Source organism: Streptomyces sp. NPDC005784 (genome assembly GCF_042871525.1).
Lineage (GTDB): Bacteria > Actinomycetota > Actinomycetes > Streptomycetales > Streptomycetaceae > Streptomyces.
The window spans coordinates 66,789-119,636 of sequence record NZ_JBIAIQ010000027.1; the positions used below are offsets into that span (position 1 = coordinate 66,789).

Annotated in this window: 49 protein-coding genes and 2 pseudogenes (1 of these 51 cut by a window edge); 30 read left to right on the plus strand and 21 right to left on the minus strand. The window is 69.5% G+C overall.

Translation table 11 applies throughout. The features are described from left to right. Nucleotides 1-397, plus strand: the 3' portion of a protein-coding gene (locus tag ACFYR3_RS32300; protein ID WP_389285476.1) for an amino acid adenylation domain-containing protein. 2,372 nt of this gene lie to the left of the window's left edge; the window shows 397 of its 2,769 coding nt (coding positions 2,373-2,769); its start codon lies beyond the left edge, outside the window; it ends in the stop codon at nucleotides 395-397. Beyond that, nucleotides 394-1,605 (plus strand): ATP-grasp domain-containing protein, encoded by a 1,212-nt coding sequence (locus ACFYR3_RS32305; protein ID WP_355853139.1) that lies wholly within the window; start codon nucleotides 394-396, stop codon nucleotides 1,603-1,605. Before ACFYR3_RS32300 ends, ACFYR3_RS32305 begins: the two co-directional genes overlap by 4 nt. A gap of 297 nt (nucleotides 1,606-1,902) precedes the next feature. Here the strand turns inward: ACFYR3_RS32305 and ACFYR3_RS32310 are convergent, their stop codons facing one another. Both ACFYR3_RS32310 and ACFYR3_RS32315 read right to left on the minus strand, forming a co-directional pair. Further along, nucleotides 1,903-2,391: a hypothetical protein gene (locus ACFYR3_RS32310; RefSeq protein ID WP_389285478.1), complete on the minus strand. Its 489-nt coding sequence runs from the start codon at nucleotides 2,389-2,391 to the stop codon at nucleotides 1,903-1,905. Nucleotides 2,392-2,601: 210 nt separating this feature from the next. Continuing rightward, on the minus strand, nucleotides 2,602-3,816 hold the full coding sequence (locus ACFYR3_RS32315; protein WP_355855752.1) for an NAD(P)/FAD-dependent oxidoreductase: 1,215 nt from the start codon (nucleotides 3,814-3,816) through the stop codon (nucleotides 2,602-2,604). 64 nt (nucleotides 3,817-3,880) lie between these two features. Here ACFYR3_RS32315 and ACFYR3_RS32320 point away from each other — a divergent pair, with 64 nt between their 5' ends. After that, nucleotides 3,881-4,486: a PadR family transcriptional regulator gene (locus ACFYR3_RS32320; protein ID WP_355855749.1), complete on the plus strand. Its 606-nt coding sequence runs from the start codon at nucleotides 3,881-3,883 to the stop codon at nucleotides 4,484-4,486. Between the two features lie 205 nt (nucleotides 4,487-4,691). On the opposite strand, the gene ACFYR3_RS32325 is transcribed toward ACFYR3_RS32320, so the two are convergent. Together ACFYR3_RS32325 and ACFYR3_RS32330 are read right to left on the minus strand one after the other, a co-directional pair. After that, nucleotides 4,692-5,396: a response regulator gene (locus ACFYR3_RS32325; protein ID WP_389285521.1), complete on the minus strand. Its 705-nt coding sequence runs from the start codon at nucleotides 5,394-5,396 to the stop codon at nucleotides 4,692-4,694. A gap of 80 nt (nucleotides 5,397-5,476) precedes the next feature. Further along, nucleotides 5,477-6,361 (minus strand): sensor histidine kinase, encoded by an 885-nt coding sequence (locus ACFYR3_RS32330; RefSeq protein ID WP_389285481.1) that lies wholly within the window; start codon nucleotides 6,359-6,361, stop codon nucleotides 5,477-5,479. A 128-nt stretch (nucleotides 6,362-6,489) separates the two neighbouring features. On the opposite strand from ACFYR3_RS32330, the gene ACFYR3_RS32335 reads away from it, so the two are divergent. The 4 genes from ACFYR3_RS32335 (at nucleotide 6,490) to ACFYR3_RS32350 (ending at nucleotide 11,497) form a co-directional block, all read left to right on the plus strand. After that, on the plus strand, nucleotides 6,490-7,233 hold the full coding sequence (locus tag ACFYR3_RS32335) for an ABC transporter ATP-binding protein (protein ID WP_355855744.1): 744 nt from the start codon (nucleotides 6,490-6,492) through the stop codon (nucleotides 7,231-7,233). After that, complete coding sequence (locus ACFYR3_RS32340) at nucleotides 7,230-9,575, plus strand: ABC transporter permease (RefSeq protein ID WP_389285483.1); 2,346 nt, start codon at nucleotides 7,230-7,232, stop codon at nucleotides 9,573-9,575. Before ACFYR3_RS32335 ends, ACFYR3_RS32340 begins: the two co-directional genes overlap by 4 nt. 588 nt (nucleotides 9,576-10,163) lie before the next feature. Beyond that, nucleotides 10,164-10,697 (plus strand): hypothetical protein, encoded by a 534-nt coding sequence (locus tag ACFYR3_RS32345; protein WP_389285485.1) that lies wholly within the window; start codon nucleotides 10,164-10,166, stop codon nucleotides 10,695-10,697. Between the two features lie 185 nt (nucleotides 10,698-10,882). Then, a complete protein-coding gene (locus tag ACFYR3_RS32350; protein ID WP_355855735.1) occupies nucleotides 10,883-11,497 on the plus strand; it encodes a dihydrofolate reductase family protein in 615 nt (204 codons plus the stop codon). 300 nt (nucleotides 11,498-11,797) lie between these two features. Here ACFYR3_RS32350 and ACFYR3_RS32355 read toward each other — a convergent pair whose 3' ends face one another. Continuing rightward, complete coding sequence (locus ACFYR3_RS32355) at nucleotides 11,798-12,469, minus strand: SUMF1/EgtB/PvdO family nonheme iron enzyme (RefSeq protein WP_355855732.1); 672 nt, start codon at nucleotides 12,467-12,469, stop codon at nucleotides 11,798-11,800. A 338-nt stretch (nucleotides 12,470-12,807) separates the two neighbouring features. Here ACFYR3_RS32355 and ACFYR3_RS32360 point away from each other — a divergent pair, with 338 nt between their 5' ends. Further along, complete coding sequence (locus ACFYR3_RS32360; RefSeq protein WP_389285487.1) at nucleotides 12,808-13,176, plus strand: VOC family protein; 369 nt, start codon at nucleotides 12,808-12,810, stop codon at nucleotides 13,174-13,176. A 78-nt stretch (nucleotides 13,177-13,254) separates the two neighbouring features. Here the strand turns inward: ACFYR3_RS32360 and ACFYR3_RS32365 are convergent, their stop codons facing one another. Beyond that, nucleotides 13,255-14,466, minus strand: coding sequence for an RNA-guided endonuclease InsQ/TnpB family protein (locus tag ACFYR3_RS32365; RefSeq protein WP_389285523.1), 1,212 nt, complete (start codon nucleotides 14,464-14,466; stop codon nucleotides 13,255-13,257). A 92-nt stretch (nucleotides 14,467-14,558) separates the two neighbouring features. On the opposite strand from ACFYR3_RS32365, the gene tnpA reads away from it, so the two are divergent. The 3 genes from tnpA to ACFYR3_RS32380 all read left to right on the plus strand — a co-directional run bounded on the left by tnpA (nucleotide 14,559) and on the right by ACFYR3_RS32380 (nucleotide 16,974). After that, entirely contained in the window at nucleotides 14,559-14,987 is a 429-nt protein-coding gene (gene tnpA, locus ACFYR3_RS32370; protein ID WP_355855723.1) for an IS200/IS605 family transposase, read from the plus strand. A 509-nt stretch (nucleotides 14,988-15,496) separates the two neighbouring features. After that, on the plus strand, nucleotides 15,497-15,964 hold the full coding sequence (locus ACFYR3_RS32375; RefSeq protein ID WP_355855720.1) for a hypothetical protein: 468 nt from the start codon (nucleotides 15,497-15,499) through the stop codon (nucleotides 15,962-15,964). Further along, a complete protein-coding gene (locus ACFYR3_RS32380; RefSeq protein WP_355855717.1) occupies nucleotides 15,961-16,974 on the plus strand; it encodes an NAD(P)H-dependent glycerol-3-phosphate dehydrogenase in 1,014 nt (337 codons plus the stop codon). Before ACFYR3_RS32375 ends, ACFYR3_RS32380 begins: the two co-directional genes overlap by 4 nt. A gap of 18 nt (nucleotides 16,975-16,992) precedes the next feature. Here ACFYR3_RS32380 and ACFYR3_RS32385 read toward each other — a convergent pair whose 3' ends face one another. Then, nucleotides 16,993-17,310 (minus strand): hypothetical protein, encoded by a 318-nt coding sequence (locus tag ACFYR3_RS32385; RefSeq protein WP_356784926.1) that lies wholly within the window; start codon nucleotides 17,308-17,310, stop codon nucleotides 16,993-16,995. 504 nt (nucleotides 17,311-17,814) lie between these two features. Here ACFYR3_RS32385 and ACFYR3_RS32390 point away from each other — a divergent pair. Then, the gene (locus ACFYR3_RS32390) at nucleotides 17,815-18,369 is read left to right on the plus strand and encodes a dihydrofolate reductase family protein (protein WP_389285490.1); all 555 of its coding nucleotides are present in this window, start codon (nucleotides 17,815-17,817) and stop codon (nucleotides 18,367-18,369) included. Nucleotides 18,370-18,868: 499 nt separating this feature from the next. Here ACFYR3_RS32390 and ACFYR3_RS32395 read toward each other — a convergent pair. Beyond that, a pseudogene (locus ACFYR3_RS32395) lies at nucleotides 18,869-19,739 on the minus strand (NAD(P)H-binding protein). Nucleotides 19,740-19,829: 90 nt separating this feature from the next. Between ACFYR3_RS32395 and ACFYR3_RS32400 the strand changes: the two are divergent. Beyond that, nucleotides 19,830-20,576, plus strand: a complete 747-nt coding sequence (locus tag ACFYR3_RS32400; protein WP_355855706.1) for a TetR/AcrR family transcriptional regulator — start codon at nucleotides 19,830-19,832, stop codon at nucleotides 20,574-20,576. Between the two features lie 93 nt (nucleotides 20,577-20,669). On the opposite strand, the gene ACFYR3_RS32405 is transcribed toward ACFYR3_RS32400, so the two are convergent. Next, nucleotides 20,670-21,530 (minus strand): helix-turn-helix transcriptional regulator, encoded by an 861-nt coding sequence (locus tag ACFYR3_RS32405; RefSeq protein ID WP_355855703.1) that lies wholly within the window; start codon nucleotides 21,528-21,530, stop codon nucleotides 20,670-20,672. 126 nt (nucleotides 21,531-21,656) lie between these two features. Here ACFYR3_RS32405 and ACFYR3_RS32410 point away from each other — a divergent pair, with 126 nt between their 5' ends. After that, on the plus strand, nucleotides 21,657-22,652 hold the full coding sequence (locus ACFYR3_RS32410) for an aldo/keto reductase (protein WP_389285493.1): 996 nt from the start codon (nucleotides 21,657-21,659) through the stop codon (nucleotides 22,650-22,652). A 276-nt stretch (nucleotides 22,653-22,928) separates the two neighbouring features. Here ACFYR3_RS32410 and ACFYR3_RS32415 read toward each other — a convergent pair whose 3' ends face one another. Continuing rightward, nucleotides 22,929-23,243, minus strand: coding sequence for a DUF6980 family protein (locus tag ACFYR3_RS32415; RefSeq protein ID WP_355855697.1), 315 nt, complete (start codon nucleotides 23,241-23,243; stop codon nucleotides 22,929-22,931). A 101-nt stretch (nucleotides 23,244-23,344) separates the two neighbouring features. Between ACFYR3_RS32415 and ACFYR3_RS32420 the strand changes: the two genes are divergently transcribed. Beyond that, nucleotides 23,345-23,620, plus strand: coding sequence for a transposase (locus ACFYR3_RS32420; protein ID WP_389285525.1), 276 nt, complete (start codon nucleotides 23,345-23,347; stop codon nucleotides 23,618-23,620). Nucleotides 23,621-23,816: 196 nt separating this feature from the next. Next, on the plus strand, nucleotides 23,817-24,161 hold the full coding sequence (locus ACFYR3_RS32425; RefSeq protein ID WP_355855694.1) for a hypothetical protein: 345 nt from the start codon (nucleotides 23,817-23,819) through the stop codon (nucleotides 24,159-24,161). A gap of 101 nt (nucleotides 24,162-24,262) precedes the next feature. Here the strand turns inward: ACFYR3_RS32425 and ACFYR3_RS32430 are convergent, their stop codons facing one another. Together ACFYR3_RS32430 and ACFYR3_RS32435 are read right to left on the minus strand one after the other, a co-directional pair. Beyond that, the gene (locus ACFYR3_RS32430) at nucleotides 24,263-25,150 is read right to left on the minus strand and encodes a hypothetical protein (protein ID WP_355855691.1); all 888 of its coding nucleotides are present in this window, start codon (nucleotides 25,148-25,150) and stop codon (nucleotides 24,263-24,265) included. Nucleotides 25,151-25,651: 501 nt separating this feature from the next. Continuing rightward, a complete protein-coding gene (locus ACFYR3_RS32435) occupies nucleotides 25,652-26,236 on the minus strand; it encodes a dihydrofolate reductase family protein (RefSeq protein ID WP_355855688.1) in 585 nt (194 codons plus the stop codon). 158 nt (nucleotides 26,237-26,394) lie between these two features. On the opposite strand from ACFYR3_RS32435, the gene ACFYR3_RS32440 reads away from it, so the two are divergent. Then, a complete protein-coding gene (locus ACFYR3_RS32440; protein WP_389285496.1) occupies nucleotides 26,395-27,405 on the plus strand; it encodes a sigma-70 family RNA polymerase sigma factor in 1,011 nt (336 codons plus the stop codon). A gap of 504 nt (nucleotides 27,406-27,909) precedes the next feature. Continuing rightward, nucleotides 27,910-28,341 (plus strand): hypothetical protein, encoded by a 432-nt coding sequence (locus tag ACFYR3_RS32445; protein WP_355855682.1) that lies wholly within the window; start codon nucleotides 27,910-27,912, stop codon nucleotides 28,339-28,341. 72 nt (nucleotides 28,342-28,413) lie between these two features. On the opposite strand, the gene ACFYR3_RS32450 is transcribed toward ACFYR3_RS32445, so the two are convergent. The 5 genes from ACFYR3_RS32450 to ACFYR3_RS32470 all read right to left on the minus strand — a co-directional run bounded on the left by ACFYR3_RS32450 (nucleotide 28,414) and on the right by ACFYR3_RS32470 (nucleotide 32,348). Then, a complete protein-coding gene (locus ACFYR3_RS32450; protein WP_355855679.1) occupies nucleotides 28,414-28,923 on the minus strand; it encodes a YbhB/YbcL family Raf kinase inhibitor-like protein in 510 nt (169 codons plus the stop codon). Between the two features lie 59 nt (nucleotides 28,924-28,982). Further along, nucleotides 28,983-29,549 (minus strand): isochorismatase family protein, encoded by a 567-nt coding sequence (locus tag ACFYR3_RS32455; RefSeq protein ID WP_356784912.1) that lies wholly within the window; start codon nucleotides 29,547-29,549, stop codon nucleotides 28,983-28,985. Between the two features lie 54 nt (nucleotides 29,550-29,603). Continuing rightward, on the minus strand, nucleotides 29,604-31,373 hold the full coding sequence (locus ACFYR3_RS32460) for an MFS transporter (protein ID WP_389285499.1): 1,770 nt from the start codon (nucleotides 31,371-31,373) through the stop codon (nucleotides 29,604-29,606). A 30-nt stretch (nucleotides 31,374-31,403) separates the two neighbouring features. Further along, nucleotides 31,404-31,844 (minus strand): MarR family winged helix-turn-helix transcriptional regulator, encoded by a 441-nt coding sequence (locus ACFYR3_RS32465; protein ID WP_389285501.1) that lies wholly within the window; start codon nucleotides 31,842-31,844, stop codon nucleotides 31,404-31,406. A 306-nt stretch (nucleotides 31,845-32,150) separates the two neighbouring features. Next, nucleotides 32,151-32,348, minus strand: a complete 198-nt coding sequence (locus ACFYR3_RS32470; RefSeq protein WP_389285503.1) for a hypothetical protein — start codon at nucleotides 32,346-32,348, stop codon at nucleotides 32,151-32,153. Between the two features lie 711 nt (nucleotides 32,349-33,059). Here ACFYR3_RS32470 and ACFYR3_RS32475 point away from each other — a divergent pair. Further along, complete coding sequence (locus ACFYR3_RS32475) at nucleotides 33,060-33,896, plus strand: calcium-binding protein (protein WP_355855664.1); 837 nt, start codon at nucleotides 33,060-33,062, stop codon at nucleotides 33,894-33,896. A 149-nt stretch (nucleotides 33,897-34,045) separates the two neighbouring features. On the opposite strand, the gene ACFYR3_RS32480 is transcribed toward ACFYR3_RS32475, so the two are convergent. Together ACFYR3_RS32480 and ACFYR3_RS32485 are read right to left on the minus strand one after the other, a co-directional pair. After that, nucleotides 34,046-34,369 carry a hypothetical protein gene (locus ACFYR3_RS32480; RefSeq protein WP_355855661.1) on the minus strand — a complete coding sequence of 108 codons (324 nt, stop codon included), beginning with the start codon at nucleotides 34,367-34,369 and terminating at the stop codon, nucleotides 34,046-34,048. Between the two features lie 602 nt (nucleotides 34,370-34,971). Then, nucleotides 34,972-35,784, minus strand: coding sequence for a metallophosphoesterase family protein (locus tag ACFYR3_RS32485; protein ID WP_355855658.1), 813 nt, complete (start codon nucleotides 35,782-35,784; stop codon nucleotides 34,972-34,974). Nucleotides 35,785-36,597: 813 nt separating this feature from the next. On the opposite strand from ACFYR3_RS32485, the gene ACFYR3_RS32490 reads away from it, so the two are divergent. Next, entirely contained in the window at nucleotides 36,598-38,100 is a 1,503-nt protein-coding gene (locus ACFYR3_RS32490; RefSeq protein WP_355855655.1) for an MFS transporter, read from the plus strand. Nucleotides 38,101-38,686: 586 nt separating this feature from the next. Here ACFYR3_RS32490 and ACFYR3_RS32495 read toward each other — a convergent pair. Continuing rightward, nucleotides 38,687-38,848: a hypothetical protein gene (locus tag ACFYR3_RS32495; protein WP_389285506.1), complete on the minus strand. Its 162-nt coding sequence runs from the start codon at nucleotides 38,846-38,848 to the stop codon at nucleotides 38,687-38,689. Between the two features lie 798 nt (nucleotides 38,849-39,646). On the opposite strand from ACFYR3_RS32495, the gene ACFYR3_RS32500 reads away from it, so the two are divergent. The 8 genes and pseudogenes from ACFYR3_RS32500 to ACFYR3_RS32535 all read left to right on the plus strand — a co-directional run. Beyond that, entirely contained in the window at nucleotides 39,647-40,528 is an 882-nt protein-coding gene (locus tag ACFYR3_RS32500) for a phosphotransferase (protein ID WP_355855652.1), read from the plus strand. A gap of 182 nt (nucleotides 40,529-40,710) precedes the next feature. Then, the gene (locus tag ACFYR3_RS32505) at nucleotides 40,711-42,477 is read left to right on the plus strand and encodes an ATP-binding cassette domain-containing protein (protein WP_389285527.1); all 1,767 of its coding nucleotides are present in this window, start codon (nucleotides 40,711-40,713) and stop codon (nucleotides 42,475-42,477) included. Between the two features lie 227 nt (nucleotides 42,478-42,704). Beyond that, nucleotides 42,705-43,919 carry a glycoside hydrolase family 3 N-terminal domain-containing protein gene (locus tag ACFYR3_RS32510; protein ID WP_389285508.1) on the plus strand — a complete coding sequence of 405 codons (1,215 nt, stop codon included), beginning with the start codon at nucleotides 42,705-42,707 and terminating at the stop codon, nucleotides 43,917-43,919. 500 nt (nucleotides 43,920-44,419) lie between these two features. Further along, nucleotides 44,420-44,812 (plus strand): hypothetical protein, encoded by a 393-nt coding sequence (locus tag ACFYR3_RS32515; RefSeq protein ID WP_389285510.1) that lies wholly within the window; start codon nucleotides 44,420-44,422, stop codon nucleotides 44,810-44,812. Between the two features lie 47 nt (nucleotides 44,813-44,859). After that, nucleotides 44,860-46,203: an allantoinase AllB gene (gene allB / locus ACFYR3_RS32520; protein ID WP_355855638.1), complete on the plus strand. Its 1,344-nt coding sequence runs from the start codon at nucleotides 44,860-44,862 to the stop codon at nucleotides 46,201-46,203. Nucleotides 46,204-46,246: 43 nt separating this feature from the next. After that, complete coding sequence (locus tag ACFYR3_RS32525; protein ID WP_355855635.1) at nucleotides 46,247-46,981, plus strand: aspartate/glutamate racemase family protein; 735 nt, start codon at nucleotides 46,247-46,249, stop codon at nucleotides 46,979-46,981. A gap of 117 nt (nucleotides 46,982-47,098) precedes the next feature. Then, complete coding sequence (gene alc / locus ACFYR3_RS32530) at nucleotides 47,099-48,253, plus strand: allantoicase (RefSeq protein ID WP_355855632.1); 1,155 nt, start codon at nucleotides 47,099-47,101, stop codon at nucleotides 48,251-48,253. Nucleotides 48,254-48,474: 221 nt separating this feature from the next. Next, nucleotides 48,475-48,720 (plus strand): annotated as a pseudogene (locus ACFYR3_RS32535) (FAD-linked oxidase C-terminal domain-containing protein); the annotation flags it as partial. Here ACFYR3_RS32535 and ACFYR3_RS32540 read toward each other — a convergent pair. Beyond that, nucleotides 48,671-50,026 (minus strand): beta-1,3-glucanase family protein, encoded by a 1,356-nt coding sequence (locus ACFYR3_RS32540; RefSeq protein ID WP_355855629.1) that lies wholly within the window; start codon nucleotides 50,024-50,026, stop codon nucleotides 48,671-48,673. The pseudogene ACFYR3_RS32535 and the gene ACFYR3_RS32540 sit on opposite strands and share 50 nt — an antisense overlap. A gap of 612 nt (nucleotides 50,027-50,638) precedes the next feature. On the opposite strand from ACFYR3_RS32540, the gene ACFYR3_RS32545 reads away from it, so the two are divergent. Both ACFYR3_RS32545 and ACFYR3_RS32550 read left to right on the plus strand, forming a co-directional pair. After that, a complete protein-coding gene (locus ACFYR3_RS32545) occupies nucleotides 50,639-51,529 on the plus strand; it encodes a glycoside hydrolase family 19 protein (protein ID WP_389285513.1) in 891 nt (296 codons plus the stop codon). 395 nt (nucleotides 51,530-51,924) lie between these two features. Then, entirely contained in the window at nucleotides 51,925-52,683 is a 759-nt protein-coding gene (locus ACFYR3_RS32550) for a DUF899 family protein (protein WP_389285515.1), read from the plus strand. The last annotated feature ends 165 nt before the right edge of the window (nucleotides 52,684-52,848 follow it).

The following is a 52,848-nucleotide window of genomic DNA, read 5'->3' on the forward strand; positions in this document are numbered from 1 at the left end:
CACCGCGGAGGTACGGCGGCACGTGGCGCGCTTCCTGCCCGAGCACATGGTGCCGTCGACGCTCACCGCGTTGCCCGCGCTCCCCCTGACGCCCAACGGCAAGGTGGACACGGCACGTCTGCCCGAGCCGCTGGCGCACGGATCGGACGAGGAGCCGCTGCCCGAGGGCGACGACACCGAGTCGCGGCTGCGCGTGTTGTGGGAGAAGGTCTTCGGCTTCCGGGTCGGCCTGGACGACGACTTCTTCGCGCTCGGCGGCAACTCCCTCCTGAGCGTCAGGCTGTTGGCGGCGGTGCGGGCGGCTGGTCTGCCCGCGTTCCCGCTGCCGCAGCTGTACCTCCACCGGACCGTGCGCACGCTCGCCGCGCACCTCGACGGAGCGGAGGCCCGGTCATGACGCTGCTGCTGGTCGGGGCCGGTTCGCAGGCGTACCGCGAGTACCTGCTGCGTTCCGTCGCGAAGGAGTACGAGGTCCATCTCCTCGCGGAGCGGGCGCCGTTGTGGGAGGGGCCCTATCTGAGCGGGCACACGGTGGTGGACACCACGGACGTCACGGCCATGGCCGAGGCGGTGCGCGGACTCCCGTACGAGGGAGTGATGACCTGGGACGACACCCGAGTCGTCCACACCGCCGAACTGGCACGGCAGCTCGGTCTGCCGGGCAGTTCGCCGGAGGCGACGCTGCGCTGCCGCGACAAGTGGGCCACCCGCGAGGTGTTGCGCGAGGCCGGGGTGCCGCAGGCCCGGTCCGCGCTGGTCAGGTCGCTGCCCCAGGCACGCGCCGCGGCAGCCCTCGTCGGCTACCCGCTCGTCCTCAAGCCCCGTGCGCTGAACGCGAGTACGGGCGTGGCGAAGGTCGACGCACCCGCCCAGCTCTCCGGCCGCTTCCGCCTGGCACGCGGGGCGACGGCTCCGGGCGCGGTGGAGGTGGCGCCGGGGGACGTCCTGGTCGAGGAGTACCTGGACGGCCCCGAGATCAGCGTCGACGCGGCCTGGTACGAGGGACGGATGCACCCCGCCTTCGTGGCGCGCAAGGAGTGCGGCTTCCCGCCGTACTTCGAGGAGACGGGGCATCTGGTCGACGCCGAAGACCCGTTGCTCACCGATCCGGCCGTGCTCGACGTGGTGACCGCCGCGCACGTCGCGGTCGGCTTCACCACCGGCTGGACGCACACGGAGCTGCGGCTCACGGCGGAGGGTCCGAAGGTCGTCGAGATCAACGCCCGGATCGGCGGGGACCGCATCCCCGACATCGGGCGCCTCGCCCTCGGTGTCGACGCGGCGCTCGTCGCGGCACGGGTGGCCTGCGGGGCGCGGCCGGACGTACGGCCGGACCGGCGCAACGTCGCGGCCGTGCGCTTCCACTACCCGGAGGCGGACTGCATCGCGCGCGAGGTTGTCATCGACACGCCGGCCCTGCCCGCCCCGGTGGACACGGCCCTGGCCATCGCGTTGCCCGGCCAGGAGCTGCGCCTGCCGCCGAACGGTCATGTGTCCAGCCGCTACGCGCTGGTCACGACGGTCGGCGCGACGCACGAGGAGTGCCGCTCCGCACTGGACAAGGCGTCAGCCGCCGTACGTCTGGAGGTGCTGCGCACCTTGTGACGCGAGGGCCTGGTCGGGGAGGGAGCCGTTCCTCCCCGACCAGGCAACTCCTCGGTGGGCGGCAGGACGTGCGTCGTCGACATGTCTCCGCCGGTCGCCGCGGCTCTCATTCAGTGCTTCACCGGGGTCCCGCCGTCGAGGCGGACTCCCGTGGCACGGCGGTTGAAGTCGCCTGAGGCGGAGCCGCAGAACACCGCCCCAGCCAGGTGCGCGCCGGGCACGCGCGACAAGTTGTGCTGTGTTGTGCGCAGTGCACCGCACTCCCCCACCGGCGGTGCGCACCGGAGGCACGACAGATCAATGACCGCTGCGGCCGTCGTAGACCGTGAGCGACAGTTCCTTCACCGCGGTCCGAGCGCGCTGTTTGTCCAGGCCCTCGTCTATGACCTCCAGCGCACCGGCTGCCGAGATCCGAACCGCGCGGGGAAGACCCTCGTAGGCGGCGAGCCGGTACGCCACGGTCCGGCGGGCCTTCTGCTCCCTGTCGCTCACCCCGCCAGGGACGACCGGAAAGACCGCGGCCTCGTACAGCGCGACACCCATGACAACCACGTCCGCGATGCCCTCCAAAGCCGCACCGCTCCGGACACCCGGAGGGGGATCCACCGCGATCTGACTGTGGAAGAACCCCCCGAGCCCGACACCCACGGCCGACGTACCCGCTCCCACCGCGGCTCCCGCCCAGCCACCGAAAACGAAGCCGAAACAGGCCCCGCCGGCCACCACACACACCACCATCACCATGGTGAGCAACACATGCATGCGAGTACCGGGCGAAACCTTCATGCCCAGCAGTATGCAGACACTCCCCAACCACACGGCACCGGCCCCGGGACCAGCTGATACCCGCCGGCCGTGGCACCGGATCACCACCACCGCAGGATGCCCCGACCCGCTCCAACAGGGCAGGCGAAGTACGTCCGAACGGCATCCACCGAAAGCCACGCATAGCCCCACCACAGCCCCCGGGCAGGCGGCTCGGTCCGATTCCGGCCGTCATGCCACCGGGGCGTCGAAGTCGATCGGGTACTGGAACTGCCAGGCGTTCTTCTCGGGCTTCATCAACTTGAACATCATCGGCAGCAGCGCGTCGCGGATCACCCGCGCGACCGGGCCCGCGGCCTTGCGGGCGTTGGTGCGGGCGGTCTCCTTGATGATCCGCTCCACCCGGGGCCGGCGAAGTTCCTCGTAGCGGGCCAGCGCCTGAGGCAGGGGCAGGTCGCGCAGGCAGCGGGCGAGTTCGACGGAGCTCTCCGCGGCGAGCGAGGCGCCCTGGCCGGAACTGGAGGAGGGCGCATGGGCCGCGTCTCCGGTGAGGACCATGCGGCCGCGGCTCCAGCGCACCGACCGCGGCATGTTCTCGGTGCTGCCTGCGAAGAGCATCGTCTTCGGGTCGGTGGCCGCGAGCATCCGCTTCGCCGGGGTGGCGTCGCCCTCGCAGACCTTCGCCAGGTGCCCCAGCCAGTAGGCGCCACCGCGTTCGCGCTGCTCGTTGACCGAGAGCGGTTGCGCCACCGGCAGGTTGATGAACCAGATGCCCGCGCCGTCGGCGAAAACCTGCCAGGCAAAGAAGCACCGCTTGCCGAAGGTCATGTACATCGTGCCGCCGGTGGGCGCGACGCCGGCGTCGGCGACCATCGCGCCGAACCCGGCCGTGCCCGCGAACTGCGGCGCGGAGGCGGTCGGGTCGATCAGGCGGCGGACCGTGGAGCGCAGACCGTCCGCGCCGATCAGCACGTCGGCGGTCGCCGTGCTGCCGTCCTCGAAGCGCGCGGTGACACTGTCGGTGTCCTCGCCCGCGTCGACGATGCGCTTGCCGTGGAGCGTGGTCACGCCCCGCTCCTCGGCCGCCTCACGCAAGGTGCGAAACAGCTCAGCGCGGATCACGAAGCGCGTCGGGTCGATACCGGGCAGCGTGCCGAACTCGGCCAGCTTCTTGCCTTTCCAGCTCTGCAGCACGATGCCGTTCATCTCGGTGCTGACCGCGCGGATCGCGCCGCCCACGCCGATCGCGTCGAACGCCTGGAATCCGTTCGGCGCGAGGCCCATGCCGCCGCCGACCTCGTCGGCCGGGCCGTCGTACGCCTCGAAGATCGTCGCCTCGATGCCCGCCCGTCGTAGCGCCATCGCGGTGACGGGACCGGCGATACCGCCGCCGATGACCAGTGCGGAGCGAACCTTGCCGTTCGTCGTGCCAGTCGAGTTCGTCATGAATGGATAGTTGCACTGCGACTAGTCTCTAGTCAACTAGTTCAACCGTGGGTAGCATCGAGCCATGAGCACTGCGCCCCGGAGTTCCCCCCTCGCCCTGACCGTCCTGGCCCTGCTGCACTACAAGCCACTGCATCCCTACGGCGTCCAGCGTCTGCTGAAGGAATGGGGAAAGGACCAGGTCGTCAACGTCGGCCAGCGGGCCGGCCTGTACCGGACCATGGACCGCCTGCTCACCGCCGGACTGATCGCCGTCCGCGAGACGGGCCGGGACGCGCAGTACCCGGAGCGCACGGTCTACGAGGTCACCGACGCGGGCAGCGAGACGGCGCACCGCTGGCTCGACGAGATGCTCTCCACGCCGAAGCAGGAGTTCCCGGAGTTTCCCGCCGCGCTGTCGCTGCTCATGATGCTGACGCCGGAGGCACTGCAGGATGCGCTCAGCCGCCGCGCCGAGGCCTTGGAGGCGACGCTCGCTCGACACGAGGCGGACCTCGCCCGGGAAGCGGAGAGCGGGCTGCCGCGGATCGCGACGCTGGAGTTGGGGTACCTGCGCACGATGACGGAGGCGGAACTGGCGTGGGTCCGGGGCGTGCTGGCCGACTTCGCGGACGGACACCTGGCCTGGTCACCCGAGGAACTGCTCGCACACGCGGGCGATGACGGGTGATCACCCGGACGGCTGGGCAGCGCACGACCGTAGCAATGCGCAGCCGGTGCCGCGGGCCGGCAGTCCTGCACCCCCGCCCCCTTCCGCGCGCCGCATGACCCGGGCGCCGTCGGGGTTCACCGTCATCAGCGTCCATGGACGCGTGGCGAGGCTCGGGGTCAACGGGCCGGAGGCGAGGTCTGTGCAGCGGGCCGTGGACGTGGTGTCAGTCGGCGGTCAGGTCGCCGGGGGCGATCAGGCCGGTCTCGTAGGCGAGAACGACGGCCTGGGCTCGGTCGCGGAGGGCGAGCTTGGCGAAGATCCGGGCGACGTGGGTCTTCACGGTGGCCTCGCTGAGGGTGAGGGCCGCGGCGAGCTCGGCGTTCGACAGGCCCCGGCCCATCAGGGCCAGCACCTCGAGTTCACGGGGGGTCAGCGGCGCCAGGTCGCGGTGGATCGCGGGGGTGCGGGCCGCGGCCGCCGCAGCGGTGGCGGGGCTGTGTGCCGTGTCGGTCCGGCCGGCGCTGCGCGTCGTCGCGTAGCGCTCGATGAGGCGGCGGGTGATCGAGGGAGCGAGCAGTGCGTCTCCGGTGTTCACCAGTCGTACGGCTGCCGCAAGGTGGGCGGCGGTGACGTCCTTGAGCAGAAAGCCACTGGCACCGGCGGCGAGCGCCGCGTAGACGTAGTGGTCGAGGTCGAACGTGGTGAGCATGAGCACCCGGCAGTGCGGGAGCAGCCCAAGGACACGCTTGGCGGCCTGAAGGCCGTCCAGATGGGGCATCCGGATGTCCATCAGGAGGACGTCCGGGCGCAGCCGTTCGGCTTCCGTGACGGCCTGCACGCCGTCCGCGGCCTCGCCGACGACGTCGATGCCGCGCGAGGTGAGGATGAGGCGGAAGCCGGTTCGGATGAGTTCCTCGTCGTCGGCGATGAGGACGCGCGGGGCGCCGGTGTCTGCCCTCCGGTCCGATTCCGGAACGCGGTGGGCGCGGCGGTCGGCGGCGGACTCGGTCACGGGCGCTCCAAGGGGATACGTGCGCGGACGCGGAAGCCGCCGCCGATGCGGCGCCGGGCGTCGAAGTGCCCGCCGTAGACGGCGACACGCTCGCGCAGACCGATCAGGCCGCGCCCGGCGCCGTCGCCCTGGTGCTTGCGGGCATCCGATCGGGCACGAGTGCTCCGGTTGTCGGCGGTCAGCACACTCGGTCCGCTGTTGAGCACCTCGACCCGCAGACTGCGGTCGGCGTAACGCACCGTCACCCCCGCCTTGCCGCCGTCGCCGTACTTGAGCGCGTTGGTCAGCGCCTCCTGGATGATCCGGTAGGCGGTGACGTCGACGCCGGGTGCCAGTCGGCGCGGTTCACCCGACATCCGCACCTCGACCGGGAGACCTGCGAACGCGATGCGGTCGACGAGGGTGCCCAGGTGACTCAGACTCGGCTGCGGCGCGAGCCCGGAGAGGTCTCCTTCGCCGTACCCCTCGGCTTCGTCATCGTCGTCGCCGTCGGGTGACGGCGCCAGCAGGCCCAGCAGATGGCGCAGTTCGGTCATCGCGTCGCGTCCGGCACCCTCGACGGCCCGCAGTGCGGTCTCCGCCTCGTCCGGCAGGGTGGCCAGCACCTCGCGCGCGGCGCTCGCCGATACGACCATCAGGCTGACCTTGTGACTGACGATGTCGTGCAACTCGCGGGCGATGCGCGCCCGTTCAGCCGCCACCGCCGTGCGGGCGGCGCCCTCCCGTTCACGCTCCAGCAGCCAGCCCCGGTCCTCCAGGACCCTGCGGTAGCGGCGGCCGGCGCGCGCCAGCAGCACGGCAGAGACCCCGGCCACCGCCAGGCACACCGCCGCGAGGGCGATGAGCAGCCGACCCGTCCCCGATGTCCACACGCCGTACATCGTGCCAGGCAACCGGCGGCCGGACGTCCATCTGCGGGCCCACCCCGTACATCCCAAGGATGAGCAGCGCCTCGGGTTACCTCCCGGGGCTGACGCCCGGACGGTCCACGCCGCCTACCGTCCCTGCCATGAGCACCGAAGACATCAGCGGTACGGCCCCCGGGACCGGCCCCACCGCCGTGCGCGACCCGGACGTCGTGCGGGTGAGCGGCTTGCGCAAGGACTACGGCGACACCGTCGCCCTGAACGGGGTGTCGCTGGAGATCGGCGCCGGAGAGGCGGTGGCGGTGATGGGGCCGTCCGGCTGCGGCAAATCCACCCTGCTCAACATGATCGCCGGCCTCGACCGGCCGACTTCCGGCTCGGTCCGCGTGCACGGCGAGGACCTGGGCCGGGTAAGCGAGACAGGGCTTGCGCTCTTCCGGCGCCGCCGGATCGGCATGGTCTTCCAGTTCTTCAACCTCATCGACGACCTGCCCGCGATCGACAACGTCGCCCTGGCCGCCCAGCTCACCGGAACGCCGGCCCGTCAGGCCCGGCGCCGGGCCCTGGAGTTGCTGGACGAACTCGGCATCGCCGACCGCAGGAACGTCTACCCCGCCGCGCTGAGCGGCGGCGAGCGCCAGCGGGTCGCGGTGGCCCGCGCGCTGATGAACCGTCCCGCGCTGCTGCTCGCCGACGAGCCGACCGGCGCGCTGGACAGCCACTCGGGCGAGCAGGTGATGGACCTGCTCATCGACCTGAACGAACTCGGCCAGACCCTGCTTCTGGTGACGCACGACCAGCGACTGGCGACGCGCTGCGCCAGCCGCCTCGTGACGATGGCGGACGGCCGGATCACCGGCGAGCGGACCCTGGAGCGGTCGGCATGAGCGCGGTGTGGCGCGCCTCGCGCGCGGCCGTGCGTCGCCGTCGGCTGCAGACCTCCGTGATCGGGGCGGTGGTCCTTGTCTCCAGCATGGCCCTCGTGGTCGCCCTGGGCCTGCTGGACGTCGCGTCCGGACCGTTCGACCGGATCTTCGGCCAGGCACACGGCGCGCACGTCATCGCCACCTTCGACGCGGCCAAGGTCTCCGGCGCGGAGCTGGCACGGACCGCGCACCGTTCGGGCGTGCGGGCCTCGGCCGGACCGTTCCCGCAGGCCGTGGTCGACATGCCGCAGAACGCGGCGTCCGAGATGCCCGGGATGGGGCCCGGCCCGCTGAGCGTGGTGGGGCGGGCGGAGCCCGGTGGTCCCGTCGACCACCTCGACCTCTTCGCCGGGCACTGGGCCACCGGCCCCGGCCAGATCGTCCTGGCGTTCCCGGACGCACCCGGGATGGGCAAGGGCCCGCACTCGCCGATCGGCAAGCGGATCCAGCTGCCCGGACTGCGGCCGCTGACCGTCGTCGGCCTCGCGTCCAGCGTCAGCGGAACAGCGCAGGCATGGGTCTCCACGCAGCAGATCACGGCCCTGCACCCGACGACGTACCAGATGCTGTACCGGTTCGACCGGGCTGGGACAGCCCGTCAGATCACGGCGGACACCGCAGTGGTGACCGGCGGCCTGCCGTCCGGATCACTGATCGCGAGGCAGTCATACCTCACATTGAAGGCACAACTCGCGGCCAAACCAGATGCCTTCGTACCGTTCCTCATGGCCTTCGGCATCCTCGGCCTGCTGGTGGCGGTCCTCATCGTGGCCAATGTGGTGAGCGGTGCCGTGGTGTCCGGCTTCCGGCGCATCGGCGTGCTCAAGTCCCTTGGATTCACGCCCAATCAGGTGGTCGCGGTCTACCTGGTGATGGTCTGCGTCCCCGCGGTGGCGGGCGCGGCGATCGGCACGGCCCTGGGCGCAGTGGTGGCGCGACCATTGCTGCACCAGGTCTTTCAAGGCGCGGACCTCAGCACGGTGAACGTCACGCCGACGATCGGCTCCTGGGTGTACGCGACCACGGTGCTCGGCATGCCGGCCGTGGTGTCGCTGGCCGCGCTGATCCCGGCTCTGCGCGCGCACCGGATGTCCGCGGCACGGGCGATCAGCGCGGGCAGCTCGCCCGCCGGCGGACGGGGGCTCGCGGTGCAGCGGTGGCTGACCGGGGTGCGGCTGCCGCGCCCGGTGACCCTGGGCCTCGGCCTGCCCTTCGCACGGCCCGGGCGGGCGCTGCTCACCGTCTGCGCGGTACTGCTCGGGGTGGCGACGGTCACATTCGCCACCGGCCTGTCGGCCACGATGGTCTCCTACGGCGACGCGGTCGAGGGCGCCGGCAAGGTTCAGGTGATCGTCTGGCGAGGGGAAACCAGGTTCGGGCAGACCGCCCCCGAGCACGGCGACGCCGCGACCCAGGTGCTGTTGCGCGGACTGCCGCACGCGGCGGACGTGTCCGGCGTGGGCTACGCGGACGTGCGGCTGCCCGGCCAGAGCCAGGACGTATCGCTCGAGGGCGATCGCGGGGGCCGGTCGGCTCTGCAGGACGACCTGGCCAGGGGCCGCTGGATGCGCGGGCCCGGCGAGGTGGTGGCCTCCGGCAGGTTCCTGGCCAAGCACGGTCTGCGGCTCGGTGACTCCTTCGTGCTGGGCGCGGCGGACAGTCGGCAGGAACGGGTCACCCTGGTCGGGGAGGTCATGTCCGGGCCGGCGGACTGGATGCGCGCGGACTGGGGGACGGTGACCGCCCTGGCACCGGGTGCGCAGGCAAACCAGTACTGGGTGCGGCTCACCCCCGGAGCCGATGTCAGCGCCTACATGAAGGCCGTTCGGGCCGCCGACCCCGGGCTCTACCCGGACGCGAAGACATCGGTGAACGCCGGGGCCCTGACGGTGATCGGTTCCGCGTCCGTGCTGACCCTGATGCTGACGGTGGTCGCCGCGATGGGGGTGTTCAACACGGTCGTACTGAGCAGTCGGGAGCGGCGGCGCGACCTGGGGATGCTGAAATCGATCGGCATGACGCCGCGGCAGGTCACGGCGATGATGGTGGTGTCCATGGCCGGGCTGGGTCTGGTCGGCGGGCTCCTCGGGCTGCCGCTGGGAGTCGCGGCCTACCGCGTGGTGATCCCGATGACCGAGCACAGCGCCCATCTCGCCTTGCCCGCACGGATGCTGGACGTGTGGCATCCCGGGTCGATGGCGCTGCTGGCCCTGGCCGGGGTGGCGATCGCCGCACTGGGCGCGGTGATTCCGGCGCGTGCGGCGGCACGGCAGACCATCGCCCGAGTCCTGCACACCGAGTGACGGCGGCGCCGCATCGGAAGAAAGGGCTTCCGGGACGTTACGCGTCCTATGCCCCCCACCTGGCCGTCCTGGTGTTGCCCCGAGCGGATGGGAATCTCTGAAATCCGCAGCTGATGGGGATCTCTGAAGTCGGCCAGGCCGCTCGTCGCCTTGCTCCGTCCGCGTTCAACGAAGCGCGGAGGCAGCCGTCTACGCTCTCGACATGCAGCGCAGCGATATCACTCGGGACGACGGCACTTGGGCGGGCCTGTGCCTGGACGTACAGGCCCGCCGCCTGCCGGGACTGTGCGTGTTCAGTGCCGACGCGCGACTGCTGGTCTCCCAACTGTCGCGGCCTGTACTGCTCGCCGTTGTCGACGAGCAGCTCCAGGGCGTGGACTTCTGGCGCACCGACGAGTACCGCTCCTTCGTCCCGCCGCTGCGCGCCGATGTGGGGCGCGCTCTGGCGGGCGGCCCGGAACGGTGGGCTCACCGCTTCGCGCAGTACCTCATGAACTCGCCGGACAGCCCGCTGCACTGCTCTCGCACGAGAGTCCGTTCGAGCGCTGGCGCCAAGCTGACACTTCGCACGCCCAGTACTGGAGCTCGATGCTCGTCGAAGGCCACCCGGACGGATACATCGACTGGTTCGTCCACTCCGGATCGTGGGAGGTCCTGCCGCTGCGGCCGATGCCCGACGCCGACGAAAGCCGCGTCAAGGCGTACCGCAAGCAGGCCCGGGAAGGAACGCTCCCACCCGTCCTGTTGTGGTGGGTCAGCGGCCTGGACTGCCATCTGATCCTGGACGGTCATGCCCGGCTCACAGCGGCGATCGCCGAGTCCGTCGAGCCTCCGCTGCTGCATTTGCACCGCACACTGCGGCGCGACGACCTGGCCGCGCGCATCGATGAGGCCGTGGACTCCTACGAGTACGAACTGGCCCGCTTCGCCGAACTCCGCGCCCTCCACGGCCACACCGTCCCGGACGGCGCCGCCACCACCGGCCCACGGTTCGCCCGCGTCCTCCGCGACCTGCACACCGCGAAACAGCCGAACTGGGCCTGGCCCCTGCCCGGCGGGAAGACCCAGTGGCATCGCACCACACGCGAGGTGACCGCAGGCCAGGACTGGCCCCGTATCTGAGTCCTGCCGAATCCCTCCCGCTGGCTGGCTATCGGGCGCCCCCTTCTTGTAGGGCCCATTCGCCGGTCTGCCCCGGGGCGGATACACCGATCAGGCACCCTCTGCTCCCGGGCTATCGGGTTCGCGCCCAGACACGCTTCACGCGTGAGCGATGAGTTCGGGAGGCGGATCGGGTCTGCCCTGGTATGACTCGAATCATCGCTGACATCTCGGTCTCCCTCGACGGATTCGTCACCGGGCCCGACCCCGGCCCGGACAACGGCCTGGGTACGGGCGGCGAGGCCTTGCACACCTGGGCGTTTTCCGACGACCCCGACGACGGCCGGGTCCTGCGCGAGGGGACCGCTCGCTCGGGCGCCGTCGTCCTCGGCCGCCGGCTCTTCGACCTGGTCGACGGGCCGAACGGCTGGGACGACAGGTCCGGCTACGGCGCCGGGGAGGTCGGCAAGCCCGCGTTCGTCGTCGTGACGAGCTCGCCGCCCAAGTCGGTGCGGCTCACCGACCTCGACTGGACGTTCGTCACCACCGGTCTGCCCGACGCCATCACCGCCGCGCGCGAGCGCGCCGAAGCGGCGTCGTCACCCAGCGGCACGGACCTCGACGTCGTCCTCATGGGTGGCGGCGCCACGATCGGCTCGGCGCTCGACGCAGGGCTGGTCGACATGCTGTCCCTGCACCTCGCGCCCGTCATGCTGGGCGCCGGGACGCCACTGTTCACCGGCGGACCGCCGCGCACGCTGGTGCAACGGAGCGTGACCTCGACATCGACCGCGACACACCTGACGTACGACGTCCTTTGACGGCATCGTTGCGGACCTTCCCATCGAGCTGTCATCGGCGCCCTGGTAGGGCGAGAGTGCCGGGAAGGCCGGGCTCGGCTACCTGTCCCTGCCGCGGGCGCGGGGATTCGGGTACGCCGTCGACGCGTGCGCGGGGGCAAAACGCTGTCTGTCCGTCTTCGTGGACGATGGCAAGGGGCGCACACGTCGAGTGACGGCTTGATTCGAGCGGGTCCGATTCGCTCGAAGTCTCAGATGATCGAGTCCCCCGGGCTGTTCCATCGGCGGACATTGCGTCTGAGGACGGACATGGACCGGTCGTCACACCAGGGATCGCGCGATGCGGAATCCGACGTCGTCGACCTGGAAGGTCGGGTGGCTGCGGCGCCGCGCGGAGGCCCGGCAGCTCCAGTGCTCATCGAACCAACCACCGCCACGGAGCACCCGGTAGGTGCCGTAGACCTCGGCGTCGTACACGTCCCAGCACCAGTCCCAGACGTTGCCGAGCATGTCGTGAATCCCCCACGCGTTGGGGCGTTTGCCGCCCACCTCGTGGATGCGCTCGTGCGAGTTACCGCGGTACCAAGCGATCTCGTCGAGTTCCCCGTAGCGCGGTCCTGCCGTACCCGCACGGCAGGCGTGCTCCCACTCGGCTTCGGTCGGCAGTCGGTACCCGTCGGCGGACACGTCCCACTCGATACCTTCGCCGTCCGCATGGAAGTGGTACGCGGGCGTGATCCCGTCGTACTGGGACAGGGCGTTGCAGAACCGCGCCGCGTCCCACCAGGAGACGCACTCGACGGGCAACTGGTCCCCATGGGCGGTACTCGGCCGTTGGCCTGCGACCTGGGCGTACAGCGCCTGGGTGACCGGGAATGCCGCGAGCTGGTAAGGCGCAACCTCGACCGACCAACTGCGCTGGGTCCGCCGGTCCGACAGCGTCACCTGCCCCGGCGGAATGGCGATCATCTCGCTCCCGGTCATCACGTCCATGATCAGGGAATCCTACCGAGACCTGCCAGTGCGAAGCGGCAGAGCCGAAACAGATCGCCCGCGACAAGGGAGACCGCGTGACGCGAGGCAACGAGGCAACGAGGACGGTATCGGTGCAGCTCAGCGCTGGATTTGCCTTTTGGTTGATCTTGTCGACATTGAAGCTCCGCCATCTTGAAGTGGCTGGGCAGCGGGTTGGCGTGACCTCGTTCCGGGGTGCTCGTGCTGGTCGTGGGCGGCAGTCTGGGGTGTAAATCGTCCGGCGGGGTGGTTTGCCGATGAGTTGACCGACCTCGAACGGTCTACCCAGCGACACGACCGTTCTCGACAGGAGTGCCATGTCCACCATCCAGCCAGTGATCTTGACTGCCGACCAGGACGTTCTGCTCGGCTTCTATACGAAATTGTTCGGGGCTGAGGAGATCTTCCGGGTACCGGCGGAAGGCCCGGCCTTCTACCTCGGCTTGCGCATCGGCGACACCGACCTCGGGCTGGTGGCCAAGACGACCCCGGAGACCGGGGCGGCACCGCGGATGCTGCTCAGCATCAGTGTCGACGACGTCGACGAGACGCTCGGCCGGGTGGCGGCGCTGGGCGGCTCGGTCCACGGCGGCCCCACCGACATGCCCTGGGGACAGCGCGTCGCCCACATCCAGGACCCGGACGGCAACCCGGTGAACCTCACTCAGCCGATCCCGGCCCGGTGACGCTGTTCCGGGGGCATGGGCTGGTCGTGAACTACCTGCGTTGAAGTGCTCTCCCGGCTGAAGCCGGGAGATTCCTGCTTACCTCGCGGCAGCGGGCTTGACGCGCTTCGCGCGCCTGACGACTGCCCTCCCGGCAGCCGGGACGAGCGCGAGGCCCATCCGGTACAGGTGCAAGACGTTCCGGGCTGCGTTGTGGTCGGCGTTGCCCGACCAGCCGCAGTCCGGGTTCCTGCACACGAACACGGCCTGGCTCTCCCGGCTCCCGGGCGTGATGAAACCGCATGCTGAGCAGCGCCGGGATGTGTTCGGGGCCGGGACCTTGTTCAGAGTGCCGCCGAACCGGGCAGTCTTGTACGCCAGCATGGTGACCGTACGGCCCCATGCCTCGCCGCTGATGGAGCGGTTCAGCCCAGATTTCTGGGCAACGTTCTTCCCCGGCTCTTCGACCGTTCCCTTGGCGGACTTGACCATGTTCGTGATGCTGAGTGCTTCGACCACGACGGTGCCGTACTGCCTGGCGATGGCGGTGGTCGTCTGGTGCTGCCAGTCCAGGGCCCGGCGCTTGGCTTTCGCGCGCAGTCCTGCGATCTGGTCATAGGTGCGGTGCAGTCGGCGGCTGGTGCGCTCGCCGGGCTTGCGGTGCTGCTTACGCTGCGCGGCACGCTGCTCCAAGTGCAGGAGCTTGGCCTTCTCCTTGCCGGTCAGCCATGCGTCGTGCTCGTACGTTTCGCCGTCCGAAAGGGCTATGGGCACGGTGACGCCCACGTCGATGCCGACGTCCGGTCCCTGGTGGGGATCGGGCTTGACCTGAAGGGTCTGAACACGGAAGGCGATGTGCCAGCCGAGCGCGTCCTTGATCAGTCGTGCCCCGGTGATCCGGTTCTCCGCGCCTGCACGCTTGCCTACGGGCAGGTCTTTGGTCCACCGGAAGCGGACCCGGCCCACCTTGGGAATGTTGACCATGCCCCAGCGGCGGTGCACGCGGGTGATGTTCAGGTCCCGGCCCTGCGGGATGTCCACGGACATCACCGTGCGGAACCGGCCCTTGAAGTTCGGGGCGTCGGCGCGGCCCTCCCAGCAGTTCTTCCACGCCTGGAAGTACGTCTTGAGTACCGCTTGCGCGGCCTGGGCGGGGAGGACGGCGAGAAAGTCGATGTCCTCGCGGGCCTGTCGGATCGCGGCGTCCGCGTTCGCGAGTGTCCGCTTCTCCTTCGGCATCATCTGCCACCACGCGTGCAGCAGGTTCCACATCGTGCGGGCCGCGTGCGCCTGGTCGTCTGTCTTCAACATCCCGGCAGGCGACAGCGCGAGCCGGGCACGGTGCCCGAACTGCCGCTTGACCAGGGTGTTGTGACTCACAATCGAGAGCCTACCGTTGGTTTATGTCACCGCGCTGGAACCCTAATCCCGATTTCAGAACCGGTCGCCATGTTGTCTACAACCTGCACGTTCACTTGGTTTTTGTCACGAAGTACCGGCGGAAGGCGTTCACCGACGCCATGCTGACCCGCACAGAAGAGATCATGCGGGAGGTCTGCGCCGACTTCGAGGCCGAGCTGAAACAGTTCAACGGCGAACAGGACCACGTCCACCTGCTCGTGCACTACCCGCCCAAAGTCCAGCTCTCCAAGCTGGTCAACTCCCTCAAGGGCGTCAGCTCGCGCAGACTCCGCCAGGAGTACGACAGCCACGTCCGCCGGTACCTGTGGGGTGGACACTTCTGGTCCGGCTCCTACTTCGCAGGATCATGCGGCGGGGCACCCCTGACCGTCGTCAAGCAGTACATCGAAAACCAGCAGCGCCCCGTCTGACCGTCACCCCTGAGGCGCAGAGCACTCCGGCGCTTCGCGCCTCCGGGCCAAGGATGGCCTTCACCCCCGCCCTGAAGGGCGGAGCACCGGCCAAGATCAGAGGTAGAGATCTGACATCGGGATCCGGACCATCCGAGTCGGCCGTAAGGCTCAGGGTCGGCCGCGGTATTGCGGCCGATTCCCTGGGCCGAAACCCGAAACCCGAAACCGGAGATCCGAGGAAACGACTCTCGGATTACCGTGCACCAGCCCAGAATTGGGCGCCGGCCAATCCGGCTTGATCTGCCTTCTGACAGGAGTAGCGGCCGGGACGGCGAACCCGTGAACGGTCACCCCAGCCGCTGGCATCAGGATCTTCGAGCCCGGCCACTCGTGTGAGTGGTGTTCGTGCCATTCGTACCGCTCCGAGGAGCCGAGTCGGTAGGTTTTGGCACGCTCAGGCCCGCGACACGCCCGCTAGTACCGCGCGACCGCGCTCAACGAGTCGCGAAGAGATGACGAGGTGAGACATGACCGTTCCCGCCTCGCACCGACGGGCCGTCGTGTCGGCCCACCTGCGCCGGCACCTTGATGAACAGGCGCTGCTCCAGCCGCTCCTCGACCGGATCGGCCCTGGCGTCGGCCAAAGCGTCACAGTCCGCGGGCAGTTCGAAGGCCGCCTCGTGACTCCCTCGGGCGTCGTCATCAACCACGCCGGCGACGACGTCCTGCGCATCCCTCAGCTCGCCCCCGTCACCCTGCAGCCGCAGACCGTGGAGGCCGGAGCAGCGCAGTGGCGGCCGCCGCCGGAACTCGGCGATCCGGTTCTGCGCGCGCGGGCGCTCTCGAGCCTCGGCCGGCCACACGCGGACCGCCCGGTCCCACCGGGTTCAAGGCCGCCGTCATCCTGCAACTCACGCACCAGCACGGCTGGATCATCCGAGATCGTCCGCCGCCCCGACAACAGGCCCGCGTCCGGCGAGAGGACCGCCCGGTGAGCCAGCACCGTTCCGCGCGCGCGGCCGTGCTCTCGGCCGGATCCTGGGGCACCGCCGTCGCCAAAGTCCTGGCCGATGCCGGCAGCACCGTCATCGTGCACGCCCGCCGCTGCGAGATCGCCGACGCGATCAACACGGTTCACCGCAACCCCGGCTACTTTCCGGACGTCGAGCTGCCCGCTTCCCTGACGGCCACGACCGACCCGGCCGCCGCGCTGGACGGCGCGGAATATCTCGTACTGTCCATCCCCGCACAGTCCCTGCGCACCAACCTCGCCGCGTGGGCACCGCACATCGGGCCCGACACCGTGATCGTGTCGCTGATGAAGGGCATCGAACTCGGCAGCGGGGAACGGCCAAGCCGGGTCATCACCGAGGTGACCGGCGTGAGCGCGGACCGGGTCGCCGTACTGTCGGGTCCCAACCTCGCCCGCGAGATCATGGACGGACGACCCGCCGCCGCCACCATCGCGTGCCCCGACGAGAACGCCGCCCGCCGCTTCCAACAGGCGTGCCACACCCCCTACTTCCGGCCCTACACCAGCACCGACGTGACAGGCTGCGAGCTGGGCGGCGCGGTCAAGAACGTCATCGCCCTGGCCGTCGGCATCGCCTCCGGCATGGGCCTGGGCGACAACGCCGCAGCCATGCTCGTCACCCGCGGGCTGGCCGAGACCACCCGGCTGGCCGTGGCCCTGGGCGCCCAACCGGCGACCCTCGCAGGGCTTGCCGGCCTCGGCGACCTGGCGGCCACCTGCACCTCCCCGCTCTCCCGCAATCGCACCTTCGGCACCCACCTCGGTAACGGCCTGAGCGTCGAACAAGCCACCGCCGCCACCCGCCAGACCACCGAGGGCGTCAAGTCCGCCGAGGCGATCCTGGCCCTGGCCCACGCTCACGGCGTCGAAATGCCGATCACGGAAGTGATCTCCGCTCTGCTGCACAAGAGAGTCACCCTCGACCAGGCAACCACCATGCTGATGCAACGTCCCCCCAAACCCGAGCGCTGACCCTCGCTCCCTCAGGGGCTACAGGGTGTGGTGCAGCCAGCGCTGGAGCACGTTGTTGACGTCTGCGGGCAGGGCGCTGATCTGGTCGATGACGGCACGGTCTTCGGGCATCGGCGGGATGCCCGCGGCGGTGAGTGTGGCATGCAGGTCGAGGCGTCGCCGGTCGTGCGGGTCGAGGGTGTAGCCCAGGCGGCGGGCGGGGTCGGGCGCCGGCAGGTAGGCGTCGATGTCATCGCAGGGCTGGTCCGGAACCGGCCAGGCACCGTCCCGGGACGATGCGGCATAGGGGTCGACGAAGGCATGGGAACCGAGGCTCTCACTGTTCCAGGGGGTCATCTCTGTCTCCTCACCAGGTGACGTACGAACTACCTCTCCAGAGCACCGCAAGGACCAGCCCGGTTGCGCCCGCAGCACAACACCACACGGACGGAGCCATCGACGGCTGATCACCTCGTGTGACCAGCAGACGACAGCCAGCGGCAGTCAACACTCCGAAGCCCCGCGAGCTTCGCGTGCGCGGCTCGGCAGTTCGGGCCCCTCGCCGGGACTGAAGTGGACCCCGTCATGACGAACGCCACTCGCGCCCCGTATACGCAGGCCGATGCCCCGGCTCGGCATCCCCTTCAAGCCCGTCCGGCACGGTCCACTGGCTGCTGGTGGTCGCGATGCCCGATGGACCCCAGGTGTCCGAGCCGTAGGCGGGGATCACGGCGCGACCGTTCCTGCCGGGGCTGCCACGAACGCCTTGACCAACCTGAATGCGCCTACCGATTCCTTAAGGAGTTGACCCCAGTCTTCATACACAAGGCCGGAACGACCGGCCCGAGGACGGAGACCATCATGCGCAAGCTCATCGCGGGAGCATTCGTCACACTCGACAGTGTGGTCCAGGACCCGGGCGGGTTCGGAGAGACCGAACGCGGCGGCTGGGCACTGGAGTACTTCGACGACATCGCGCGCCAGCGGGCCACCGACGCCCTGTTGGCCAGCGACACCTTCCTCCTGGGGCGGGCGACCTACGAGATCCTCGAGAAAGCCTGGTCGAACAACACCGGACCGTACGCCGAGGCGATGCACAACCTTCCCAAGGCCGTCGTCACGAACACCCTCAGCGGCCCGTTGCCGTGGAACGCCACCGCCCTCACCGGTGAAGCCGCAGAGACCGTCACGAAACTCAAGCAGCAGCCCGGCGGCAACATCATCATGTACGGCAGCTTCACCCTGATGCGAACCCTGCTTCAGCACAACCTGATCGACGAACTGAACCTCAACGTCCACCCCGTCGTCGTCGGCACGGGAAAACGACTCTTCGACACCGCGCTGCCGCGCTCGCTGCGGTTCATGGCCGCAACGCCGAGCTCGACCGGCGTCGTCACACTCACCTACGCACCGTAATCGCGAGCGGGACAGGCAATTCGACAACGGACACGAACCCTACCGGCACGAACTGCCGACGCACTGCTCTTGCATCCTCGGACCGGTGGACAACGCCAATGACGTGCCCCAGCAAAACCTGCCTGCGCGCGTGGCGTTCTCCTGAGCCGCCCGAAGACAGATGCCGGCACGTAACCGGCTCTCCATCCGCGTCCGAAGCCGAGCCGGACACCATCCAACCCTCCGGTTGGAGTACGTGGAGTACTTGGGGTACTTGGAGTCCATCGACAGCCTGCTGACTCCAGCGGGCTTCGACGACCGCGCTCGGACAAGGCCGGCCGAGCAGTCGAAGCCTCGTCCGGTCTGGCGGACCGACCAGGCAAGCGCCCGGGCCGGCCCGGCTCCCGGAACTTCCTTGTCGAGCCCGCCCGCCACGGCCTCGCCGCTCCTTCCGGCCTTGGGCACCCGACGCCTCCTGTTGGCGACTCAAGAAGCACCAGCTTTACGAACTCATGTCCCGTCAGTGCCTGTCGCCGTTCGGCAGTTGCTCACGCAGGACCGTACTCAGGGCGGTGGGTTCGCGGCCGAGCAAGGTGGCCAGTGTCGGGTCGACGGCGGCGAATTCGCCGGCGCGGCTGGCTGCGAAAATGCCGAGCAGTTGGTCTGCTGCCTCGACGGGAACACCGCGCCCCACCAACTGCTGCCGGAACTGGTCGTCGGGTGCGGTGGTCCTCGTCATGGTGCGGCCCGTGACCTGGGTGGCGATACCCGCGATGTCGTCGAAGGTGCGCCTGTGCTGCTGTGAGCGGGGGCGTAGGGCCGTCGAAGCAGCCTTCGTCGGCCAGGATGGCGGCGGCCGCGTCGGCGAGGTCGGCATGCGAGGTCCAGCTGACCGGTCCGTCCGCGGGGAGCGCCACCTGGCCGGACTGCATGGCATGACCGAGGAACTGCACCGCACTGGCGGCATAGAAGCCGTTGCGCAGCGAGGTGAACGGCACGCCGGAAGCGCGCAGTGCTCCCTCGGTGGCGGCATGGTCGCGGCAAGCCTGGAAATGCGACGAGGTGCCGGCACCCATGTGGCTGGTGTAGAGGATGCGGCGGGCACCTGCCGCGACGGCTCCATCGATGGCGGCGCGGTGCTGCTGCACGGCCTCTTCGCCCATCTTGTCGACAGAAACGATCAGTACTTGGGAGGCTCCCTCGAAGGCGTGCGCGAGGTCGGCGGCGGCGGTGAAGCTGCCTTGGCGCACCCGTACCCCCTGGTCGGCGAGTGCTTTCGCCTTCTGTGGGTCGCGGACACTGACGCCGACTCGGCCTGCCGGCACGCGTGTCAGCAACCTTTCGACGATCTGGTGTCCGAGCTGTCCGGTGGCGCCGGTCACGATGATCATGTTGCACTCCAGCGATCTGGTTCCAATGGAATCAGATTTAGCGTATCACCGATAATAACGCCGGAAACGCTCATGTTGTATCGTTGATACATGTCACCAGGTTCACGCGTCGGGGACGGTGCTTCCGCCGTCGAATCCGACACCGCAGCCGCAGGGCGCGAGCAGACCCGCCGGCGGATCATTGAGGCCGCCGCCGACTTGCTGGCGCGTGAGGGTCGCGACGCGGTCACCACCCGCGCGGTCGCGGTCGCGTCACACCTGCAGCCGCCGGCCATCTACCGACTGTTCGGCGACAAGGAAGGGCTGCTCGAAGCGGTGGCCGAGCATGGCTTCGTCACGTTTCTGGCGGCCAAGCACGTCGACCCCGACCCACAGGACCCCATCGAGGACCTGCGGGCCGGCTGGGACCTGGCGGTCGAGTTCGGTCTGGCCAATCCCGCGCTCTACACGCTGATGTACAGCGAGCCCACAAGGGCCACGTCGGCCGCCTTCAAGGCCGGCATGGAAATCCTCATGGGCCGTATCCGGCGCCTCGCCGTGGGCGGCTGGCTGCGCGTCGACGAGGAACTCGCGGCCCAGATCATCCATGCCACAGCGCGCGGCGCGGTGCTCACCTGGTTGTCCCTGCCCGAAGACCGGCGCAATCCAGCCCTGTTGACCGTCCTGCGGGAGTCCATGGTCGCCGCCGTAACCAGCCAAGAGCCGGCCGTGCAGGACACGGGCCCCGCAGGCGCCGCCCGCGCCCTGCACGCCGCGCTGTCCGAACAGACCATCCTCAGCGGCGCGGAACAACATCTGCTGAGGGAGTGGCTCGACCGCATCGCCTCCGACGGCTGAGGCGCTATGGCTCCTGGACGCCACCCCGTCGACCTGACCGCCGAATGCCGAGCCGCCGCCGAATACCGAGCCGGTGCCCCATGACCGGCCGATTCATCGTGCCGTCGGGCCCGTTGCCCCCGTCGAGAATTCCTCGATACCGATCACCCGCAGCAGCTCCAGCCGCTCGCGGGTCTCGGCGTTCGCCGGGGTGAGCACCAGCAACTGCTGGCCCTGGTCGGGAGTGACCAGCGTCTCGCAGTCCATCAGCAGGCGGCCCACCTTCGGGTGCTGGAAGGTCTTGCGGTCGGCGCGCCGGACCGCCACCTCGTGCTCCGCCCAGATCCGGCGGAAATCAGCGCTCGCGGCCTGCAACCGGTCGACGAGTCCGGCGACCATGGAGTCGCCGGGCCGGCGGCCGGCGGCCGCACGCAGGTCGGCCACGAGCTGGCGAGCGTTGCGTTCCTGTTCCTCGGGCGGGCAGACGGCGCGGGCCGCGGGGTCGGTGAACCAGCGGAACGCGACGTAGCGCCGGTCGCCGGAGAAGCCGGTGTGGTCGCCCGTCAGCAGGATGGATGCCCGGTTCTGGGCGAGGATCTCGCCCAGGTCGGACAGCACCAGGGCCGGGGTGTCGCCGAGCAGGTCGAGCATGCGGATCAGGCCGGCGCGGGCCAGGCGGGCCACTCCGTCGGCGGGTGGGGGCTGGTGGCCGGCCAGGTGGAACAGGTGGTCGCGCTCGTCCTCGGAGAGGCGCAGCGCCCGGGCCAGCGCACCGAGCAGCTGGACCGAGGGCTGGCTGCTGCGGCCCTGCTCGAGGCGTACGACGTAGTCCACTGACATGCCGGCGAGCGCGGCCACCTCTTCCCGGCGCAGGCCGGCTGTGCGGCGCCGCGGGCCCTCGGCGATGCCGACCTCGGCCGGGCGCATCGCCTCGCGGCGGCGGCGCAGGAAGTCGGCGAGCTCGTCACGTTGCATGTCCCCATCGTCCTCGCAGCGGGAGGACCGATCCAGGGAGCGGCTCTCCCAGGATGAACGCTCCGCTCCCCTACCTCGCGGCGCGAGCGCACAGTGGGTGGCAGAGCAACGACGAAGGAGAACGCGATGCACACACGAACCCTGGGCACCACCGGCCCGGCCGTTTCCGCGCTGGGCCTGGGCGCCATGGGCATGTCGGGCGTGTACGGCGCGGCCGACCGCACGGAGAGTATCGCCACCGTGCACGCCGCGCTGGAGAGCGGTGTCACGCTGATCGACACCGGCGACTTCTACGCGATGGGCCACAACGAGCTGCTGATCGCCGAGGCGCTGCGCGGCCGGAATCGGGACAGTTACCAGTTGAGCGTGAAGTTCGGCATGCTGCGAGGGCCGGGCCCGCAGTTCGGCGGGACGGACGGCCGTCCCGAGGCGGTGAAGAACTTCCTGGCCTACTCGCTGACCCGCCTGGGCACCGACCACATCGACATCTACCGTCCCGCCCGGCTGGACCCGGCGGTACCGATCGAGGAGACGGTGGGCGCGATCAAGGAAATGATCGACGCCGGGTATGTCCGGCACCTCGGTCTCTCGGAGGTCGACGCGGCGACGATCCGCCGGGCGCATGCCGTGCACCCGGTCGCCGATCTTCAGATCGAGTACTCGCTGATCTCCCGCGCGGTGGAGGCGGACATTCTGCCTGCGCTGCGGGACCTCGGCATCGGTCTGACCGCGTACGGCGTCCTCAGCCGCGGTCTGATTTCCGGGCATTGGTCCGCCGGCCCGCCTGCCGACCCCAGCGACAGCCGAGGGTTCAGCCCGCGATTCTCGAGCGGGAACGTGGAACACAACCTCGCCCTTGTCGACGCCTTGCGCCGGGTCGCCGACGTGAAGGGTTGCACCGTTGCCCAGCTGGCCATCGCCTGGGTGAGCGCACAGGGCGACGACATCGTGCCGCTGGTCGGCGCTCGCACCCGAGAGCGGCTGGCCGAGGCACTGCCCGCAATGGAGCTGATCCTCACCGCGGACGACCTCGCCGAGATCGAGAAGGCGGTGCCGCCGGGCGCGGCGCGTGGCGACCGATACCCTTCCGCGTTCATGTCCAGCCTCGGCGCAGGCAACTGAGTCTGCCCCTCACCGTGCCGAAGGTGACCAGCCAGTCGGCGAGGTCGCCCGGAGCGATGTCACGCCGGCCAATCCCCGCCCCTGGACCTGGCCGGACGGTCGGCTGGCTGGCTGGCTGGCTGGCTGGCTGGCTGGCTGGCTGGCTATCGGACCACCACCGCAACCGGCCCCTCACACAAGGTGGAGTCGCCCCGCTGCCCCCGGCTGATGCACCGGGAGCGCCGCGCGTGCAGGATCTAGGCCGTGGATCGGAAGTGGCCCGAGGCTGCTGGTGCGTCACTCCTGGTGCAGAGAGCCGAGCCAGCGGTCGTCCTGGAACTCGGCAGGCACCTCGTCCTCCCAAGGATCGATCCCGCGGCGCTCCAGCTCGTCAAACCATCGGTCCCGCTGCGACTCGGGGAGGCGTCGTCCGCACCAGGGGCAGAAGTCGATCGTGACGCTCGACGTGCCGCCGTCATGGATGATCAGCCCGTACTCCTGGAACTTGGCGCTGAAGTCAACCAGTGCGTCCGGGCAGGCGAAGGGGTCGTCGTGCTGATCGCAGCACACGTTCACGCGGCTGGTCATCGCACCGCAGCAGTGACCGGTCATGACCTCGGCTTCCCGTTGGTCGGCATCGTGACCAGAAGTAGATCACGGTCTGTAGTGATCACCGGTTGGCACGTGGAGATCTGACGGACGCGCAATGGGCGGTGCTGGAGGGGCTGTTGCCGAAGAGGAGGAAGCCCGGCCGACCACCGATATGGAGCCGACGGCGGCTGATCGACGACATACGGTTCCGCGTCCGCACTGGTCGTCCGCACTGGTCGTCCGCACTGGTCGTCCGCACTGGCATCCCGTGGCGGGACATACCCACCAAGTACGGTCCCTGGAGCCGGGTGTACGACCTTTTCCGCGTCGGCGACGGGACGGCACCTGGCATCGGATCTTCACAGCACCGCAGGCACAGGTCGACACGGGGGACATGATCACCGGCCGAAGTTCGACCCGGAAGAGTGCAAGGCTCGGCACGCGGTCGGGTGCGGCAGCCATCGCTTCACAAGGCACCGCGCCGTGGCCACGAGGGACGACAACCCGCGGTCCGCTACGAGGCGACCGTCCTCGTAGGGGCCATCAACGAGTCGCGGTGACCAGCGCATTCGATGCACGCCCTAGGCTCGTCCCATGAACGACGAAGAAGTGATGACACGCGTCGTCGCGATCCTCACCAAGACACGTGAGTACGTCGGGGACGACGCACCCGAACCCGACAGCGAAAGCGATGTCCTGCTCAACGAGCTGGTGAAGGACATCTTCCCAAGGAGCGTGGACGTCGACGACGACGCCGCCCCGCAAGAGGTCGCCAACGCCATCGCCCAAGCCATGAGCGGCCCGATCTTCACGGCCTTCGGGGCATTCGCCGCCGCCTTCCACCAACTCGCCGCAGAACACGATCGCGGCGATCCCGAAGTCCCCTCCGCTCAGGTGCTACGAGACCTCGCCCTGCGCGCCACCAGCGAGGGACAGTGACCGTGGCCCCGCCCCCGAGTATCCTCGGCTCCTCCCGGCTGCGGCGACGGCAGCGACTCCGCCCACGAACACGCACGTGTCCGTTGTTCCGTCCTGATCATTCACGCCTCCGAACGCCCGCGGCTCGTCGAGATCCGTGACGACCTCCTCGCACGCATCCTGGAAGCCGAACGCGAGGGCTGGCTCGGCGAGAGCGAAGGCCCGCAGAGCAGCCTGACGCAGGCCGAGGAGAAGCTCACCCAACTCGACGCGCAGACCTCGCGGCAGCAGGAGTCCGTCGACCTGGAAGTTCCCACCTTCCGGGAGATCGTCGCTCGCACCACTGGGGTCGCCGCGCTACTTGAGCCTTCGTGAACCGCGAGCTCGACAGGCGACGCGCTGGTTACCGACTTCGGCGCTTCAGGGGCCGAGGGGTGGGGCTCAATGCGGGTCGCCGAGGCCCCGATCGCCCGTGCGGGATGTGCGGCCGAGTCGGGTGCGGCCCAGCGGCTCGTGCGGACCGGGCGTCGATTCAGCTGACGTGCACGGTCCAGGCCTTGGAGTACGAGCCGGTCAGGGTGGTGCCTGCGGGACGGTAGGCGCGCACGGTGCAGGTACCAGCGCGGGAGAACACCAACTTGCCCGGCCGCGGTCCCGTCGGAGCCGAGACCGGCGGCGACGAGGGTGGTCCAGGTGCCGTCGCCCTTGCGGACCTGGAAGTAGATCTTGGTGCCGGACACGTACGGCGTGCTCGTGGCGTGGTAGGTGACGCTCTTGCCGTGGTGGACACCGGTCGCGGGGCTCTTCACAGTGAGCGTCGCCTTGACCTTGCCCGTGACCGCGGCGCTCGTTGACGTCGCCCAGGTCAGCTTCTTCTCGGCGGTGATCGCGCGCCAGGTCCCGTTGCGCTTGGCCGTGGTGGTGAAGCGGGCCGTGCCCTTGCTGTCCACGGTGGCCTTCGCGATGGTGCTCCAGGCCGTGCTGCCCTCCGGCCGGAACTGCAGGGACACGGCGGCCCCGGCGGCCGGCTTGTCACCGGTCCGGTTACGGTCGCGGTCAGGGACTGCTCGGCCCCGTAGGTGGTGAGAGCGGGGCCGCTGAGTTTGGTCGTCGTATACCACCCCTCGTCACGTTAGGCAGTCGGGCGGCCACTCGCAGGGATGCCGTGCGATGCCTGCCCGAGCACCGCGCCCACGAGCAGCGATTGAGCTTGAGATGCGGATAGGGCCGGCGCATACCCAGTAGCTCGGACAAGGCGCCTTCGGTGCCTCCTGTAGTTCCGGGGCAGGGTGCGCAACCGGCAGCCACGGCCTCCAGATCGCAGGTCAAGCCGCGGGCGAAGGCGGTGATGCCGGGGAGCTGCACGGTTCGGGCGTTGTTGATCCAGCCAAGATCCGATGGGCAGTGGCGGGCCGGGCTCGACGAGGGCACGCGTGGCATGTCGAGCCCGGCCGGACCCGGTTCACGTCCGGGCCATCCGAGTGCTTGGCGATCCTTCGGCCGCTTGGCCGCTAGGCGTTCTGGACGAACTGGTAGGTGAGGAAGGCCAGGCCGTCACCGATGGTCCGGGTGTCGACCAAGCGCATGGCCTTCTTGCCGCCGGCCTCGCCGAAGAACCGTTCGCCGGCCCCGAGCACGACCGGGAAGACGACCATCCGCACCTCGTCGACGAGGTCGTGCTCGATCAACGTACGGCCGAGCCGATAGCTGGCAGGGACGACGATCTCTCCGTCCAGCTCCTGCTTCAGCTTCGAAACCTCGGTCACAACGTCGCCCTTCAGAACCGTCGAGTTGTTCCAGTCGGGTTCTTCGAGGGTCGAGGACACGACGTACTTGGGCATGGTGTTCAACCGGTCCGCAAGCTCGCCGCTCCGGGGCTGCCACCGCACCCCGAAGAACTCGTAGCTCTTGCGACCCAGCAGCCATGCCTCGGCGCGTAGCGCCTCCTCGAGCGCGACCTTGTTCCACTCTTCGAGGTCCTTGCCCCCGAACTGGACGAACCAGCCGCCCAGCTCGAAGCCCTCCTTGCCGTCCGGGTCCTGGACCACTCCGTCGAGCGAGACGTTCTGCGGTCCGCTCATCACGATCTTTCCCATTTCGATCCTCCTTCGCGCCGGCGTTGTCGTCGGCCACGTAGGTACAGGCGCCGCGGCGCTGGGAAACTGGGCGCCTTCGGACCGCCCAGTTCGCCCCTCGGCCGGCGCCTATACAGGATGGAAGTGCGGCAAGGTACGGGAAGAAGGTGACGGTGAGGATGATGGCAGCCGATCTGATCGCAAGGGCGCGGGCCGGGGACGGGCAGGCGTTCCGGGAACTGGCCGAGCCGTACCTTCGAGAGCTGCAGGTGCACTGCTATCGCATGCTCGGTTCCTTCGAGGACGCCGAGGACGCCCTCCAGAACACGCTGCTGACCGCCTGGCAGAGCCTCGGCGGGTTCGAGGGACGCGCCTCGCTGCGCACCTGGCTGTACCGGATCGCCACCAATCGGTGTCTCGACGCGCGTCGCGCGGCCAGCCGGCGCCCGGCCAAGGAGTGGGATGTGCCAGGGGTTGAACCGCCCGAGCCGACCCAGCTCGGCGAGGTCGTATGGCTGCAGCCGTTTCCCGGTGCGCCCCTGGAGGGTGCGGTCGAGGTGCCGCTCGGCCCGGAGGCCCGCTACGAGCAGACCGAATCCATCTCGCTGGCCTTCGTGACCGCCCTTCAGGTCCTGCCGCCCCGCCAGCTCGCCGTCCTCATCCTGCGCGATGTCCTGGGGTTCAAGGCGAGCGAAGTAGCCGACATGCTGGACTCGACCGTCGAATCGGTCAACAGCGCCCTCAAACGAGCGCGCGCCGGCCTGGAGCGCCACCGCCCGCCGACCGCCGGTCACCGTCCGCCTCCCGCCGTCGGCTCACCCGTCGAGGACGCGATCGTGGCGAAGTTCGTCCAAGCGTGGGAGTCCGCCGATCTCGATGCGCTGGTGGCCCTCCTGACCGACGACGTCTTCATGTCGATGCCACCGATGCCCTTCGAATACCAGGGCCGGGACGTCGTAGCCCGCTTCTGCGCCGGCCTGTTCGACGCGGGCCGCAGGTTCGACCTCGTCCCATCGCGAGCCAACGGCCAGCCGGCATTCGGGGCCTACCTGCGTGATCCCAACGGCGTCAGCCACGGGGTCGGCCTCTACGTCCTCACTCTCACCGGCGATCGGATCTGCGCCATGACCCGATTCGACAACAGCGTGCTCCCTTGGTTCGGGCTGCCGCGATCACTCCCGAGCCGATAGCCAGGTCATCGGCCCTCCAAGAGGGAGGACCGCATCACGTTCCAGATCCGGCGGTCCTGCGGTCCCGCACGAGGCCGCACGGACTGGAAGCCCCTGCGGGCCGCCTGCCCCAGCTGGAAAAGGCGCATCAACTCGTGGGTGCCTTGGGGCAGATGCTCACCTTGCGCACCGGCGCGCAGATCCTGCTTCAGCGACCCCCCGGCGACCGCTCCCCGGCTCGTCCGCCATCTCAGCGAATCACGTCAACAGCACCACAGCGGTATCCCTGCACCGGTCAAGCGCGAGATCCGCGAGATCCGCGAAAAGTGGGTAGCGGTGACCGACCCGCCTGGCGATGATTGGTGCCGCCAAAAGTACTGTTCCCGGATCCGCTGGACGCGCCCACCTGTCGCATCGGGACTCTCCGTGCGGCAGGACGAGGCGAGTCGGTGATCCCGCTGTCGCGTTGACCGGCATGGCCGCAGGCGCCCCGGCGCATGACCAAAGAGACGAGAGCGAACGTCCTTGCACGACCACGAGAGCGCCGGTGCCGAGCCGGGTCCCCAGGCCCACGAACTCGCCAAGCTCTACCTCGACACGCTCGAAGACCCAATGGATCCCAAGGAGTACGCGGCCCTGCGCGTCCTTGCTTTCGCCGTGCTCGCAGGAATAGCCGAACCCATCGACCCGGACGATTCTTCCTCCGAGCGTCGCCTGGACATCGACCTGACTCCGGCCGTCATCGACGAGTGGATGACCTTCATGGCCATCCACGACAGCGGCCGCATGGACCAGACAATCGTCGAGGTCGGCGACGGATCCCGCACGGTCGTGGACAGCGAGACCGCCGCCGACCCCGAAGCGCTGCGCAACTTCTGTGCGCAGGTCCGGGAGCGGAACCGGATACGTGAGGAGGAGCGGGACATCCTGAAGGGCATAGAGTCCGCCTCCACCTGACGCACGCCGCCGACGGCCCTCTGCGATCTGTTCCGGGCCCCGTGGCAGTGCCGTGTCGGGGCCTGGTTCGGGTCAGCGTTCGAAGACGCCGGTCAGTCGGCCGCGGTCGAGGACGGGTGCGGTGATGGCGGGCAGGAGGACGCGGGGCCGTGCCCGGTCCACCGGCGTTGAGCCGGGGATCCTGTCCACGGGGGTTGAGAGGGCGAACAGCTGGAAGATGTAGTGGTGCGGCCCGTGGCCCTTGATGGGTGCGGGACCGTGGTACCCGCGTCCGATGGTGGACCGCAGCAGCCGCACTCCGGTGGCTGGTTCCCGTGCGCTGAGGGCGCCGGGGCCGAGGTGCCCGGATGCCGGGTCGATCAGGGCGACGCAGTGCACCGCGGGCTTGGCCATGGGGACGTCGATGTCCTCGACGACCAAGAGGAGTTGGGCGGTGCCGGGTGGCGGCGGGGTCCAGGCCAGGTGGGGGGACAGGTCGTCGCCTCCGATGTGTTTCGCGCAGTGCTCCAGCGGCATGCCCTCGCCGTTGCTGAAGTGTTTGCTGGTGAGGGTCAGCAGCTCGGGGCCCTGCAGGTTGGGCATGTTCCACGCTGTGCCGGTCTCGCCTGCTCTGCGGTTGTTCAGGAGTCGGCCGAGCAGCGTCATCGTGTTGCCTCGATCATGTGGATGACCTCGGCGGTGGTGGCGGTCTCGCCGAGCTTGGGGAAGACGCGTTCGACACTGTGCCGGTGGGCATCGGGGTCGGGGTCGCTCATGGCGTCGGTGGCCAGGACGACGTGGTAGCCGTAGTCGGAGGCCGAGCGTGCCGTCGACTCGACGCCTGAGCCGGTCGAGAGGCCGGCGAGCACGATCTGGGTGACCCCCAGGTCCCGCAGGAGAGTGTCGAGGCCGGTGTCGTGGAACGCGCTGCGCCGCCGCTTGGTGATCAGGTGGTCGGTCGGCCGGACGTCGAGTTCGTCGATGAGGTCGGCCCAGTCGGCGAGCGGTGGGATGGCGCTGCCGGACCGTCCGGCCTCGGTGCGGCCGGGCGCGCGTCCGGTGACGTTGACCAGGACCACGGGCAGGCCGTGCCGCCGGAACTCGGTCGTCAAATGGGTCGCCTGCTTGACGACGGCGGTGACCGAAGGGTCGGTCTGGGCCGAGACGATGCCCTTCTGCAGGTCGATCACGACGAGCGCGGACGTGGGGTCGATCGTTGTCAGTGCCAAGGTTGCATCTCCTGTGGATGTCGGCTGATTGCCGGGCTCGGGGGCCTGGTGGTCTCAACCGCCGGCGGCCCGGCCGTCGGTCGCGGGAGCGAGGGCGTCTCCAGGGGCAGTCGTTTGCGGTCCTCGGGTCTTGGCGGCGGGGCCGGTGCCGCGCAGGAGGGAGACGATCGCGGCGAGGAAGGCGAGGGTGGCGCCGAAGGCGAACACGATGACCAGGCCGGAGTGGAAGGGGCCGGCGATCAGGGTCGGGAAGAACTCGCGTCCGGTCAGCGTCTGTTGCTGCACTGCCGTCAGATGGGTCAGTGCGCCGCTGGGCTGGAGCAGGTGCTGGATCGGGTTGACGCCCAGTTGGGCGGCGAACAGGGACGAGACCGGGGGCAGGCTGCCGACGTGGGTGGCGACGTGAGCCGGTACGCCGTGCTGTTGCAGTCCGTCGGCGAGGGAGTGCGGGAGACTGCCGGCCAGTCCGGCGATCATGAGGGAGAAGAACACACCGATGGAAACGGCGGTGCCGGAGTTCTGGAAGGTGGCGCGCATGCCGGAGGCGACACCGCGCAGGTGCGCGGGCACGCTGCCCATGATCGAGGAGGAGTTGGGGGAGGCGAACATGCCGCTGGCTATCCCGTTGAGCGCGATCAGCACAGCGAAGATCCAGTAGCTGAAGTCGATCGGCAGGAGCATCAGGCCCAGGAAGCTGGCGCCGAACAGCACCGCGCCGCCGGTGGCCAGCCCCCGGGAGCCGAGCCGGTCGGACAGGTATCCGGAAACGGGCCCGGCGGCGAGGAACCCGGCGGTCAGCGGCAGCATGAAGATGCCGGCCCACAGTGGTGTGGCCTCGTAGTCGTAGCCGTGCAACGGAAGCCAGATGCCCTGCAGCCAGATGATCAGCACGAACTGCATCCCGCCGCGGCCGATCGAGATGGCCAGGCTCGCCAGGTTGCCGAAGGTGAAGGCTCGCAGGCGAAAGAGACCCAGTTGGATCATCGGCGCACAGACTCGGTTCTCGATGGCGACGAACGCCGCCAGGAGGGCCAGTCCACCGACGATCAGCCCGTCGGCCAGCGGGTCGGTCCAGCCCATGGTGTGCCCGCCGTAGGGTTGCAGGCCGAGGGTGACCGCGATCAGGACCGCGCTCAGCCCCACCGCGAACGTGATGTTGCCCCACCAGTCGATCCGGCCGCCGCCGCGGTTACCGCTCTCGCGCAGGGTGCGGTAGGCCCACAGCGTGAAGAACACGCCGACGGGTACGTTCACCCAGAACACCGCCCGCCAGTCCCAGGCCGACAACAGACCACCGGCGACCAGGCCGATGAACATCCCGCCCAGGCCGGCGACCTGGTTGATGCCCAGGGCGAAGCCGCGCTGCTCCTCGGGGAATGCGTCGGTCAGGATCGCGGCCGAGTTCGCGGTCAGCATCGAGCCGCCGACGGCCTGCACCAATCGCCAGGCGATCAGCCACATCGCTCCGTGTCCGCCGTCGAAGGGGTCGAAGGACAGCAGGATCGAGGCGAAGGTGAAGACGGCGAACCCGGAGTTGTAGATCCGGACCCGGCCGTACATGTCTCCCAGCCGGCCCACCGTGACCACCAGGACGGCTTGGACCAGCCGGTACCCCATGATCATCCAGAGCAGGTAGGCGATGTTGCCCGGAGCCAGCGGGTCCAGGTGCACGCCCCGGAAGATCGCCGGCAGGGCGATCAGCACGATGGAACCGTCCAGCGCGGACATGAGGACCGCGGCGGTCGTGTTCGTCAGCGCCGTCCACTTGTACCGGTCGTCACCGGCCGAGCGGCGCGCGACGCGCGTCCCGGGAGGATCCGTCATCAACTTGGCTTCCTCATGCTTGCGTTGGCGTCAGATGTTCTGGGACAGCCGCTCCAGCAACGGCGCGGCCGCTGCCAGCTGCTCCAGCTCCGCCGGGGTGAACGAGCCGCTGGCCAGGGCCCGTGCGATGAGCTCGGTCCGTGCGTTGCGCTTGTCCTTCAGCGCCTGCCGACCGGCGTCGGTCACGGTCAGCACGACACGCCTGCCGTCCTTCGGATCGGAGCGGCGTTCGACCAGGCCACGGACCCGCAGCGCGCTGAGCGTCGCCCCCATGGCCTGTGCGGTGATCTGCACTTCCCGGGCCAGCGCCGAGGAGGTGGTGGGGCCCGAGCCGTCCAGCCGCGACAGAGCGGTCCGCTCGGGCATCGTGAGTCCGCCGTCGATCGGTACTTGGCGTACGCGTCGCACCAGCCCGCTGAGACTCGCCAGCAGGGCCGAGGCGACTCCTTCAGGATCCAGGTCAGCACTCATATACTAAGGCTACTTTATCAACCTGCCTTAGTAAATCCGTCTCTCACTTGCTGTCCCGCAGTGGAGTTGCGCGTCGATCTGGGTCGGTGACCTCCACGCGCCGTATGTCGTCCCGTGACACAGAGGGGGATCTTGATGATGACCGTCCCCCCGTCCGTGCGAGCGCCGAACAGGGGTGGGTTCGCCGGGTCCGTCGGCCCCAGGCCGCACCCGGTCCCGGACAGCGCGAGCACGGCCAGAAGCACCGAAGGGGACGACGCGTGAGCGATTCTTCTTGTTCGAGGTGAAGCCCTCGCGCCGGCCGCGTCACTCCGGCGACGGCGCGGCACCGCGCCGCAGGAGATCCTGCACCGCCACGGCCACGCCCCGGCCTGCGAAGACCAACGCCAGGAGACCCATAGCGGCGGCCGGCCACCGCCACACACCGTGGAACCGGGTGATCACGTAGATCACCCACCAGACCTGGATCATGCCGCCCACCAGGTTGCCCAGTACGCGCAACACCGGATGCGCTCTCCTGCGGAACACCGCTTCAAACCACGTCTTTTCCACTGCTTACCCCCACCTCGCCCGGGGCCGCCCCGGGCGATCACAGGGAAACAATAGAAGCGCCCGAGCCCAACACCGGAGCCACCCCACATGACAGGCATGGGCCGCGTCGCGGGCTCCCGTCACCGTGTCACGCTCACGGAACAGCAACTCCCTCGTCAGCTGTCAGCTGTCAGCTGTCACAGCTTGGCTGCGAACTGGAATTTCGAAGTACTCAGACAGACATATGGACTCGGAGGCTGACCGAATTCATCGGCTGCCCGGGCCGGCGGCCGGGGAAGAGCCGGCGGGAACTTCCGCTGCTGACACAGGGCAGATGTTCGCAGGGAGGCGGCCCCGCCCACGCCCCGATCAGCATTCCGCCACCTCAGCCCCTGGGGAGAGGCGACGAAAAGACCACATGCCGGCATCCCGCGGGTTAACGGCAGGAAAATCAAGGTTACTTGCGAGAACTGAGGTAATTCCGGTACAACCCCCGCCCGGGGTGCGGTGTCTAAACGTGTGATCGGAAACAACAACCCCGCACACAGGCGCGGGTTCACGACTCGATTGCCGATCGCTGACCGCTGACCGCCGTGACGACAGCGGCAGCGGTGACGACGAATTCACCGGCGCCTTTCTTCGTCAGGCCTGAACATCACTGATTCCGCGAAGGGTTACTTCTGCATGCGCACGATAAGGACTATTGCCTCCACCGCCTCTCTCGCTCTGGCCCTCGGCGGAGGCGTGTACGCCGCGTCCATCGCCCAGGCGGCCACGGCGAGTTCGGCCTCTCTCGTCCACGCCGACGGCGAGCTCTGGTACGAGGCCGGCGCCGGACAGGCCAACAACCTGACGGTCACCGCGAAGGTCGTCGACGTCGACCCCTCACAGTTCGGTGAGGACTACCTCCTGACCTTCCGCGACAAGTTCGACATCACCCTCTCCACGAACGCGTGCAGCTACCCGTCGGCGACCGACCACAAGGTCGCCGAGTGCACGGTGGCCATCCCTCTGGGTTCCGACGACTCGGACGACTACGACGTCGACCTCGGTGACGGCAACGACACCGCGACAGTCACCGGCTCCGCGTACACCTCGATCCACGGCGGCAAGGGCAACGACGTCCTCAAGGGCAGCCGCGCCGCCGTGTTCTACGGGGACGACGGCAACGACCGCCTCGACGGCGGCGGAGGCGTCTGGGCCGTTGGCCCGTTCGGCGGCGCGGGCAACGACACGATCACCAACTGCGACGCCGCGTGCCACGGCGGTCCCGGCAACGACACCCTCACGGGCACCGCCTCGGGGCAGGACTTCGGCATGTACGGGGACGACGGCAACGACGTCATCCACGGCGGCTCCGGTGCCGACCTCGTCTACGGCGGCAAGGGCAACGACAAGCTGTACGGCGACAGCGGCAACGACAAGATCTACGGCAACAGCGGCAACGACCTGCTGCACGGCGGCACGGGCACCGACACACTCTCCGGCGGCCCGGGCACCGACAAGGTCTACCAGAACTAGAGCTGAAACAGGCAGAACTCAGGGCCCGTCAGGGGTGTGAGGGAGCACGATCTCCCTCACACCCCTGCTTGGCAGCTCGGACAAGGCCCGGCTGCGAGCCCCCTACGACATGTAAGGGACTTGGCCACCCGGGTCCTCCGTGACGCCGTTTACGTCGCCGAGCGACCCTCCAACTCCCGCCGCCTGGCGGCCAGTGCCCTCGCCAGCACCTTCGCCCGGTAGGGGTTCGACGCACCGAGGGCCGTCGCCACTGTCACCGCCTCGTCCAACAGGGCCAGCCGTCGCTCAGGCAACTCCCGTACCAGGGGCGAAGCGCTGGCCTCCACCAGGACGTAGGCCAGCTTGGACCCGTACGCCTCCGGCTCGACCTGTGTCAGGAGGCGGTAGATCCACAGCCCCTCCGCACCGCGCACCACCCGTCGGTTGGCACTGAGCAGCTTGACCCTCGCCAGTACGGCCATGTCCTGATCCACCGATCCCCCTTCGTTCCCTTACTCCCGACCCGCGCCCGTCCCACGACGGGACAGCACAGCGAACGCGCCGGCAGCCGGGAACGGCTGCCGACACGAACGCCGGAGAGTGGATGACGACGAGTCTGCGGGCGGACCACCACCTGCGACAAGCCCGAACGGACGTGCGCTCCGTCCTACCGCAACCGGCCTTCGAGCAGGCATGATGGACCTGACACTCCCCCAAGCTCGGTCTGTGGACCGCCCGTTCGAGGCTCGTTTGGGGCCATCCGAGGCGCCGGCACGGTTTCTTGGCCGCCGCCGTGTGGCCCCACGACATTGGCCACGCTGCGGAGTTGCGCGAGCGGTCGGGCGTCGACACCCCGCTCGCCGACCCGCTCGACGACGAACGCGTCCTCCCCGTCTCCCGCGACGAGGACGTCGCAAGGCCGGAGGCGTAGGCGGGAATGCGGCCAACGGACTGCCGGTGGTCGAGGAACGCTCGGCGTGGGAGGAACCGCGCGAGGCCCACCTCGCCCACCGCACAGCACAGCGCCCGGGGTTACCTGATGCACGCAGAGCGACGCGCTCGGATCGCACGAACGCCAGGTGATGGGCGCGCGCGGTCAGTTGACGAAGATCCGGTCCTCCGCCTCTACGACGATCTGCTCCGGATCGGGTGCGTTCAACAAGGTGTCCGCGTAACGCTCCGCGTCCGGGTCGGCGGCGCGGCGGGCGCACGCGACGGCGTCCGCGACGTCGTAGCGGGTGGTCCTGAGCCGGACATCGGGGCCCAGCAGCGCCCAGTACGCGGTTCCCGGTTCGCCCGTGTGGTACGGCAGCCCGACGCTGCCCGGGTTCACGCTGCGCAGGCCCGCCACCGCGCGGTCGAACTGGAGGTGCGCGTGTCCGGTGACCAGGACCCGCGCTTCGATGGCCGCCGACAGGTCCGCGAACCGCTCGGGCGGTGTCCCCGGCGTGACCAACTCGTGGTCGCTGCGCGGCGAACCGTGGCAGAAGTGCACCGGTCCGAGCCCGTCGATCTCGACGACGACCCCGAAGGGGAGGCGGTCCAGGAAGCGGATGGCCTCGGGCGAATGGTGTGCGGCGATCCACGATTGGCGCGGGGTGTCCGCGACCCGCGCGGCCGTGCCGATCTGGGCGGCGTAGCGGTCGCCGTTGCCGCGTACGCACAGGGCGCGCCCGCCCAGCGCGACGATGCGTTCGTACGTCTCCTGCGGCTGCGGCCCCCAGGTCAGATCGCCGCAGAGCACGACGAGATCGGCCGCGGCGACGTCCGGTTCGGCGAGCACCGCGTCGAGGGCGGGGATGTTGGCGTGCACGTCGGAGAGTACGGCGACCCGGGCCACGGGCCCGTACCGGCGTGGCGGTCCCTCCCAGGTCGCCGGACCGTGCAGTTCGACGTCGTCGTCGGCCATCGCTGCCATTCCTCGTGGTCGCTGGGGCTTCCTCGGTCGAGCGGGGCCAGGTGCGTTCAGCGGTAGGTGCGGCGCCTTACCGGATCACGAGTCCGAGGAGCCCTCGACCGCTCGTGGACCGTCATGCTCCTCCGGCATTCCGCCCGTCCGCCGGGCCGGGACAGCACCCGCGCGGCACGCCAAGTCAGCTGCGTGCAAAGCAAGTTGCATCATTTTTCATGAACTGTTCGCGGGCAATGTGCTGAGGCTACTTTCCATCACCGACCACATCAAGGAGGAGCCGGTGAGCGGCGCCTTCAAGGAGGTCGAGGTCCGCCAGAAGCCCGGCAAGTAGTCGTCCGTCGGATGGGATCGGGATCCGGATCCGGGCCTGTTCGCCCTCCAGTGGTCCTGATCGCGTTCTCCTTCGGCCAACACGGAGTCCCCCGGCCCACGGGCTCCGTCCATCTTCGTGCACAGCGTCGCGGGAGGCCGAATTACGGAGCGCCCGCGACAGCCGCCACAAACTCGGCGCGACCCTGCCGCGCCTGTGGGCCGTTGACGGCGAGGTTCTCACCAGGGCGGAGACCGCCGAACTGCACCCGCCATCGGGCCTCGACCGGCCGGGACCTGGCGGTCTTCATCGTGAGCGCCGCCAGGACCGGCGACTCCGTACCCCCCTGTACCGCGGGTGGCGCGAGAAGTGCTCGGGCAGGAGGACGGGGTGCGGGGGCGTGTGCGGAGCAAAAGATCTCGGACGAGGCCTGACGGCTGCGACGCGCGCGGAAGGGCTCCTTCCATGCGTTGGGCGAGGCGGCTGCTTAGCGTGACCCCATGACCACTGTCCAAGCCCGGCCCGCCCCCGACACCCGGCGGTGGAAGGCGCTCGCCGTCTGTCTGACGGCGGGCTTCATCTCGCTGCTCGACACCTCGATCGTGAACGTGGCGCTGCCCTCGATGGAGCACGGACTGGGCGCCTCGGAGGCCGCCCAGTCCTGGGTGGTCTCCGGGTATGCCCTGACCTTCGGGCTGGTGCTCGTCCCGGCGGGCCGGCTGGGCGACATGCGCGGGCGGCGCCAGGCCTTCCTGCTGGGGCTGGCCTTGTTCACGCTCGCCTCGGGGGCGTGCGGCCTCGCTCCCAGTGCCTCCTGGCTGGTGCTGTTCCGGCTGATCCAGGGCACGGCGGCGGGCATGGTCGCCCCGCAGACCTCGGGGCTGATCCAGCAGATGTTCCAGGGTGCCGAGCGGGCCAAGGCCTTCGGCCTGCTGGGCAGTGTCATCGGGATCTCGACGGCGGCGGGCCCGCTGGTGGGCGGTGTGCTGATCGATGCCGTGGGCACCGACGACGGCTGGCGCTGGGTGTTCTTCGTCAACCTGCCCATCGGGGTGGCCGCGCTCGCCGCGGGACTGCGGCTGCTGCCCCGGTTCCCGGCGTCGACGGGCAAGCGGGAGGAGTTCGACCTGTTCGGCGTGCTGCTCCTCGGCGCCGCCGTGCTCGCGCTCACGCTGCCGCTGGTGCAGGAGCAGCAGTGGACGGGGCGGCTGAAGTGGGCGCTTCTGCCGGTGGCCGCGCTGCTGCTGGCCGCGTTCTGGGCGTGGGAGCGACGGCAGGGCCGGCGCGGGCAGGCTCCGCTGGTCGATCTGAACCTGTTCTCCCTGCGCTCCTTCACGCTCGGCTCCCTGATCAGCCTGACCTACTTCGCGGGCTTCACCACGGTCTTCTTCGTCTACTCGCTGTTCCTGCAGAACACGGCCGGATACAGCGCGCTGGCAGCCGGTGTCTCGGTGCTGCCCTTCGCCGCCGCCTCGGCGGTCGGCGCCGCCATCGGGGGCCGGCTGGTGATGCGCCACGGCCGCAAGCTGGTCGTCTTCGGCCTCGTCGCGGTGGTGGTGGGGCTGCTCGGGGTGATCGTTGCGGTGCAGCTGGTACCCCTGCAGAGTGTCGGGTGGGCCACGGCCCTGCCGATGGTCATCGCCGGGATCGGCTCGGGCCTCACGGTCTCCCCCAACACGACGCTCACCCTCACCCGCGTGCCCGTGCAGCGTGCCGGTGCGGCCGGCGGGGTGCTGCAGACGGGGCAGCGTATCGGCTCGGCCGCCGGGATCGCCGTGGTGGGCGCGGTGTACTTCGCGCATGAGACCGACCACGGTCACTCCGTCACGGCCATTCAGCTCGGGCTGCTCACCGCCGTCGGCATGAGCGTGATCGCGCTGCTGCTGGCCGTCGCCGACCTGCGGGTACGCCAAGCACACCCCGAGCCGGAGCGGGCCGTGGAGACCGTCCAGCGCGGTGCCGAGGAGGGCGGCACCGAGGAAATGGTCCGGCGCGGTGGCTGAGTAGCACGGCCTCCGGCGCGGCTCCCCCCGCCATGTCTTTCGCAGTGCTGCGACACGGCCACGGGCCTCCGGGTGGCGGTGGCGCCAGAGGCCCCGGGCACGAGGTCGGTGACCCCACGGTCCGGGTCCTGACGCAACCGACTACGCGAGTCCGGTGTCGTCACGACGCGGGCGTGCCTCGTCCCGCAGGGTCATTCCGTACCGGACGCCGAGCACGACAGGGGTGCCCACGACCGTCATCCACGCCCCTCCGCCGCCGTCGAACAGCCAGGAGGCTGAGCCCAGGACCGCGCGTGAGCTCCGCCCGCTCGGGGGAGGCCGCCCCCACATAGTTGTACCCATACCGCTCGGCGGGGCCGAGCTGGTGGTTCTCGGTGAAGGCGTTGCCGTGCGCGTCGTAGTGCGTCGTCTCGTGGACAGCGCCGTTCGTGTCGTTGTACCGCTCCCGGCGGTAATTCCCAGGGTGCAGTTCCTGGTTCGGTTCTGCGACGTACCGTTCCTGATCCGCTCCTGATCCACCGGGCCCCCCTCGGATTCAAGGTCGAATTCCGACCGCTTCGGATTACGCACTGCAGGTCGCACACACTCAGGCGGCGGCGACCTCGCTGCGGATGCGGGCGCGCTCTCGGCGTAGCGCGGCGGGGACGTCGGCCGGACCGCCTTCCTGCGGGCGCCCCAGCACGCTCAAGTCACGGGCGGGAATGGCCGTACTGCGCTTCTTCGTCACCTTCCCGCAGGCACGGCTCACGGCCGAGCAGTGTCACGGAGTACTCGCCGGCCACACCGGCGAACGTATCGACGCCCCGGCCCGGTGCGGCACGCGTTCCGCGAACTCCACCCTCGTAAAGGCCCGGCGTCGAAGGTGCTGACGATAGCCGCCGATGTGCCCGTTGACGGTCCGCCATGCCGGACCGCGACCCGGTCGGCACCACCCTGCGGGCAGATCAAGCCATGTCTCCGACCGCTCAACCTCGGGACTGCGCCGCCCAGTTCGAGAATCCTTTCTCCCGGCTCCGTCCCAGGCGATCCGGCCGGATCGAAGGCCTTCGGTCGCGCCCGGAACGGCCGCTCGGATTGTCCGGATCCCGGCACCCCACCCGCCCGATTGTCAGTGTCGTGCCCGAGGGTTCCGTCCCACGGCCCATCCACGACCGACCGAGGAGACAGGTGCTCTCGACGCCCTCACGCAATCCCCCGCTCGGGTTACAGCGTCGCCAGTGTCCCCCTGCCCAGTGAATCGAACGGGCAGGGGCCGGGCGCTCAAGCCGATCGCACTTGCCCGCTGCACCCCGCGTCGAACTTGCGCTCGACCAGTCACCCGGTCCACCCCGTATCGGCCCCGTGATCAGCGAAGTTGTCCGGGTGCTCCACCCGATCCGCCAACCGAGGAGAAATTCGTGAATCCCGTACGCCTTCTTCCCGCCGCCCACCCCGCGTTCGAAAATCCTCCTGCTCGGCCCGTCGGGCCCGCCATGCTCCGGCGCCCGGCGGACGCGCGCCGTGCCCCGTTCGCCTCCGCATCACGACCGTCACCGAGGTGGGGGGCATGACCGACGCGAAGACTCTTCCCACGGCGCTGCGCGGCTGGGCCGAGCATGAGATCGGGGGTGTCGACGACGTCCGGGACGCCTCGCACCCGCGGGAGAACTCCCGGGTCTGGGAGCTCGTGCGCGCCGACGGCTGCCGGTTCTACCTGAAGGTCTCCCCACACGCGCGGATGTACGAACGGGAGACGTTCGCCCTCCGGCACGCGACGCCAGCCCTGGGAGGCGGCCGCGCGCCCCAACTGCGTGCGTCCAGCGCCGAGTACCTGGCGCTGCTGACGACCGCCGTGCCCGGCCGCCCGGTGAAGGAACTCCTGCTGACGGCGGCCGAGGAGTACGAGGCACACCGGCAGGGCGGTCTCCTCCTGGCCCGACTTCACGCGGCCGGCGACCTGGCCGGCCACTGGCGCGTCGAGGCCGAAGCATCGCTGCACGCGGCGGCGGAGGGCGCGGACAAGCACCTGGACCAGGCCGGGGACCGGCTGACACCGGCGGAGCGCAGGCTCGTGCGGGACCTGGCGGCCCAACTGCTCATGGTGGGGCCGCTGCCGCTCGGGTTCATTCACGGCGACGCCTGGCCAAGGAACCTGCTCTGGTCCGGGCACGCTGCGTGGATCGACTTCGAACGGTCCCGATTCGCCCCCGTCGTCCAGGAGTTCGTCCCGCTGGCCTGCGGGGTGTGGGCCGACAGGCCGCGGCTGCGCACCGCCTGCCTCCGCGGATACGGGCGCGACCTGACGCGAGAGGAGCGCCACGTCTTGAAGGCACTGGCCGCGCTGGACGCGGTGAGTGCCCTCGTCCGGGGCGAGGCGTACGACGATCAATGCGTCACCGCGCGCGGTCGGCGCACCCTGGACCGGCTGACGACGGGGGTGTTCGCGTGAAGCTGCCCCGCATCGGCACCCGACGCCCGGCGGCCACCGTGCCGCAGGTCCTGTCCGCGCCAAGTGACACGGCTGCCGTTCCCGCCGCGCGCTCGGCGGATCCGCAGCCCTCGGCGCCCCCCGAGCTCGACTACAACGGGCGCAAGCACCGCCGGGCCATGGACGACGCCACCTTGTGGGACATGGCCCGCCGGATCCCGATGGCGCTCGCCCAGTCGGCCCGGCTGGCCTGGTCCGTCGACCGGCACATGACGATCACGATCCTCCTGTGCCAGCTGCTGTCCGGCCTCGGCACGGCCGTCATGCTCACCGCCGTCTCAGAGGCGCTGCCCCACCTCACCACCTCCGACGCCCGGACAGGACTCTGGCAGGCGTGGCCGGCGCTGACCGTCGCGGTCGTCGCGATGGCGACGGGCGCCGCGATGTGGATCCTCGCGGACTGGGCCACTCGCCGGCTGAACCCGAAGATCGCCTCCGCCGCCGACCTCACACTGGTCGACCTCCACATGAAAGCCGAACTGTCCGCCTACGACACGGAAGGGTTCACCGACCGAAGCCAGGCCGCGGAGATCGGCGCCCTGCGCGCGGTCGACCTCGCGGACGACGCCAAGACGCTCACCAACGCCTTCGTGCAGTTGGTGTCCGCAGCAACCGTCCTCACCTCACTCCACCCGCTGCTCCTGGGCGTGCTGCTGCTGTCGGTCATCCCCCGGGGCCTCGGCGGAGTGATCGCCGCGCGCATCGACTACCGAGTCCACGACCGCACCCTCTCCGCCCGCAATGTGCGCGGCATGATGCGCTGGTGGCTCACCACCTCCGAGCTCGCCGACGAACTGCGCGCCAACACCATGCGCCCCTACCTGCGTTCCTGGTACAGGGCGATGTGCGACCGGGTCGAGGGACGCGAGCTCGAGGGAGCCCGCCCGTACCTGCTGGTGACGCTGCTCGCGGCATCCCTCGCGGGCCTGTTCACGCTCGGCATGTGGGCCGCCCTGGCCGCGCTCGCCCTCTCGGGGGCCATGTCCACCGCGATCGCCGGCACGGCCATCGTCGCCTCGCAGACGGCAGGACGCGCCCTCAACTCGATCGTGCGGTACGGCGCGGTGATGTTCCACCACGGCCTCTACCTCAGCGACTACTACACGTTCATCGACGAAGTCCGCGCGATGACCACCGCCCGCGGCACCACCCAGGCCAAGGCACCACAGCAAATCCGCCTGTGCGAGGCCGAGTTCACCTACCCGGACAAGGACACCCCCGCCCTGCACCCGATCACCCTCACCCTCGACCGCGGGGAGGTGGTCGCCCTGGTCGGTGAGAACGGCGCGGGCAAGTCGACCCTGATCCGTATGCTCACCGGACTGACCGTGCCGACCGGCGGAACCGTGCGATGGGACGACGTCGACCTCGCCACCGCCGACGCGGAATCGGTATGGCGACATGTCGGCCTCGTCCCCCAGAAGAACGGACACTGGCCGCTCCGCGCCAGGGAGAACATCACTCTCGGCCAGCCCCGTGAGCACACCGACGAACGCGTCTGGGACGCCGCGGACCGCGTCGGCATGACCGAGGTCCTCCAGGGACTCCCGGACCGGCTCGACACCCTGCTGGCCCGATCGGTGTGGGGCGGACACGAACTGTCCGGCGGGCAGTGGCAGCGCCTGGCCTGCGCGCGAGCGATGTACCGCGAGCCGGCCGTGCTCGTCCTGGACGAACCGACCAGCGAGATGGACGCCCGTGGCGAGCACCTGATCTTCCGCAAGCTCCGCGAGATGGCTCCGGACCGCATCACGGTGGTCGTCACACACCGCCTGGACAACGTGCGGATGGCCGACCGCGTCATCGTCCTCGATCACGGACGCATCCGCGAAGAGGGCACCTTCGACGCCCTCGTCGCAACCGAGGGGAGTCTCCTGGGCGAGTTGTACGCGCTCGCCCAGGACCGCTGACCTCCCTCAATCGCGTCACCTGCGGGGCCGCGTGCGGCGCGGCCCCGCTCCCTCCCAACCCCGCACAGACCCGCGCACAGGACCCTCAAAAGCCCATCGGTACACCAAAAACCCGTCGGTGCACGCCCCCCGTCCGGCGGATATGCGTGCGGGTACCATGAACCCGGGAAACTGACTACCCGTTCAAGATACGAACGGCCCGCAGCAGGCACACTCGGAGCGTCTTCATGGCATCGCACCCTTCACCCGCCCATCGGGCCGGCACCAATCGTCCTGTCTGGCTCGCGTCTTCGCTGGCACTGGCGTTGGCGGCGGCCGGAGTGGTCGGCGTGGAGGTCTCCCAGGCCTCCCCGGTCAACACGTCCGCCCCGAAGGCCAGGTTCGCGGCGGCCACGTGCGCCGACAGGACCTTCAGGGCGATGACGGCCGCACAGCGGGTCGGTCAGCTCTTCATGGGATCGGTCACGCCGTCCGCTCCGGACAGCAAGCGGATCCAGCTCATGCGCCAGTACCACGTCGGCTCGGTGTTCCTGGCCGGGCGGAGCAACGCCGGGACGACGGCGACGAAGACCCTGGTCGACGGTCTTCAGGCGAACGCGGACAGCGCGGCAGGAAGCCGTGTGGGCCTCCTCATCTCGACCGACCAGGAGGGTGGAAAGGTACAGGTGCTCTCCGGCCCCGGGTTCTCGACCATCCCGACTGCCCTGACTCAGGGGAGCTGGACGACGGACGAACTGCGCAGTGAAGCCGCCGTGTGGGCCAAGGAGCTCAAGTCGGCCGGTGTGAACCTGAACCTCGCGCCCGTCGCGGATGTCGTACCGGCCAGCCTGGGCACGGCCAACGCTCCGATCGGTCGGTACGACCGCGAGTTCGGGTACACCGCTGACACGGTGGCTCCCCACAGTGACGCGTTCCTCGCGGGCTCCGCCCAGTCCGGGGTGCTGGCCACGCTCAAGCACTTCCCCGGACTCGGCAGCGTCGTCGATAACACCGACACCACAGCCAACGTCGTGGACACCGTGACAACGAGCGACAGCTCGAGCGTCACAACGTTCAAGTCCGGCGTCGAGGCCGGCGCTCCGGTCGTCATGATCTCCTCCGCCACCTACAGCAAGATCGACCCGAACAACCGGGCCGCGTTCTCCTCGACGGTGATCCAGACGCTTCTCCGCAAGGAGATGGGCTTCAAGGGCGTGGTCATTTCGGACGACCTCGGGAACGCGGTGGCGGTCAAGGCCGTGTCCCCGGGCGACCGCGCGGTCAAGTTCCTGTCGGCCGGCGGTGACTTGGTCCTGACCGTCGAACCGAACCTGATCCCGGACATGACCACGGCGGTACAGAATCGGATGACGCAGAGCGAGAGCTTCCGCTGGCAAGTGGAACAGAGCGTCCATCGCGTCCTCACCGCCAAGCAGAAAGCAGGCCTGCTGTCCTGCGGCTGACCTGGACGATGCCGCCGGTGCCGCAGTCGCAGGTGTAGTGCGGCACTGCGGCACCTTCGGCGATGGATGCGGCGGAGACCGCGGTCAGCGTGCCCGGGCGGGAGCCTGTCCTGTCCGGCTCACCACGAGCAGGATGTCGTCGAGCGCGCCGGAGTCGTAGAGGTCTGCTTCGCCGCCGAAACTGAACTGCCAGTCGCCGACCGTGCGGTGAGTTGCCTGGTCCGCTCCAGCAGCACCTGCGTTGGGGACCTCAGGATGGACACGGCCGGTAGATTGCCGGGGTCGGTGCGGTCGTCGCACGAGGAATGGCAACGCAGATCAGGCTGCGCCGACAGGTTGGTGCGGACCGACGGGGGCCATGTGGATGTCACTGAGCTGGAGCTGACCGATCCCTGGGAAGGCGTACTGGTCGCTCCCGCGCCATCGCGGCCGGCCTGACCCTGATCCTGCCGAGCCTCCAGCAGACGTTCAACATCGTCACCGGCATCGGTGCCGTCACGGTGCCTACCGCGAGCACCGTCATGGCGATGGACGTCTTCGTCCTGCCGCGTGTGTTCGGGCTGCGCCGCCCCATGGACCGCGTCGCGCACTGGAAGCACACCGCACGGGCCAACTGGCCGGGCGTGGTCGCGGTGGTCGCCGGCACGGTCGTCGGCACGGCCACCGGTGGCCTGATCCCGGGAACGTCCGGATTCCAGCACACCTACATCGGCTTCCCGGCCCTGCAGGCGTGGCTCACCGGCGCGGTCATCTACTTCATCGGGGTGGCCCTGGTCCACAAGCGGGCGAACGCCACGGTCCTGCTCGGCTTCCCGCGGTTCGAGCCGGAGCCCGCCGAGGCGCCGGACGACAGCCACGAGGTCGCGTCGGATCCGGTGCCCGAGCTCGCCTGAGCCGGCCAGCAAGACACACACGTACGGACGAGGGACGAGGAACCGGCATGGAACAAGTGGACACGGTCGTTCGCGCCGAGCGCGTGATGACTTCCGAAGGGGAACGAGCCGCCTGCATCGGCATCGTGAACGGGCGGATCCGGTTCATCGAGGACATCGAAGCAGCCGTTCCGGCCCGGGAGGAAGTCCGCGTCGAAGCCGACGTGGTGGTACTCCCCGGGCTGGTCGACACCCACGTGCACCTTCAGGACCCGGGACAGTCCGCCTGGGAGGGCTTCGACTCCGGCACCCGGGCAGCGGCCGCGGGCGGCATCACCACGGTGGTCGACATGCCACTCGACAGTCTCCCGGTGACGGTCGACGTACCGGCCCTGGAGATCAAGCGGAAGGCGGCGAGCGACCGGAGCCATGTCGACATCGGCTTCTGGGCCGGCGTCACCCCCTCCAACATCCCTCAGCTGGGCGAGCTTCACCGCGCGGGAGTACTCGGATTCAAGTGCTTCCTCGCCAACACCGGCCTTCCCGAGTTCCCGCCCGTCTCCGTCGACGAGATGAAGGCGGCCCTGGCCGAGCTCAAGAAGTTCGGCGGCTTCCTCGCGGTCCACGCCGAGGACGCCGCCGAAATGGCCGCGATCCGGCTGGTTCCCGGCCGCTCCTACCAGGATTTCCTGGCCGTACACCCCGCGCACATCGAGGACTTGGCGGTGAGCGCGGTGATCGAGGCGACGCGCGCCACCGGTGGACGCAGCCACATCGTCCATGTCTCCAGCGCGCACGCCGCCGATCTCATCCACGAGGCGCGGGCCGAGGGGCTCAAGATCTCCGCCGAGACCTGCCCGCACTACCTCACCCTCACTTCCGTGGAAGTGCCGGACGGCGACACCTCGTTCAAGGTCTGTCCGCCGATCCGGGACGCGGCCAACGCCGACCGGCTGTGGGCGGCCCTGCGCGCCGACTCCCTCGCGATGATCGTCTCGGACCACTCGCCCTGTGCCATCGAAGACAAGGCGCTGGACAAGGGCGACTTCGCCGAGGCGTTCGGCGGCATCTCCTCCCTCCAGATCGCTCTGCCCGCCGTATGGACCGAGGCACGGCGCCGCGGCCACTCGCTCGCGGATGTCGCCAACTGGATGGCCCGGCAGCCGGCCGAGCTCGTCGGGCTTTCCCACAAGGGGGCGATCGCACCCGGCTACGACGCCGACCTGTGCTTCCTGGCACCCGACGAGAAGTTCACCGTCGAGCCGACAGCCCTGCATCACCGCCAGCCCATCACCCCCTACGCCGGACGGGAACTGTACGGCGCGGTCCGCCAGACCTGGTTGCGGGGTCGGCGCATCGATTTCTCCCGCCCCCGAGGGCAACTGCTGACCCCGCCCGGCGTCGCCCGCTAGCCGCTGTCCACCCACCCGAACATCGATCGTGAAGGAGTGCCCGATGCGCATTCTGGTCGTCAACCCGAACACCACCGAAGCCATGACCGAGTCGATCGCCAAGAGCGCCCGGGACTGCGCTTCGCCCGGAACCGAGATCGTGCCGCTCACCCCGCTCTACGGGGCCGACGGCATCGACTGCAACTTCGAGAGCCTGCTGTCCGCCGTCGCGGTCATGGACCGCGTCGCCACCTACGACGAGCCCTACGACGCCGTGGTCATGGCCGGGTTCGGCGAGCACGGGCGTGAAGGCCTCCAGGAGCTCACCGACGTCCCCATCATCGACATCGCCGAGGCGTCGGCCCACGTCGCCCTGATGATCGGCCGCCGCTACTCCGTGGTCACCACCCTCGCCCGCTCGATCGGATCGATCGAGGACCGCCTTCTCACCGCCGGACTCGCCGACCGCTGCGCCTCGGTCCGCTCCGTCGGCATGGGCACGCTGGAGTTCGACCAGAACCCCGAGGCCGGGATGGCCGCCATCGTCGAAGAGGCACGGCGAGCCGTCGAGGACGACCGGGCCGAGGTCATCTGCCTGGGCTGCGGCGGCATGGCCGGACTCGACAAAGCGATCACCGACGCCCTCGGCGTACCGGTGGTCGACCCGGTCGCCGCCGGAATCCGCCTGGCCGAGGCGATCGTGGGCCTGGGCCTGAGCACCAGCAAGGTCAGCACCTACGCGGCACCCGAGTCCAAGACGATCATCGGATGGCCGCTGTCCAAGCGCCTGGCGCTCTGAGCCCCTCGCCCCCGCCGGCCGAGCCGACGGGTTGAGCAACCGACCCGCGCATCCTGTACATCACCGTCAGCCGGGCTGATTCCCGCGCGGCTGTTCCACCTGTGGAGGCCATCCCTCATGTCCACCGATCATCCGTCCTCGACGGACCTGGCATCGCGCCTCGTCGGCGGCAGCGTCATCGCTGCAAGCGACGAGTCCTTCGGTGAGAAGGAGAACCTGCTCGTATCGGGAGCCGCCGACTTCACTCCCGGCTCCTACGGCCACAAGGGTGAGATCGTCGACGGATGGGAGACCCGCCGCAGGCGCACTCCCGGACACGACTGGGCCCTGATCCGCCTCGGAGCGCCCGGAGTGATCCACTCCATCGACGTGGACACCAGCTTCTTCACCGGGAACTACCCCCCGGAGTGCCGCATCGAAGCCTGCGGCGTGGAGGGCTACCCCTCGCCGGAGGAACTCGCGGGACCCGACGTCACCTGGGAGGAGATCGTCCCGCGTTCCCCGCTCAAGGGCGACTCCCACAACGAGTTCACCGTGACGGCGCAGACCCGCTTCACCCACCTCAGGCTGTCCGTCTACCCCGACGGCGGCGTGGCCCGGCTGCGGGTCCGCGGACAGGCCGTTCCCGACCCTCGCCGCTTCGAGGGCCTCACCCCCGACCTCGCCGCCCGCGAACTGGGCGGCGTGGTGGAGGCCAGCAGCGACACCTTCTACTCGTCGGCCGAGGTCCTCAACCAGCCCGGACTCGCCCGGCACATGGGCGACGGCTGGGAGACCCAGCGCCGACGCGGCCCGGGCCACGACTGGGCAGTCGTCCGGCTGGCTGCCCCCGGGCGTCTGCGCCAGGTCGAGGTCGACACCTCCTACTACAAGTACAACGCCTCGAACAATTGCGCCTTGTACGGGGCCAACGCCGAGACGACGCCGGAGCCTGACTCGTCCGCCTGGTTCCCCCTGCTGCCCGACACCAGGCTCCAGCCCGACACCAGGCACTACTTCGACGTCACCGGCACCGAAGAAGTCACCCACGTGCGCCTCGACGTGTTCCCCGACGGAGGAATCTCGCGCCTGCGCGCCCTCGGTTCGGTCGACACCGCGGCGCGGCGCGCTCTCGCCCTGCGGTGGTTCAACTCACTTCCCGCCGAACAGGCACGGACCGTCCTCACCGCAGCAGGCACACCGGTGGACGACGCGGCCGCACTCACCGCCCGGCGGCCGCTCAACGAGAACGACTCGGCCCTCGCGGAGATCCCGGCTCTGTTCGGCGAGTGATGTCACCCTGGCGGCCCCGGACGCGCCGCCCCGCCCGGCCGGGACCCGCACGGTCCGCTCTTCGGGCTGAAGGCGCACAAGCCGGGGCCGCACGAGGTGACGGTTCGCGCGTTGCGGGGCGGCACCTTCCCCGGCGAGGTGACGTTCGCGCGTTGCGGGGCGGCACCTCCCCGGCGAGGTGACCTGTCAGAAGCCGGTCTGACCCGGCAGCATCACCAGAGACCCACCACCACGCGGTGGGCCGGGACCACCGGCCTTGGTACGACCGGCAGCGCCCCGACCTCTTCGCCGCCGCCCTGCGGGCGGGCAAGGCCGTGCCGGACCCGTCCGGGATCCTCGATCCCGGCGTCGTGATCGATCCCCTTCCCCGACACGACGGTGCCGAGCCGGCACGGCCCCCGGGGGCCCGGGACGCGGCTACCAGCCCACGGCGACCAGCAGCCACTGCGGGTTGCCGTGGGAGATGAAGGAGGACTGACCCGCCACGTCGTCGTAGGGGAAGCCGTAGGCGAGGTTGTTGATGGCGTTGTCGTGCCAGAACTTGGCGTAGTAGTTCGCGGGCGCCGCCTTGTAGTACTGGGCCGGGTCGCCCTGTTGGGAGGCCGGAAGGGTGGCCACATGGCGGTTGAGGGCGGCGCACATGTCGGGGTTGCCCGCGAGAGCCGCAGCGCAGCCGAAGATGTCGGAGGTGGCGGCGCTGACGCCCACGGACTGGGCGTAGGCGGTGAAGTAGTTCGCGTTGGCGCCGCCCGCCCGGAAGCTCGGGTCGCTGCCGGGCGCGATGATGCGGTACGGGGCCTGGCTCTGGGCGAGCACCTTGAACTGGTCGGGAACAGCGGCGGTGAACCGCTGGAAGGTGGTCGTGCGGTCCTCGGCGAAGGTCTGCCGGTTCTCACCGACCTCGGCGTCGTACCCGTCCTTGGTGTGCAGGCGCATGGCCAGTTTGAGGCCGAAGGCGTCGACCCTGGTGGTGTTGCCGTTGAAGACGTTGTTGCCGACGGTGAACTCGATGAAGTCGTAGTAGGGACCGTTCGGCGAACCGAGGTAGAAGTACATGCGGCCCGCGGAGTTCGCCGGCATGTCGAGGTACGGCTGCTCGGCTATGGAGTGGACCTGTCCGTTGAAGCTCCAGTACACCTGGCTGTCGGGGTACTTGCCGTTGGTGCGGTTGAGGATCTTCACTTCGACGGCGTTGTTCGCGGCGGGTATGTCACTGGTCGTGCCCCAGAAGGCGTCGGGCGGGGTGGTGCTTCCGGGCCCGTACACCTGGAACTCCCACAGGGAGTAGCCGTAGGGGGTGGCTCGCGCCGTTCCGAGGATGCGCACGTATCTGCCGCTGCCGGTGATGTTGATGTTCTGGGTGCCACCGGTGCCGGTCGTCGTGGAGAACGCCGTGGCCCAGGTGTTCGCGTCGGCGGAGGTCTGGATCTGGAAGGCCGTGGCGTAGGCGGCCTCCCAGTTCAGGGTGACGCGGGTGAGCTGCTGGACGGACCCGAGGTCGACACGCAGCCATTGCGGGTCGGAGAAGGCCGAGGACCACCGGGTGCCGGTATTGCCGTCGACCGCGGCCCCTGCCGGGAAGGAGCCGTTCTCGACCGACGATGCCGTGGCGGGTCGTCCCTGGGAGAGCAACTGGTCGGCGGCTTGCGCGGGGGACGGGGTCAGGACGGCGACGCAGGCGGCGAGCAGGACGACGACCAGACCGAGAGCCGTACGGGCCCGTGCGGTCATACCCGGCGGTCTGTCGGGAAGGGCGCTGGTCAAGGACTGCATGTGGAGTCTCCTCGTGCCGAGTCGGCGTGTGTGGGGGCGGAGCAACAGCAGACGGAGAGCGCTCTCTCCGGGTTGTATCCCCACACGTTCCAGACGTCAACAACTGAAGCCGAAATGAAGGAAGTTCGGGTGTCCGGCACGGCGGAGCACCACCTTGCACCTCCTGTGCCGCGTCCGATCGCCCGACGCCTTCGGACCCCGACGGCTGGACCGGCCCGTGTCGTGCCACGTATTCAAGACTTGGCTTCTTCGACCGGCGCGCGGCCCGATCGGCGCACAGTCCGTGGAGCGGTCTCCGAGCCGCCCGGTCGAGGGCAGGTGCGGTGGCGGTGCGGGCAAGCGAAGGACTTGGACGCGATCTGCGTCCGGGCGCCCGGGTCACGGCGGACCGGCCGTGATGCTCAGCCCCCGCCCGGCCCACGGCACTTTCCTGCCACCGTCGCCGGGCACTGACTGGTCTACACCCTTGACTGGTACAGACCAAAGCGGTTGAGTGTGGCCCCACACCCCCCACCGCGGCCGCCCGGACTCCGCGGCGTCGGCCCTCCGTCGGCGTACGCGCACGGCTCTGCCTGCCTCCGGCGCTGCCTTGCTCCGCAAAGGACTGATCCTGTGTCACAACGCCGCGCCGCTTCCCTCCTGGCCGCGATTCTGATCGGAGCCTCCGCACCGGCGCTACTGCCGGCCGCGAGCGCGTCCGCCGCATCCTGTTCGAGTTACCCGAACTGGGTGGCAGGAAAGTCCTACGCCACCGGCAACATCGTCCGGTACACAGACGGCAAGGCCTACATCGCCGAGCACGACAACCCGGGCTACGACCCCGTCATCAGCACCTGGTACTGGGAGCCCTACGCCTGCGACGGCGGCTCGACGAACCCGTCCGACGGCTTCGTCGTGGGCGAGGCGCAGTTCAACCAGATGTTCCCGAACCGAAATTCCTTCTACACCTACAACGGCCTCAAGGCCGCACTGAGTTCCTACCCCGGATTCGCGAACAGCGGCAGCGACACGGTCAGGAAGCAGGAGGCCGCGGCGTTCCTCGCGAACGTCAACCACGAGACCGGCGGACTCGTCTACCTGGTGGAGCAGAACACCGCCAACTACCCCACCTACTGCGACTGGAGCCAGTCCTACGGCTGCCCGGCCGGCCAGGCGGCGTACTACGGGCGCGGCCCGATCCAGCTCAGCTGGAACTTCAACTACAAGGCCGCGGGTGACGCGCTCGGCATCGACCTGCTCGGCAACCCCTGGCTCGTCCAGAACGACTCGGCCGTAGCCTGGAAGACCGGCCTCTGGTACTGGAACACCCAGTCGGGCCCCGGCACCATGACCCCCCACAACGCGATGGTCAACAGCGCCGGCTTCGGCCAGACCATCCGCAGCATCAACGGCTCGCTGGAGTGCGACGGCAGGAACCCCGCACAGGTGCAGAGCCGCGTGGACGCCTACCAGCGCTTCACATCGATCCTCGGCGTCACGCCGGGAGCCAACCTCTACTGCTGACAGCACTGCTGACGGCACTGCTGACGGCTCGACGACGCCACGGATCGGACTTGTCCCGCGGTTCATGTGACTCCCTCGTGCTCGTGCCCGGGTCGATGTTGCGGGCAGGGGGCGGGGCGATCCGACAGATGCCGAGTGGGAACGGCTGTGGCCGTTCCCACCGGTCAGCAATGGAAGTTGTGGCCGGTGGTGGGATCGACGACATGTGATCGACTGGGCCATCTCGGTGGACTTCCACGATCGGTGCAGTCCACCGAGATGGCCCATGCGGGCCCATCAGCGCGCGGCCGGTGCCCGCACCGATCTGCCGTCGGCGCCCGTGTCAATGGCGCGCGCACAGCAGCCGGTTCGGACCCCGCCGATGAGTTTCTGTCGGCTGCCGGGTCAGTACGGGCATGACTGCTACGAACACGCCGCCGGCCGTCTCCCGCTCGGAGTGGCTGGCCGCACACGACACCCTCCGCGCCAGGGAAAAGGCGCACACCCGGGAGGGTGATGCGATCGCCGCCGCACGGCGACGGCTGCCCATGACCGAGGTCGACCCGTCGACTCCGCTGGTCGGAGGCAACGGACAAGTTCCCCTGATCGACGTCTTCGAGGGCCGTACCCAGCTGTTCGCGTCGTATCACATGTGGCATGACGGCCGCCCCGCCGCCGACCAGTGCGAGGGCTGCACCTTCTTCACCGGCCAGGTCCGCGAACTGTCCTATCTGCACCAGCATGACGTCACCTTCGCCGCCTTCTGCCAGGGCCCCTACGAGGAGTCCGAACGCTACCGCCGCTTCATGGGCTGGAAGATGCCCTGGTACTCCGTACCCGCCGAGTCCCACGAACGGCTCCTCGCCGGCCGCCACTTCGGCATGAAGTCGTGCTACCTCCGCGACGCGGACCGCGTCTACGAGACGTACTGGACCACCGGCCGAGGGGTCGAGCCCATGGCGCCCGCCTACGGCATCCTCGACATGACCCTCTACGGACGGCAGGAGATCTGGGAGGACTCCCCCGCAGGCTGGCCGCAGCCGTACGAGGCCCGCGGCGACCAGTTCCGCAAGGGCGGAAGGCCAAGCGCCCAATGGGCACGGATCGCTGCCGGGCACGACGACGACCTCCACGGCGGACAGTCCAGCACGGGCGGCTCGGGCTGCTGCGGCTGAGCCCGGGCCCGAGCGCCACGGCGGAACCACCGTCGGAGACCGCGGTGGGGGCCGCCCCCGGGGCCCCCCCCGGCCCCCCGAATCCCATCTCCCCCGAGTGGGAAGGGCGGCCCCCGGGGGGGGCAGCGGTGCGTCGACCGGCGGGGGCGCCGGGTCCTGGGGTGT

What these genes read in the sequence shown, in the direction of transcription:
- ACFYR3_RS32375 (WP_355855720.1), top strand. Translation starts at nt 15,497, where the DNA reads ATGACCGTTCCCGCCTCGCACCGACGGGCCGTCGTGTCGGCCCACCTG.
- ACFYR3_RS32340 (WP_389285483.1), top strand. Translation starts at nt 7,230, where the DNA reads ATGAGCGCGGTGTGGCGCGCCTCGCGCGCGGCCGTGCGTCGCCGTCGG.
- ACFYR3_RS32425 (WP_355855694.1), top strand. Translation starts at nt 23,817, where the DNA reads ATGAACGACGAAGAAGTGATGACACGCGTCGTCGCGATCCTCACCAAG.
- ACFYR3_RS32490 (WP_355855655.1), top strand. Translation starts at nt 36,598, where the DNA reads ATGACCACTGTCCAAGCCCGGCCCGCCCCCGACACCCGGCGGTGGAAG.
- ACFYR3_RS32305 (WP_355853139.1), top strand. Translation starts at nt 394, where the DNA reads ATGACGCTGCTGCTGGTCGGGGCCGGTTCGCAGGCGTACCGCGAGTAC.
- ACFYR3_RS32365 (WP_389285523.1), bottom strand. Translation starts at nt 14,466, where the DNA reads ATGTTGAAGACAGACGACCAGGCGCACGCGGCCCGCACGATGTGGAAC.
- ACFYR3_RS32550 (WP_389285515.1), top strand. Translation starts at nt 51,925, where the DNA reads ATGACTGCTACGAACACGCCGCCGGCCGTCTCCCGCTCGGAGTGGCTG.
- ACFYR3_RS32360 (WP_389285487.1), top strand. Translation starts at nt 12,808, where the DNA reads ATGTCCACCATCCAGCCAGTGATCTTGACTGCCGACCAGGACGTTCTG.
- ACFYR3_RS32410 (WP_389285493.1), top strand. Translation starts at nt 21,657, where the DNA reads ATGCACACACGAACCCTGGGCACCACCGGCCCGGCCGTTTCCGCGCTG.
- ACFYR3_RS32450 (WP_355855679.1), bottom strand. Translation starts at nt 28,923, where the DNA reads ATGCCCAACCTGCAGGGCCCCGAGCTGCTGACCCTCACCAGCAAACAC.
- ACFYR3_RS32435 (WP_355855688.1), bottom strand. Translation starts at nt 26,236, where the DNA reads ATGGGAAAGATCGTGATGAGCGGACCGCAGAACGTCTCGCTCGACGGA.
- ACFYR3_RS32350 (WP_355855735.1), top strand. Translation starts at nt 10,883, where the DNA reads ATGACTCGAATCATCGCTGACATCTCGGTCTCCCTCGACGGATTCGTC.
- ACFYR3_RS32320 (WP_355855749.1), top strand. Translation starts at nt 3,881, where the DNA reads ATGAGCACTGCGCCCCGGAGTTCCCCCCTCGCCCTGACCGTCCTGGCC.
- ACFYR3_RS32390 (WP_389285490.1), top strand. Translation starts at nt 17,815, where the DNA reads ATGCGCAAGCTCATCGCGGGAGCATTCGTCACACTCGACAGTGTGGTC.
- alc (WP_355855632.1), top strand. Translation starts at nt 47,099, where the DNA reads ATGTCCACCGATCATCCGTCCTCGACGGACCTGGCATCGCGCCTCGTC.
- ACFYR3_RS32415 (WP_355855697.1), bottom strand. Translation starts at nt 23,243, where the DNA reads ATGACCGGTCACTGCTGCGGTGCGATGACCAGCCGCGTGAACGTGTGC.
- ACFYR3_RS32330 (WP_389285481.1), bottom strand. Translation starts at nt 6,361, where the DNA reads ATGTACGGCGTGTGGACATCGGGGACGGGTCGGCTGCTCATCGCCCTC.
- ACFYR3_RS32485 (WP_355855658.1), bottom strand. Translation starts at nt 35,784, where the DNA reads ATGGCCGACGACGACGTCGAACTGCACGGTCCGGCGACCTGGGAGGGA.
- ACFYR3_RS32500 (WP_355855652.1), top strand. Translation starts at nt 39,647, where the DNA reads ATGACCGACGCGAAGACTCTTCCCACGGCGCTGCGCGGCTGGGCCGAG.
- ACFYR3_RS32440 (WP_389285496.1), top strand. Translation starts at nt 26,395, where the DNA reads ATGATGGCAGCCGATCTGATCGCAAGGGCGCGGGCCGGGGACGGGCAG.
- ACFYR3_RS32525 (WP_355855635.1), top strand. Translation starts at nt 46,247, where the DNA reads ATGCGCATTCTGGTCGTCAACCCGAACACCACCGAAGCCATGACCGAG.
- ACFYR3_RS32315 (WP_355855752.1), bottom strand. Translation starts at nt 3,816, where the DNA reads ATGACGAACTCGACTGGCACGACGAACGGCAAGGTTCGCTCCGCACTG.
- ACFYR3_RS32465 (WP_389285501.1), bottom strand. Translation starts at nt 31,844, where the DNA reads ATGAGTGCTGACCTGGATCCTGAAGGAGTCGCCTCGGCCCTGCTGGCG.
- ACFYR3_RS32405 (WP_355855703.1), bottom strand. Translation starts at nt 21,530, where the DNA reads ATGCAACGTGACGAGCTCGCCGACTTCCTGCGCCGCCGCCGCGAGGCG.
- ACFYR3_RS32355 (WP_355855732.1), bottom strand. Translation starts at nt 12,469, where the DNA reads ATGGACGTGATGACCGGGAGCGAGATGATCGCCATTCCGCCGGGGCAG.
- ACFYR3_RS32335 (WP_355855744.1), top strand. Translation starts at nt 6,490, where the DNA reads ATGAGCACCGAAGACATCAGCGGTACGGCCCCCGGGACCGGCCCCACC.
- tnpA (WP_355855723.1), top strand. Translation starts at nt 14,559, where the DNA reads ATGTCACCGCGCTGGAACCCTAATCCCGATTTCAGAACCGGTCGCCAT.
- ACFYR3_RS32310 (WP_389285478.1), bottom strand. Translation starts at nt 2,391, where the DNA reads ATGAAGGTTTCGCCCGGTACTCGCATGCATGTGTTGCTCACCATGGTG.
- ACFYR3_RS32385 (WP_356784926.1), bottom strand. Translation starts at nt 17,310, where the DNA reads ATGACCCCCTGGAACAGTGAGAGCCTCGGTTCCCATGCCTTCGTCGAC.
- ACFYR3_RS32475 (WP_355855664.1), top strand. Translation starts at nt 33,060, where the DNA reads ATGCGCACGATAAGGACTATTGCCTCCACCGCCTCTCTCGCTCTGGCC.
- allB (WP_355855638.1), top strand. Translation starts at nt 44,860, where the DNA reads ATGGAACAAGTGGACACGGTCGTTCGCGCCGAGCGCGTGATGACTTCC.
- ACFYR3_RS32460 (WP_389285499.1), bottom strand. Translation starts at nt 31,373, where the DNA reads ATGACGGATCCTCCCGGGACGCGCGTCGCGCGCCGCTCGGCCGGTGAC.
- ACFYR3_RS32345 (WP_389285485.1), top strand. Translation starts at nt 10,164, where the DNA reads ATGCTCGTCGAAGGCCACCCGGACGGATACATCGACTGGTTCGTCCAC.
- ACFYR3_RS32400 (WP_355855706.1), top strand. Translation starts at nt 19,830, where the DNA reads ATGTCACCAGGTTCACGCGTCGGGGACGGTGCTTCCGCCGTCGAATCC.
- ACFYR3_RS32505 (WP_389285527.1), top strand. Translation starts at nt 40,711, where the DNA reads ATGGCCCGCCGGATCCCGATGGCGCTCGCCCAGTCGGCCCGGCTGGCC.
- ACFYR3_RS32510 (WP_389285508.1), top strand. Translation starts at nt 42,705, where the DNA reads ATGGCATCGCACCCTTCACCCGCCCATCGGGCCGGCACCAATCGTCCT.
- ACFYR3_RS32540 (WP_355855629.1), bottom strand. Translation starts at nt 50,026, where the DNA reads ATGCAGTCCTTGACCAGCGCCCTTCCCGACAGACCGCCGGGTATGACC.